We start from the raw sequence: 48620 nt of genomic DNA, 5'->3' as shown, positions 1-48620 counted from the left end.
ACTACCAATCTCTGGGCCTGGCTGCATAGGAAATGATATCTTTGAGATAAATGTGTCAACCAATATTGACAATATCATTCTGTAAATACTGAATTTTTTCTTTGTCCCCTTGCATGATCTGCTCAAGGAATTTATTCCATTCCGGGCAGATGGCAGCAGGTGCATAACTCACATTACATATTTTGCTCAGCAACATTTCCGGCTTATGCTCAAGAAATACCGGTTTATCCGCTGATAGATCAAGGGTGCCGTTCTGAACGTTAAGCAGACAATCGTTTACGTCCAGATCTTCATTGGTAAAAAATGTTATATCTCGGCTATCTTGTAACATATTATTTCTGTTTCTGATATTGCATAATGGAGTCACTGCCCTCAAATACTTACCGTCCACATCAACAGTTACTGCATATCTTACAAGCGCATCTGACAGGTCTTTAGCTGCTGATCTGGCTGCAAGTCCCTCTGTATCATCTATCCACCTGCTGCCGTCATATAGCATAAAATCTCGACGTGATGGGTTATACCGGTGCACATCCTTAAATACTGTAGCAAATAGCCGCCCAAAGCCTTTATCCGACGCTTCAAACTGCTCAGCGTGCAAATCTCTCAACACATCCTCTAACGGCTTGTTTTGGGCTTTCTGCCGTTCTGTACTGCCCTCCATACGGTTTTTTGTAACGGTATTTATAAGCTGCTCAAATTCCTGCTTAGTGTGTCCTGCTTGGAAATAATCCGATACATCCGCCTTGGGAATATCTGGTACCGGTACAATGATCTTTGCACTTTTTGCAACCGGTTGAATGTCTTTTAGTATAGTATTAGACACAGTTCTGCCCGGTTCATCATTATCTGCAAGTATTATCACGTCAGCGCCCTTTAACAGCTCCGAAAATTCAGATTGCCAATCATGCACACTGCCATATGTGAAAGCTATGTATCCTTGCTTTATCAGCGTATCAACGTCTTTTTCACCCTCTGGAATAAATACCGGTTGACTGGTCTGCACTGCTTTCTGAATAGCGTTTAAATCGCCATATATCGCCCTATAACTTTTTCTAGGTTTATCCCTTGGCAGTCCGTAGGAAAAACGGTTATTTTCTAATCTGCCATATAATATCTTTTTACCCTCTAGCCGTATTTTTGTAAAAGCATAAGAACCGTTACAAGAAACGTAGTTATAAACTGCTTCTATTTTACGCTTCTCCTTGCCCTCAACATACATCTGCCAACTAACACGCTGCTGATCTGAATTGTAAAAAGTATCTTTTTTATCAAGTCCTGCTGCCGCTAGAACGTTATCAAGCGTACATCCTGCATGGCAATGAAACAACGTACATTTTCGCCCTCTGGTTATTGTGAGTGATGCTTGCTTGTCATCATGTGCCGGGCATCTGCATTGCGCTTTATCTCCATACCGCTTAAATATGCTAAAATGCTGCAAATTGCTTTCATATACTTCACTATCTGTCATTCACAACACCCCGTTTCTAAAGGTATCCTGAGCCGGTCGCAATCTTCCTGCAATTGCTCTTTCTCATGTTCGCAATCATGCCATTCCCGACTATCAGAATCAAATTCTGCTTGCAGTTCATACCATTCATTATAATCTGCCATCAGTTTATCTTGTTTTGCTCTTAATTCTCGTTCATCCATGCTTTACATCTCATTTTCTGCATTATTGTGTGTGTATGGGTTTGATATATAGATTTTAGGAACATGCTTTTCAAATATGATTGTCAAATCCTGTAACAGTTCTTTTGTTCCTGTATCACCAATTTTGAAAGTCAAAGTAAACATGTTATTTTCACAATCACAGGACATACAGTTGCATGACTTCAATTTCTTTAACTGCTTGATTTTCTGTAACGGCTTTAATTCTACTTTTGTTATTCTCATGTTAGATACCTCTGCTTTCTTCAAATTTATAACCTGTAGACTCATAAAATTTTTTAGGATAAATTATGTAACTGTACTGGCTGCTGCCTGGTCTTTTATAAGCTAGTCCCCAATCAACAAGTTTGTTTTGCAATAATAAACGTACTGTCTGACAATCCAACTTTAATGCTTGTGCTGCCACCGCAACCGGGATATTTGCACGGTCAAATGTAATATCTGCCATATCCCCACCGCCTTATTCCGCTGCTAACTCATCAATAATTACTTTAATTTGCTGCTTCGTTTCTCCTGGTAGCTCATAACGTAACTTCCTGCTAAAATTCCCGTCATTGATTCCCAGTTCATTTGCAATTTGCCATAATTTCACATTGTGAGCTTTTGCGTATTCTCTAATATCTTGATTACACATAAATAATTACCTCTACTTTCTATAATGTTGTTGTTGACTTTTACCCTTGCAAGTGGTATTCTGCAACTAGAACAAATATTTTTTTGTTCCGTTACAAGCACATACTAACACTAATTTTCCTGCTGTTGTTAATTTGTGCTAAATAATTTTCAAATTCAGAACTTTTATTTTTTGTTCTATTTTTAGAACTTTTAGAAAAGTGGGGCTATTTATGGAAAATCGTTACAAAAAAATTCGTGAAGATTATGAGTTTACAAAGCAAGGTTGTAGGCTGACAATGGAAGAACTTGCAGAAATTTTTAAGGAGAAAGGCTATTCTACTTTAACCTATAATGCAATAAGAAAAATTGAAACCGATAGACGCAATGTATCTGATTATGAATTAAAAGCATATTGTGAGGTTTTTGATACAACTGCCGATTTTCTTCTTGGCATAAGTAATTTTAAACCTATAGATGAAGATGTTGCTATGATTAGCAAGGTAACTGGCTTATCAGATATTTCTATTGATAGATTAAAGCAATACACAAAATTGCAAAGAGATGTGATTGATAAATTGTTATCAACGAAAGCCATGGAGAAAATCATTGAAGCCTACATATATAGAAATTCACAATATTTTCAAAAAATAGAAATTGTTGATTCGATATGTGGAAAAAGAACCGCAAGTGATAAAGAAAATAGTGATTTTCACTTTTTCCAATCTGTAGAAATGCTTAAAGAAGCTCTCAATCTCGTAAGCAATGATAGAGAATTGTTTTTTGAATTAAACAATACTCATGGTAAAATTGCAAAAGAAAAAATGTGGAAAATTGCAGTTCAAATGGAAATCAAAAACCTTGGATTTGATAAGACAATTGCCCATCTTACAAGAGATAAAAAACACGTACCAAGCTATGTTTTTGACTATGTTAAAGAATTGCAAGCCAAAAAGGAAAGTGATGATAAATGAAGTTACCTAACGGTTTCGGTTCTGTCTATAAGCTGTCCGGCAACCGTAGAAACCCATACAGGGCTATTGTAACGGAACGATGGCTAATAGATAAAGATACCGGCAAATGGAAACAGAAACGTAAAACAATAGGCTACTACAGGACTAAAAACGAAGCAATGATAGCACTTGCAGACTATAACAAATCACCCTATGATGTGGATGCATCAAAAGTGACGTTTCAAGAAGTGTATGAGCGTTGGAGTGCTGAACACTTCCCGACTGTATCAGAAAGTAATGCCAAAGGTTATCGTGCCGCTTACCTATTATGTGATTCTATTGCAAATAAGCGCATGGCAGACGTAAAGCTGGATGATCTGCAATACATTGCTGATAATTCCGGTAAAAACACACCTACGCTACGAAAATACAAAGTATTGATAGGTCTGATGTTCAAATATGCTGTGATTCACGACATAATAACACCAGATATGAACAAAGCACAGTATATTGACATTAAAAAGGCCGGGAACCCAAACGCATACAATAGGGAACCATTCAGCAAAAAAGAGATTGAAACAGTCTGGAAGTGGAAAGATACGAACGTTTACTTTAACGTGATCTTGATGCTGATTTATTCCGGCTGCAGAATCTCTGAATTGTTGGACCTAAAGAAAGAAAACGTTAATATAGAAGAACGTTGGTTTGATGTGATCGCATCTAAAACAGAATCTGGAATCCGCAAAGTTCCAATTTCTGACAAGATACTACCGTTCTTTGAATACTGGTATAACCTAAATGATTGTGAGTACCTTCTGAGCACACCAGACGGCAAGCATTTCGTATATCGCAATTATTACGACAGCTACTGGAAGCCATTGATTGAGCAGATTGGAATGAATCACCGACCACACGATACAAGACATACCTGCATTTCATTACTGGCAGAAGCAGGAGTTGATGACAGACTGGTAAAAAAGATCGTAGGACATAAAGGGCAGGGTGTGACGCAACAGGTATATACACACTTTGAAATTGATGCCCTTTTGAATGCCATAAACAAAATTTAAGTAAAGGAGTTGATGTAAATTGAATGTGATAATCAAAAAGGCTCTGTAGTACCGCAAATACCACAAAGCCCAACACCCAGCAATTACCAACCACAGCAATTAAAGGGAGCGTGTTCATTGTAACATTCTCCCAGCAAAAAGAAAAGGAGATTTTACAATGAAGAAAATTAGAAATATGACCTATGAAGATGCAAGAAATTCTTTTGACAGCTTTTCCAAAAAGCACAGTATCAAAGACGATTTTGACATGAACTACAGCATTATAAACGCTGCACAGTCACTTTTAACCGACAAAGAAGCTGTAATAAATACATTCTATGATGTTTTCTGCTATGGCTTTATGGCTGGATATAAGCAGAAAGAAAAAGAAGTAAAAGACCACATGGAAAGCCATATGTTCAATGAAAGCCAGCGGAAGTTAGTTGAACTTGCCTATTATTTGCCATTTGGCAGCGGTGCAGAATATTTATATACTTTCATGGTTTTAACGCTTCATTCCTATTATGAGTATTTAGAAAGTTTTTTGCCAGCAAAACAGCGTAAGTCTTTTATAGAATGTTACAAAGCATCTGAACAGCGACAAGAAAAACGCAATGAAGAAGCAAGAAAAGAACATGATCAAAAAGAGCATCAATGACACCTGAAAAAAAAGAACAAAATGACCTGAAATTTGAAATGATACAGAAAATATTATATGTTGAGGATTTGCAGACCATAAAGCAAATACTTGATATTATCAAAGGAAGAGAGGTTATTAAATAATGGATAACAAAAATGAATTGATTAAAGCAATCATCAGTAATCTTGAAAAACTGAATATACATTTCTTAAAAGTAGTGCTTGCTTATACAAATAAACTGGTTGAATAACCGTTACATAAGACCGTATCAGAGGGTGTCTATATTACAGATGCCCTCATAGAATTTATATAAGGAGCGTAATATGGACTACAAAAAAAGAAATTATACAAATGCTTGATAGTGTAAACAATGAATATGATTTAATGAACATCTACAAAACCACCGCTTTGTCATCAGATATACAAACCAATAAATACAATGTATGGTTTGCTAGTCGAACAGCGGAGGTATATGATTTAACAATAAGAGTGCTTATGCTTGAAAGATACTTTGATGATATGATGCTAGATAAGAAATCAATTATGGCAAAATATACAAAAATGCCTTTTAATGATTTTTCTGATGATACAAACAATGGAACGGATTCATTATCTCTAATGGGGCAACACTATAGATTTGAAATATCGACCAACATACAGAATGATTATGACGGATATAATGACCAATCAGAAAAATTGATTGTAATAAATAAATCCGTCATAAATAACGATAATGTTATTTTACATGAAATGTTACATGCTCACGAACAAATACTACTATCTATAAACCATATTGTAAGAGATGCTCTAATATTAGAACTATACAAAAAATTAAAAAATCAAGTTAAAAATCTTGATGCTATCATTGATTTTCACGCAAATATAAACCATAATATCAGACTATCAGAACTAGGCGGAGAACATAGTTTGTTATTTCTTCTTAAAAGTTTAGAAATTGATTTAAGATGCAATAACGAATTATTTACAGTATTCGGTTATGATTACAACCGCAATTTCAAAGAATTAAATTTGATCTAATTAGAACCTACTCGAAAAGAGTACAACCATCAAGGGGTATGCCGGACTGCGTACCCTTTTTATTGTCTGCTCTTTTGTATCTACTCCGATTTTAGCCCCTTAAACCGTCATAGTTGCCCCTACAGAAAAGCACAATATAAGATTGTCCGCATAATATCAGCTTTTTCCAAATTTGTCAAACGAATTTGTGTGCTACCTGTGTGCTACCTGTGTGCTACCGTTAAAAATTCACTACTTTTTTCAAAATTTAAGAAAACTTAGATATAAGAAAAGTCCCTAAAACACTGGGTTTTAAGGACTTTCCAAAAATTCTTATAAAATTGCAAATTATCGCTTGCTGAACTGCGGAGCGCGACGAGCTGCTTTGAGACCGTATTTTTTACGCTCTTTCATTCTCGGATCACGAGTCAGGAATCCTGCTTTCTTAAGGATCGGTCTGTACTCCGGATCTGCCTGCAGAAGTGCACGTGCGATACCGTGTCTAACTGCTCCTGCCTGTCCGGTGTATCCGCCACCACGAACGTTTACAAGAACATCAAATTTATCTGCATTCTCAGTAGCAACGAGCGGCTGACGAACGATAACCTTCAGGGTCTCAAGTCCGAAATACTCATCGATACTTCTCTTATTAACAGTGATATTACCAGTTCCCGGTACTAAATATACTCTGGCGATGGATTTTTTTCTTCTGCCAGTTCCGTAGAATTTTGCTTTAGCCATGATATTTACCTCCTTATCCTACTTAAAATGTCAGTGCTTCCGGCTGCTGTGCTGCATGCGGATGCTCTGCGCCTGCGTAAACATGAAGTTTGGTGAACATTTCTCTTCCGAGCGGTCCTTTCGGGAGCATTCCCTTAACTGCCAGCTCTACAACCTTCTCCGGTTTCTTTGCAAGCATCTCTCTTAAAGTAGTCTCTTTCATACCACCTACGTAGTCTGAATGATGATAGTAAATCTTCTGGTCTAATTTCTTTCCGGTAACTTTGATCTTGTCAGCGTTAACAACGATCACATAATCTCCTGTATCTACGTGCGGAGTGAAAACCGGTTTGTTCTTTCCTCTAAGCACCTTTGCAACTTCAGATGCCAGACGACCTAATGTATATCCGGTAGCGTCAACTACGTACCATTTTCTTTCCACTTTTGCTGGATTAGCCATGAAACTGTTCATTGGTATACCTCCTGTAAAAATTCAATTAAATATTCTTGATTTATACGTAAAAACATCTTACCGGGGCTTTGGATCAGACATTTTCTCGCTTTGTCACAGTTAAATATTATATGTCAGCTGGTCACACATGTCAACTGTTTTTTCCAATTTTACTGATAATATTTTTATTAATGTGGATCATGCAGATCACCGTCATAGTCAGAGACATAAGCTCTGCAATAGGGATCGCCCACCAGACCAGCTCCACTCTGCCAAGTCTGGACAATGCATATGCAACCGGCAGAAGCACTACCAGCTGACGTGCCACTGACACATACATACTGTAAATAGATTTTCCCAGTGCCTGGAATACACTTCCGGCTGCGATACAGAATCCTGCCAGCAGGAAGCTTAAGGAGATCGTCCGAAGAGCAGGAACTCCAATTGCCAGCATAGTCTCGGATGCACTGAACATCATGAGCAGTTTATCCGGCATCGTCTGGAAAATCACCAGACCTAAAATCATGATCACCACTGCATAAGTGATCACATGACGGATCGCACTGAGCACGCGGTCTCTCTTCTGCGCACCATAATTATACGCAACGATCGGTATTACACCATTATTCAGTCCGAAGACTGGCATGAAGATAAAACTCTGCAATTTAAAGTAGATGCCGAATACCGCTGTCGCAGTTGCAGAGAATGAGATCAGGATCAGATTCATGCCATAGGTCATCACAGAACTGATGGCCTGCATAACGATAGAAGGAATACCGATCTCATAGATCTGTGCAATCACTTCCACGGAAGGACGGAATCCTTTCATATTGATCTTCACTTCATGATTTTTCTTCTGATTTAAAATAATTGCCGCAACAGCAGCAACTATCTGTCCTGTCACCGTTGCCACAGCAGCGCCTGCCACTTCCATTCTCGGGAAGCCGAACAGACCAAAGATCAGAATCGGATCCAGAATAATGTTGATAATGGCTCCGGTTCCCTGGGTGATCATGGTATAAAAAGTTTTCCCCGTTGCCTGCAGCATCCGTTCAAACATGATCTGAACAAAAATACCAAAAGACGTACAACAGCAAATCGTCAGATACTGCTTTCCATACTGCACGATCTCTTCAATATCTGTCTGGCTTCTGAAAAACGGCTCTGACAGCAACAATCCGATCAGCAAAAACACGAGATAACTCATGACTGCCAGAAATACTGCATTTTCAGCAATCTTATTTACACGGTCCATATCTTTTGCACCAAGTGACCGGGCCAGCAGTGCGTTCACGCCTACCGCTGTACCAACTCCTACTGCAATCATCAGACTCTGGATAGGAAATGCCATAGATACGGCTGTCAGTGCATTTTCACTGACTCTTGCGACAAAAATACTGTCTACCACATTATAAAGCGCCTGCACCAGCATGGAGATCATGATCGGCAGCGACATGGTGATAATCAGTTTACCTATGGGCATGACACCCATTTTATTTTCTTTCATAACAGTTTTTTCCATTATTGTTATCCTTTCTCCCCTTTGAAATGAATCTCCATCAATGTCAGTCCTCTGGCCGGTGCGGTGGGACCTGCCAGCTGGCGGTCACAGCCTGCCAGAATCTCCGGTATACGCTCCGGCTCCCAGTCTCCCTGTCCAATCTTCATCAGCGTACCGGCAATGATCCGTACCATATTATAGAGAAATCCATTTCCTGTAATGCGGAGGATAATCAGGTCTCCCTGCTTCTCCACATCCAGCGCATAGATCGTTCGTACTGTCGTCTTCACCTGGGCGCCCGCTGCACAGAAGCTCTGAAAATCATGTTCCCCGATCAGATAGGCAGCCGCCTGTCTCATCCGCTCCACATCAAGCTTCCGATATGTAAAATGCGAATTGAACCGATAAGCCGGCAGCGGAAATTCCCGGTTCAGGATCCGGTACTCATAGGTTTTCACCGTCTTCTGAAATCTGGGGTGAAAATCTGCCGGAACTTCACAGGAATCCTGGATCCTGATATCTTCCGGCAGTCTTTGATTTAATGCATATGAAAATTTATCTGCGGCCATCCTCGCTTCGGTGTCAAAGACCGCCACATTTCCGCAGGCATGAACACCTGCATCTGTCCGACTGGAGCCCATCACATGGATCTCCTCTCCTGTCAGTTCTCCAATGGCCCGGTTCAGAACAGATTCAATAGTCTCCCCATTTTTCTGAACCTGCCAGCCACAGTAATTGGTGCCATCATAGGCAACCACAAGTTTTACCCTTTTCATGCAATTCCTTTCTTAAAACGGAATAACAGTGCCACTGAGCAGACGTCCAAACACGATCATCAGTACCAGATACCCCCATACAACCGCATATGCTATATGGTCTCTGCTTTCATAATGAAGTGGCTTCATCTTGGTACGTCCGTCACCTCCACGGTAACAGCGGGCCTCCATGGCCATGGCCAGATCGTTGGCTCTGCGGAATGCAGAGATGAACAGCGGAACCAGCAGCGGAATCATGGCTTTTGCCCTCTGAATAATATTTCCGGATTCAAAGTCTGCACCTCTGGCAATCTGCGCCTTCATGATCTTATCCGTCTCTTCCAGCAGGATCGGAATAAACCGAAGCGCAATGGACATCATCATGGATATCTCATGCACCGGTACATGTACCGCTTTCAACGGATTCAGCAGACGTTCCATACCATCTGTCAGGTCATTGGGCGTTGTGGTCAGCGTCATAAGTGAAGAGCCGATAATCAGGTAGATCAGACGAACACCCATAAGAATTGCTGTACGCAGACCTTTATCTGTAATTTTTAAAAATCCAAAATGCCACAGCACTACATCTCCATCAATCAGAAAAAGATTAAATACTACTGTGATCATCAGAAGCATCACAATTGCTTTCAATCCTTTGGTAATAAACTTAAATGGAACCTTGGATGTGCGAATGACAAATGCAAGAAAAATCGTTGCGATCACATACCCCAAAATTCCCTTTGCCACAAACAAAGAAATAATATACAACATGGTTGCCACCAGCTTCACTCTCGGATCCAGCTGATGGATCACCGATTTTGCGGGATAATATTGTCCCAGCGTAATATCTCGAATCATGGTAAATCTCCTACTTTGATGCTTTCAGCCAGGCTTCTATGGCATCTGCTGCCTCTTCCACCGTTGTCGCATCGGTATTTACATCTGCGCCTTGTTTTTTCAATTCCTGCATCAGGTAAGTCGTCTGTGGTGCTGCCAGCCCGATCTCTTCCAGTTCTTTATAATGATGGAACACATCCACAGGTCTTCCGTCAAACCGCACTTCACCCTGATTCATAACGATCAGACGGTCCACATATTTTGCCACATCTTCCATACTGTGGGACACCAGGATGACTGTGATTCCTCTGGATCTCTGAAGTGCGCTGACCTGGTCGAGCACCTCGTCACGACCTCTTGGATCCAGACCGGCTGTAGGCTCATCAAGGATCAGTACTTCCGGGTCCATAGCCAGCACACCAGCGATAGCCACACGACGCTTCTGTCCGCCGGACAACTCAAAAGGAGAACTCTTGTCATACTCTTCTCCCATCCCGACCATCCGAAGGGCTGCTTTGGCCTTCTCTTCTGCTTCTTCTTTCGTAAAGCCCAAGTTCTTCGGTCCAAAGCACACATCTGCCAGCACTTCTGTCTCGAACAGCTGGTGCTCCGGGTACTGAAAGACCAGCCCTACCTTGCTGCGTAACTTCTTCATGGAAAATTTTTCATCATAAATATCTTCGCCATTATAATAAATGTGTCCACTGGTCGCCTTCACCAATCCGTTCAGATGCTGGGTCAATGTGGATTTTCCAGAACCTGTATGCCCGATCAATCCCACAAACTGCCCATCCGGAATCTCCAGATTCACATTTTTCAAGGCATGCATCTCATAAGAAGTCCCCTGCGAATACAGATAATTTACATTTTTGATTTCAATCGACATAATTCATCCACCAGTTCTTCATTGTTCAATATTCCATCTGGAAGCGGAATTCCTCTCTGCTGCAGTTCGTGAGCCACCAGAGTTGCCTGCGGCACATCCAGCCTCAATTCCTTTAACTTCTCCACTTTGGAAAATACTTCCTTAGGAGTTCCTTCCATAACCAGTTTTCCATCATCCATGACAAAGATCCGGTCTGCCTCGATCACTTCTTCCATATAATGAGTGATCAGGATCACCGTGATCCCTTCTTCTTTATTAAGCTTCTTTGCCGTCTCAATGACGCTTTTTCGTCCATGAGGATCCAGCATGGCCGTCGGCTCATCCATTACAATACATTTCGGATGCATAGCCATCACACCTGCAATGGCTACTCGCTGCTTCTGTCCACCGGATAATTTGTTGGGCGAGTGATGACGATATTTGAGCATGCCTACTGCATCCAGGCTTTCTTCCACGCGGGTCCAGATCTCATCTGTTGGCACTCCCAGATTCTCCGGTCCGAATCCCACATCTTCCTCCACAATCGTTCCAATGATCTGGTTATCCGGATTCTGAAATACCATTCCAGCATTCTGACGGATATCCCACAGATGTTCCTCATCCTTGGTATCCATGCCATTGACCCACAGAGTTCCATCTGTAGGTGTCAGAAGTGCGTTAATATGCTTTGCAAACGTGGATTTTCCAGAACCGTTATGTCCCAGAACCGCAATAAAACTTCCTGACTCAATCTTCAGGCTCAGATGATCCACCGCTGTTAATTTTGATTCTATATTTCCTTCTTCGTCCAGTCGATCATATTCGAAAGTGACGTTTTCTGCTTTTATCATGGGGCTGCCTCCTGCATTTCTCATGATTCATTATCTTTACATGGGCCAAAAGACCCACACTAACGTGCCCATTATACCATGAACGGCTGAAATTTCAAGAAAATTCAGCCGCTTCCAGATATTAGTTTTTATTTTTCATATTCAGGTTAACATTTTATGCCAATGTACCAAGGATGTTTCTGTATCTTCTGCTGTCTCTGCTCCATGAATCTGGTCCTGTCCATATGGCCCAAATCCAAGTTTCTGTGCCACATGGAGGGATGTATCATTCGTCCTCTCAATCAGCACATGAAGCTCTTCCAGATCCAGCACTTCTTCTGCGTAAGCGAGGATCGCTCTTCCACACTCCTGTGCATAGCCCTTTCCACGATATGACTGCCTAATCAGATAACCAAGCTCCACTGCATCGTCTAACAGTTCTGACACAAACAGTCCTGCCTGTCCGATGATCTGTCCACTCTGTTTTTCTATCACTGTCCACAGTCCAAAATCATAGAACAGATAGGCATGACGGATATAGGCTTCCATAAATTCTGTCTCTTCATCCAGTGTGTTCAGCACCGGAACTGTCCCCCTCACCATGCCGCCTTGCTTCCAGATCTCATATAGGTCCGGAATATCTGACGGAATGGTCTCCCTGATCAGCAGCCTCTCTGTCTCCGCAATCTTTACCGGAATGCCAGATTTCCGAAGCCGGTCACGCTCCAGAAATGCCGGGTCTAGTGTACTTTCCATCAGCAGATCCACCGCTGCACAGGTAAATACCTTCACACCATTGACCAGTGCTTTTTCATCAAAATCAAACCGGTCATTATGAAGAGTTGCATGGCACTTACTGAGATTCAGAAAATAGCAGGACTGTCCTCCATGCTCCTTCACTCGCTCCGACATACAGGAATAATCCTCACTGCCTCCCACACCACCTTCTGGCACATAAACCACCGGTAACTGCAGTCTCTCTTCACACAGCTTTTTCATGCGGTCCATCAGTTCCGGCGTATTGAGACTGTTGGTCGCTGCTCCCATCAGCCGGATCTGGCTGGTACACCCATGCATCTGCGCTGCATTTTCAATGATCCGGCAGGCATAATCATACATATACTGATTAGCCTCTGCCGTCATTCCCCTCACTTCCATCTCCATGTGAGCAGACTCACAGATCACATTTCTGGAACTGCCTGCCACAAGTTTTCCCACATTCACTCTGGTATCACCATGACTGTATCTTGGGATCGCATGGAGATTCAAGATTGCCGTGGCTGCGGCCAGCATGGCATTATCACCTGCCTCCGGTGCTGCGGCCGCATGGGCAGCCTTTCCATGAATTTCCACATCCATCTTCGTGGTTGCCAGGCTGTGGCCATCACCAATTCCAATCATGCACTGCTCCTGATCCTCCTTGCCACTCATATGCGCACCCAGCACTACATCCACATCGTCAAGATGCCCCTTCTCTACAATGGCTTTTGCACCGCGGACACCTTCCTCAGCCGGTTGGAAAATAAATTTTATAGTTCCACGAAGCTGATCTTTCATACCGCAAAGTATCTTTGCTGTTCCAAGCCCCACTGTAATATGTCCGTCATGTCCGCAGGCATGCATATAACCTGGACATATTGACCGGAATCCCTGCTTTTCCGGAAAATGATCCATGTTCTCGCACTCTGTCACCGGAAGAGCATCTATATCGAACCGGAATGCCAGCACCTGATTCTCTGATGCCCGTTCTGACTCCTTTTCCGAAGCAGTCCTCTCCTCTGACAATTTTCCATGCAGAATACCGATCACACCAGTAAATCCGCCGCGTGTCTTCTTTAACTTCTCCTCTGACACCTGCCCCAGCGCATTTACTTCCTTATAATGTTGTTCCAGCAGGCTTTCCTCAGGTACACCCATTCTGGCATCTGCCTTGCAGACTTCTGTTCCCATTAACACCTGATCACATCCATAGCTTTCCAGCAGTTCTGCGATACGGGCAGATGTCCGCATCTCCATCCATCCTGGTTCCGGGTATTGATGAAATTCTCGGCGAAGTTTAATTAACTCCTGTTCCAGGCTCTCTGCTTCTTCTATGATATTTTGATAAATTTCTTCTGTACTCATATATCCTTCTCCTGCTTTCCGACATCTCAAAATCCGGATGCGACTCTGTTTTTCTCTACTGTACCCCATCTGACTGCAAAAATCCACTGAAACTCCGGCAAAAACCGCGCCCTCTTTACGAATCCGACTAAATCCGTTAAAATAAGAACTAATAATGCTCTGTCCCAAAGGGCATAGAGAAAAGGAGATAAAAAATATGGCACAGAATCCTGTTGTTACATTTGAAATGGACGATGGCAGCGTCATCAAAGCAGAGCTGTATCCGGAGATTGCTCCGAACACAGTCAACAACTTCATCAGTCTGGTAAAGAAAGGCTACTATGATGGTCTGATCTTCCATCGCGTGATCGAAGGTTTCATGATCCAGGGCGGATGCCCGGACGGAACCGGTATGGGCGGCCCAGGCTATTCCATCAAAGGAGAGTTCAATCAGAATCGTTTCAAAAATGATCTGAAACATTCCGCTGGTGTTCTTTCCATGGCTCGTACCATGATGCCGAACAGTGCCGGAAGCCAGTTCTTCATCATGCATAAAGATGCTCCGCATCTGGACGGCGCTTATGCTGCATTCGGCAAAGTAACCGAAGGTATGGATGTGGTAGATAAGATTGCTGAGACCGATACTGATTATCGTGATAAACCGATCGTTCCGCAGGTTATGAAGAAAGTAACCGTAGAGACCTTCGGAGTGGATTATCCGGAACCGGAGAAGATGTAAATGTAAGAACTCAGTACCGCGAGGGGCGGTGGGTGAGATAAGAGCTCGTATGACATGTATCGGACAGAAAAGCCCCACAATACTGTCTGAGCACGTACACATGCTGTGTACGCGTCAGCCAGTACAGCGGAACTTCCCTGTTCGCTCCAAGTCATACAGCGCAGCTTATTCTCACCCACTGCCCCTTTCCAGTTCTAAGCTCTTACTTTGTTCTTCTCCGTCTACGTTCTACACTTCCAATCATTCCAAGGCCCAGCAATGCCAGGATTCCAGCAAAGCCTAGTAAGAACAGCGGTGCACTGTCGCCTGTAATCGGGCTCTCTACTGGTGCGGGCTGTGGTACGACTGGTACCGCTTCTTCTCTGCGGGTCCGCCTGGATCCGCCTGGCTTCGGCGTGTCCGGTACTGGTGTTGGCTTATCTGATCTTTCATTATGAAAGATTCCCACGTGTCTCTGTATCTGTACAAACTGTCCGCCATGTGGTCCCTCATAAGAAGCATCCACCAATACAGTCTCTTCCGTAGGTAAATATCCTGTCGGCGGTGTCAATTCCTTGATCTCGTATTTCCCCAACGGCAGTTCTCCTGCAAAGATTCCTTTTCCATCTGTTCCAGTCACGCAGGCTTTTATAAATGTTCCTGCTGACACTGTAACTACAGGGACATCCCGGATGATCCATTTCCCACTTACTGCATCATACACAATATTAGTGTGAATATCCTCTGTCACATACAGCCCAAAGACTGCTCCGTAAAGCGGCATTTCATTTTCTTTATCCTTCTTCTGTACCTCGATCTGTAGCCGCTGGCGCTCATTTTTGTACTGCACACTCTGAATATCAAAATTTATCGTCTGCTCCTGCGGTGTGATCTCGAATTCCTTCACTTCCTGATTGAGCACAAATCCATCTCCGGCAATGGTCTCCATGATCTTATACTTTCCTATATAAAGGTTGGTCGCATAAGCCCATCCATACCGGTCTGTATTGATCGTCGTTACCACGTCACCCTTTTTGTGGATCAGATATCCCTTCATATCCGCCTGATACAACAGGAACAGGTCCTGCGCCACCTCCTGGGTATAAATATTTTCCGCGGCAATAATCTGGAAGCTGGCTCCTTCCACCGGCGCATCCTGATAAACAAATTCAAGTCCGGTCATTCCATTGGTTTCTTCCACCGACCTTGTTCCTGCAAGCTGTTCTCCATGCTTATACAGTCGTAAGATCCCCTTCTGCTCCTGATTTTTCTGCAGAACAGTTACCGTCAGATTCCCATACTGATCACACACTGCATATTTATTTTCACCCATCTGTCCATCTGGATAAACCGATCCATTATTGATGGTAAATGTCAGTTTCCGCTGAGGTGTCTCCGTGATCTTATAACCATTCTCTCTTCCCTCACTTATATCTGTTACGGTCTGCTCACTTCCATTTACCACATAGCCAGATGGTGCCGTCAGTTCAGTCAGTTCATAGGTTCCAATGGGCACTTCCTGTGGAAGAGTAATATAGCAGTCCAGGATCCGTCCGCCTTTTTTGAGAAACACCGGGCAGAATGGCTTGTCAGCTGTGCCGGTCATCTCTTTGGCATTCGGATCATAATAGCTCATCCAGCCGTCCTTATCGTATTTCCAGTTTAATGCGATCAGACTTTCCTCACTGAGTTCCATGGTCAGACAGCGAAGCCGGTAGGATGCCCCTTCCTTCAGTACCGTTCCACGCACCACTTCCTCTGCTTTAATGTACTCGCCTGGCTGTTTTATAAATTCTTCATCAGCCTTCACCAGACGCAGAAAGGACTTTGTGATCGTATTGTTGATGATCCGCTGTTTCTGAAGTTCACGGCCTTCTCTCGCCTTTGCACCAGCATGATCGCCATAGCGGATTCCTTCCTCCACCGTATAGATCTTCTCAATTTTCTGTTTTGTTGCATCCGTATATACCACGCCTCCATCCTTTGTGATAAATGCAAGAAATGGTTTGGCCGCCACATGATGTTCCGGCGTGGTGGTCTCCACAAACACATAGGTTCCGTAAGGAAGCTCCGGAGTAATAATCCGCCCGTTCTTGTCAGTGAACATCTCTTTCACCCGATATTTATTAAGGCCATCCACCTTTTCCAGCCACCGCTTATCACCATTGGTCCACTCCTCGTGTCCGGTCCGCTTATATACCATTGCCGTCGGCTCTTTGGTGAAATCATAATCATAAAATGTCATGATATCGGCTTCACTCCATGTGCCCGTCTTTGGCTGAATGCTCCCGTTTTTAACACCTGACAGATCGCTGATGAGATAAGCAGAAAATCCTGCTCCTTCCATCACTTCCAGCTCTGTCTGGTATGTATTATCCGATGTCTTGATAAATTCTATTCCCTGCTTCACCACATAGTCGCCAGAATAGATCGTATGAGAAGTACTTTCATCATCCACTGTCAGTTCATTTTGAGCCTCGCTGGCAGTCTCATCTCTCTTTTCAATCTTTATCATCTGATCCTTGTAAGAAATCGTCACATCATATACCGCTTCATCAAACATATATCCTTCTGATGGCCGTATTTCCTTAATATAATATGTCCCCAGCTCCAGATCTCCGAACAAAGTTCTCCCCGGTGTATCCTCATAGGCAATAGTTCCCCATTTATTTTCAATATGTCTGGAACCATCTGTATTTAAAATATATCCAGCTGAATTGCGTTTCGGACTCTTTCCAATCACCGCCTGTGCCACCAGTTCATCCTTTCCGTAAATGATTCCGGTTACTCCATCCTGATGTTCAATATTTTCTGCCGCATAGATACCATAGACTGCGCCATTCAGTATTGCATCTCCCTGATGGATTCCGTCTTCCGCTTCTGTATCATATTTGACCAGTTCTACTGCTCCCAGTGTCCGCTCATTGGTAATGGGAAATTCCAGCGTATCGCCGCCCTTTCCTGTCCTGGAATCGGTGCGCTCCTCCCACACATAGCCATTTGGTGCTGTGTGCTCTCGAATGCTGTATGTATAGGTATTTTTTTCAAACTCCTCCTTGGATTTTTTTACCGTAAAGGAAGCTTCCCCATCTTCATCTGTGGTGACTACGCCAATCCATGCTCCGTTTTCAAAAATGTCCACCATACATCCCTCAAGACCTACTTCTGTCTGCCAATCTGTCTTATTGATCTTGAGCACGACTTCACTTTCAGAAGGCAGTTCCACCGGATTTTTCCCTTTGAACAATTCCGGCTGATCCTTCAACCCAGTAATCTGAGCATTCGAGTTATCCGAATGATAGATGTAATACGTCTGCGATCCGTTCCCTGCCTGTTGATAATAGTTCCACACATTGGAAGCCATCTTGTCTGCTGCCTCCGGGGAACTGATATTGAGCATGGCAACAGTCCGTGCCACCGCCTGCTCCATAGACAATGTCGTGCTGCTCTGATACAGCCAGATGGAGATCTGTATGCTCACATAATTTTCTGTGCCCACAGATACCTGTGCGATCAGATTTCCAAGACCATCGTTTCGGATCTCATACTCCCCTTCGTCTGCCTTATAGACATAACCTGTTCTGGCAGATTTTCCCGGCTGAAGACAGAATGCCGGCTGCCCTCCCAGCGTCAGCTTGAAGATTTTCCCATGACCGGTTCCATTGTATCCGGTGTAGCTGACAATCAGTTTCGCCAGTGCTTCCTCCGCCGTCTCTGCCAGTGCTTCCAGACTGCCGCCTTCCTGCTGAAGTGCCTGCAGATCTTCTTTTTCCAGACCTTCAAATACGGTTCCACAGAAAAATTCATCCGCACTCACCCCAGTATCCAGAATCTCCAGACACTGCTCCAGATCCTGCCCCAGATACACCTGTTCCGAAATATCCGGCGCAATACTGACCAGAAATTCCGCCAGATCCCGCTCATAATCATACAAACCATCCCACCAGGACTCATCCTGTGACAGCAACTGCTCATATCCTTCGGAAAAATACTGTTCCTTCCAAGTCAGGATTGATGCCACATCCCCCTCTGTAAAATGATATTGCAGGTCAGTTTCTGACTCATCAGTTTCACCAGTTGATTCACTGACTTCTGATTCCGCTTCTGCAGTATCATAATCCATTTCTGCTGCATCTTCCTCTGATGACACTTCCTCTGGCAATATTTCTTCTGCTGGTTCATCTTCTGATACTACTTCCTTAGACTGCAGTTCTTCTTCATTTGTATCCTGACCGACCGTTTCCTCCGCCATTACACCCGTCGGAAGGGTGCCAAAAAGAAGAGCGGTACTTAATATAACTGCTCCTGCACGTTTCCATATTTTATTTTTCTTCATTTTTGCAATCCTCTTGAGTCGTACACACACTTTGCGACACTAGACGGAATGCCAGAAAGATCGGTACTGACAATATTCAATTATGTTTTGGGAAATCATCGGCTGGAACTACCGACGTTTTCAGACATGTTTATCGTAAACGATTGAAGTGGGTTTGTCAACCAACTTCTTCTGAAGTATTCAAAATACATTTTTATCTATAACTGCATAATATTTCATTATATTCCCCTTTTTTCTGAACGTGCAGCCGCTATCTCCGCTTCTATTTCTTCTGCCGTAAATTCAGGTAAATCATTTGCCTGTTTACGCAATTCTGAAAATGCCTGCACAGCTTCCTCTACGCTAACCTTTTTTTCAGGCAGTGTTGCTTCAAATGGTAAACCTCTCACAATTCTGCTTCGTACCATAAACATTCGAAATGCTGTAGGAAGATCCATTCCCAACTGCTCATAGATATCAGCCACTTCCTGTTTTAATTCCTTATCTGCTCGAAATTGAATTAATACCTGCTCCGCCATAATTTTTCTCCTATATTATATGCAAAATATATTTATATGTTATTTATAGTATATGCAATATATATACAAAATGCAATTCATTTTTATATCTCCTTTCTTTATGTAGCTACACTATAAGCGAATACTATCCACTACTTTTCATTAACAAAAATACTTTTTTCGCTTACTTTCGTTGGAATCTTTCTCTTGATTTAAGATAGATTTTATGATTTATTGATTACAGAATTGATAGTATCACGTGTTGCTTGTAAACGCAAGTGAAGTTTTAGAAATTCGAAAATATAACAACAGGAAGCCACCCCAATAAAAATTGATGGGTGGCTTCTTTACTGGTTATTTCTGCTCCGCCTTTACTTCTTCCATAATTGCTTTGAATGCCGGCATGGAATCCACGATGGTCTTCTCTGCCACGCAGTAGGAGATTCTCACATATCCCGGGCAGCCAAAGCTGTCGCTTGGAACTACCAGCACATCATGCTTTTTCGCTCTCTCAGAAAACGCGTTGGCATCTGGTTCTGGTGATTTCACAAACAGATAAAAGGCTCCCTGGGGGCGCACACACTCATATCCGAGCTCTGTCAGTCCGTTGTAAAGAAGATCTCTGTTCCTTGCATAGGCTGCAATATCACTTGGCACATCAGCACACATGGCTGCCACACGCTGGAACAGCACCGGTGCACACACAAATCCCAGTGCACGTCCTGCACCATTGACTGCTGCCATCACACGTTTGGAATCTTCCATCTCATCGGGCACGATAATGTAACCGATACGCTCTCCCGGAAGAGACAGAGATTTACTATAGGAATAGCAGACAAAGGTATTCTCATAATAGTTCGGCACATAGGGCACTTCCACTCCCTCATACACGATTTCCCGATATGGCTCATCGGCGATCAGATAAATGGCATGTCCATACTCTTTTTCTTTTCTGCGAAGGACATCTGCCAGCTTCTGGATCGTCTCTGCAGAATAGACAACGCCACTTGGATTATTGGGGGAATTGATAATGATTCCCTTGGTCATTGGGCTCAACAGCCCCTCAAATGCATCAAAATCAATCTGAAAGCTCTCCGTATCAGCCGGATTGATCAGCAATTTTGCCTTTGCATTTTCTACCCATACAGTGTACTCCGGGAAAAATGGGGCAAAGGTAATAAATTCATCGCCCGGGTTCGTCACCGCATTGATACAGATGCTCAGGGAGGCTGCTGCCCCAACGGTCATGTAAAAATTTGCACCTGTAAAATGTGTGCCAAAACGACGGTTTACTGACTGTGCCAGTGTCTCTTTTACTCCTGGATCACCTGATGCCGGGGAATATCCGTGCAGCACTTCTGCCGGCTCTTCCAACAGCTTTGCAATGGCATCTTTTACCTGATACGGTGCAGGAATACTTGGATTTCCCAGACTGAAGTCATAGACCTTGTCCGCACCTACTACTTTTTTCCGTTCCAAACCATAGGAAAATAATTCTCTGATCACAGAGCTTTTGCTTCCCAATCCATACATTACCTCATTTATCACTGATCCATGTCCTCCTCATGATCGCAATCAGAATCACAATCGCAATCCATACCATATGACATCATATTTTCACGGGAAGATACTCTCTTCTTCATGCGTTCTTTTTCAACTGCTTCAGAGATCATCTCTTTTACATCTCTGGATTTCTTTATATTTTTAATTTCAAGCTTTGGCATGGATTTATCCATGGTATCACATCTGATAGTTCCAAGACCAAAAATACGCTGCATGAATGACCTTTCCAATGTAAGATCCAGGATTCGATACAGACGGATCTCATCCTCTCTGGTAGACAACATTCCTGCCTCTACAATAAATTTTTCATCTGTACAGATGTATTTCGTGAAACTCAAAGGTAAGCCAAAAAACAAACTTCTTTTCTTATCAGTCCAAATCGTTGCCATACATCGTTCCTCCTTTTCTCTTCATGCTTTTCCAGTTTATTGCATCAAATTATTTATATTATACATCCTTTTACTTAAAATGAAAACTGCCGCTTTCTGATTTTACTCATGAAAACGACAGTTTCCTTTCTGCGATGCTCCCGTCAGAGTTATAGAACGCTAGAATCGTGCGCCGCAAGGCACGCAAACAAAAATCCCGCAGAATTGCTTCTGCGGGATCTCAAATACTCGGATGAACTTATACCAGCTCAAGAAGTACTTCCATTGCTCCGTCACCTTTTCTCTGTCCGATCTTTACGATACGGGTATATCCACCGTTACGGGTAGCATATTTCGGTGCGATCTCATCAAAGATCTTAGCAACCATGTCTACTTCTTTTGCTTTCTTCTTGCCCTCTTCTACAGCTTTTACTGTGTAGAGGACTTTCATCATTTCTCTTCTTGCATGAAGTCTGGACGGAAGATCTTTTTTGATCTCTTTCTCTACTTCATCATATACGGTAACTTTCTTGCCGTCTTTTACTTCTTTTACTCTCTTACCGTCTTTGTCTTTACGAGCAACTTTAGCGGTAACTTTAACGGTCTCGAAGTTATCTTTCTCTTTTACACCAAGAGCGATCAGGCCTTCAGCGACTTTACGGATCTCTTTAGCCTTAGCTTCGGTAGTAACGATCTTGCCATTTGCCAGAAGTGCAGTTACCTGTCCTCTGATCAGTGCTTTTCTCTGTGCAGAAGTTCTGCTGAGTTTTCTATATTTTGCCATTTTTCATTTCCTCCATTTTCGTTGCGCCCCTGTACACGCATCATCGGACTTATTGTCCAGGGGTCTGGCTGTCAACTTACAGATATCTACCTGCACCGTGCATCTTTGGACTTATCGGCGCAGGCAGCTTATAGTTCTTATTCCTCGCTCTGGTTCAGTTCCAGACCAAGCTCTTTGAGTTTTGCAAGGACTTCCTCCAGGGACTTACGACCAAGGTTACGAACCTTCATCATGTCATCAGATGTCCGGTTGCACAGCTCCTCAACGGTATTGATTCCAGCTCTCTTCAGACAGTTATAAGAACGAACGGATAACTCCAGTTCGTCAATATTCATCTCAAGAACTTTCTCCTTCTCATCGCTCTCAGTCTCTACCATGATCTCTGCAGATTTGGCATTCTCTGATAAATCAATGAACAGGCTCAAATGCTCGCTCAGAACTTTCGCTGCCAAGCTGACAGCCTCGTCCGGAGCCAGGGTTCCGTTGGTGTATACGTCCAGAGTCAGTTTATCGTAATCGGTAATCTGACCCACACGGGTATTCTCAACTTTCAGATTCACACGCTCTACCGGAGTATAGATAGAATCTACTGCAATCACACCGATCGGCAGCTCTTCATTCTTGTTCTTATCGGAGCTTACATATCCGCGACCTTTGGTAATGGTCAGTTCCATGTAAAGCTTGCTGTCTGCGCCACCGTTCAGATGTGCAATCACCACTTCCGGATTGAGAATCTCGATATCCGGATCGCACTGAATATCAGCTGCGGTTACAACACCCTCGCCCTCAAAATCAATGTAAGCAACTTTCGCTTCTTCAGAATCGCTGTTGTTCTTGATTGCGAGACTCTTGATATTCATGATGATTTCCGTCACATCTTCTTTTACACCCGGGATGGAGCTGAATTCGTGAAGTACACCATCAATCTTTACCTGACTTACAGCAGCTCCCGGTAAAGAGGAAAGCATAATTCTTCTAAGGGAATTGCCAAGCGTTGTGCCATAGCCTCTTTCCAATGGTTCCACTACGAATTTGCCGTATTTTTTATCTTCTGAAATCTCTGCAATTTCAATCTTGGGTTTATTAAATACTACCACTAAAAAGCCCCTCCTGTTCTGTGTTGGGTGATATCATTTCCGGTTCCTAATTATTTAGAATAGAGCTCGACGATAAGCATCTCGTTTACCGGTACGTCGATCATCTCTCTGGTCGGAAGCTCTTTCACAACACCTTTCAGGTTCTCCTGATCGGACTCAAGCCATTCCGGAACAAGTCTTCCAGCAGTGGACTCAAGGATTGCTTTGTAACGATCAGAGCTCTTGCAGCTTTCTTTAATCTCTACGGTATCTCCGGCTTTTACAAGATAAGACGGGATGTTTACCTGTCTTCCGTTAACCAGTACATGTTTGTGGTCAACGATCTGTCTAGCTTCCTGACGGGTACGTGCAAATCCAAGACGGAAGATCACGTTGTCCAGTCTGGTCTCAAGCATGATCATAAGGTTTGCACCAGTCATACCTTTCATACGATCAGCTTTTTTGTAATAATTACGGAACGGCTTCTCCAGCACGCCGTAGATGAATTTTGCTTTCTGTTTCTCTCTCAGCTGAAGTCCGTACTCGGAAATCTTCTTGTTAGCTCTCTGAGAATTTCTGTTGGATTTTTTATCAATTCCTAAATATACCGGGTCCAGACCTAAAGACCGGCATCTTTTAAGCACAGGTGTTCTGTTTACTGCCATCTCTCATACCCTCCTGATTAAACTCTTCTACGTTTTGGCGGCCGGCATCCGTTATGCGGTACCGGTGTAACATCGGTAATACTGATAACTTCAAGACCGCATGCCTGCAGGGCACGGATTGCAGCTTCACGTCCTGATCCCGGTCCTTTTACGAATACATCTACAGTCTTAAGTCCATGAATGAGGGCTGCTTTGGTTGCAGTCTCTGCTGCCATCTGAGCAGCATACGGAGTAGATTTCCTTGAACCTCTAAATCCAAGACCACCAGCACTTGCCCAGCTCAGAGCGTTTCCTTCTGCATCAGTCAGGGTAACGATCGTATTGTTAAAAGATGACTGGATATGTGCCTGTCCACGTTCAACGTTTTTCTTAACACGCTTTTTTGTCACTTTTTTGGTAACTTTAGCCATTTCTAAACTAACCTACTTTCTTTTACTTTCTATTGATTATCTGGTTACTTATTTCTTCTTGTTAGCAACAGTCTTCTTCGGACCCTTTCTGGTTCTTGCATTGGTCTTAGTTTTCTGACCACGAACCGGAAGGCTCTTTCTATGACGAACGCCTCTGTAGCATCCGATCTCCTGAAGTCTCTTGATGTCCATTGCGATCTGTCTTCTCAGATCACCCTCTACAGTCTGGGTTTCATCGATAACAGCACTGATTTTCTTAACATCCTCATCTGTCAGATCTCTGACACGGGTATCCGGGTTTACCCCAGCAGCAGCCAGGATACGATTGGAACTTGTTCTACCGATTCCGTAGATATAAGTCAGACCAATCTCAACACGTTTTTCTCTTGGTAAGTCTACACCAGAAATACGAGCCATTTGATTATTCCTCCATTTAAATAAAGAATTGGGTTCCGGGCGTTTTTTAATAGGTGCCCGCTGACACTTTCCTAAATGAGACACGCAAGTTCGCGCGTCCAGCCGGGTATCTGCCCGACCTTTCAGATACTCTGCATACGCATTTCTCCGTTTTAAGCAATATCATTGTGAATAATCCTGGTCAAATCTATTTTGTATAATCACTGACGCTTATCGGTCAGTGCAGCCGCACAAAAAAATTTTCACAAGAATCACAGTTTGCGGAAATTAGCCCTGACGCTGTTTATGCTTCGGATTCTCGCAAATTACTCTGATACTACCTTTTCTCTTGATGATTTTGCATTTCTCGCAAATGGGTTTTACAGATGATCTTACTTTCATCGTAAAAATCCTCCTTTCACATCTTGTGTTCTCCTGCCTCTCATACAACTGGGTTTTGAAGTATAAAATTCGGAAAACAAGGCATTTCTTGTTACCGATCCCAACGAAAAAAGCGCACAAAAACAGGCGCACAATCCCCGTAGAGACCATACGCCTTATATAATAGCATACGAACCTGCAAAATGCAAGTACTTTTTATACTATTTCTTCTATTTGTCTCTCCAGATAATACGTCCTTTGGACAGATCGTACGGAGACAGCTCGATGGTAACTTTGTCACCCGGAAGGATACGAATGAAGTTCATCCGCAGCTTACCGCTGATGTGAGCAAGCACCTTGTGACCATTTTCCAGTTCAACCTGGAACATTGCGTTCGGAAGCTTCTCAATAACTGTACCTTCGATCTCAATTACATCTGCTTTTGACATGTTTTTCCTCCTGTCAGTTTTTACTGTCTGATTGAATTGCCTGAATGATCATCTCATCGGAAAGTGTTTCCCCACTCTCCAGCATTTTCTTTACAGGTTCCGGAATCCTATGGATCACCTGTATATGTTTCTTCTTCTTTTTCTTGGGTTTCTCCATGGTCCGGTTTCTTCCATCCACTAACCATACATATTCCTCATCCTGTCGGATAATGATGTACAGTCTGTCCTTTTCGTGTCCGGCCAGGCTTCTGACCAGCATACCTGTCTCTGTTCTTACCATATAATAGTTCCCTTATGCGTGCTGCAGAGTCAGGATCTCCGGTTCTCCATCTGTGATGAGAATCGTATTTTCATAATGGGCAGCCAGAGAATGGTCTTCTGAGATCACCGTCCATTCATCATCCAGCCAGCGTACTTTCCAGGTCCCCATGTTCACCATAGGCTCAATTGCAAGAGTCATACCCGGTACCAGAATGATGCCCCGTCTCTTCTGACGGAAATTCGGGATCTGCGGATCTTCATGAAGCTCGGTTCCGATTCCATGTCCTACAAGGTCCTGCACGATTCCATAACCAAAACCGCTTACATAGTCATCAATGGCAGCCGAAATGTCAAATAAATGATTCCCGGCCTTTGCCTGTTTGATTCCTTCAAAAAAGCTCTGCTTTGTTACATCCAGAAGTTTCTGTGCTTCCGGACTGATCTGACCAACCGCATGTGTCCTGGCCGCGTCAGAATGATATCCTTTGTAGATCAGTCCTGCATCCAGGCTCACAATGTCGCCTTCTTTCAGGATACGCTCTCTCTTCGGGATACCGTGAACAACCTCTTCGTTCACAGATACACAGATGGATGCTGGAAAACCACCGTAATGCAGGAAATTCGGCTTGCAGCCAAGTTCCCGGATCACTTTATCGCCCTTCTCATTGATCTCCATGGTGGAGATACCCGGACGAATGATCTTTGCCATCTCATCATGTACAATTTCCAGCCGTCTGCCAGCCTCACGCATCAGTTCGATCTCTTTTGCAGATTTTACTGTAACAGCCATAGTCCCTATGCTCCTAAGATCTCAACGATTGCCTTGAACACATCTCCCATGTCCATGGTTCCGTCTACTTCTTTCAGAATACCTTTTTTTGTGTAGTAGTCGATGAGCGGCTGAGTCTGCTCATGGTAAACGCCAAGCCTTTTCTGAACAGTCTCCGGCTTATCATCATCACGAAGTATCAGCTCTGCACCACAGTTGTCACAAATGCCTTCTTTTTTCGGTGCTGCATATACCAGATGATAGGTAGCTCCACAGCCTACACATGCACGACGTCCACCCATACGTTTTACAATGTTCTCGTCCGGAACTTCTACGTTGATTGCATAATCAACAGCCTCTCCTAATCTGGAAAGTGCTGCGTCCAGGCTCTCTGCCTGCGGGATCGTACGAGGAAAACCATCAAGGATATAGCCTTTCTTGCAGTCATCCTGCTGTACACGATCTACGACCAGATCGCATACCAGCTCATCCGGAACCAGAAGTCCCTGATCCATATATGTTTTTGCTTTCTTTCCAAGTTCCGTTCCGTTTTTGATATTTGCACGGAAAATATCTCCGGTAGAGATGTGCGGAATCTGATATTTCTCAGCAATCTTCTTTGCCTGAGTTCCTTTTCCAGCTCCAGGAGCACCTAACATAATGATTTTCATCTTTTTATCTCCTATTTTATCCATAAATTGTCCATGTAATCACAAAAGCCTGTACGGAGTACCCCACAGGGAGTTCCATACAGGCTTACAATCAATCGTTCAGGAATCCTTTATAGTAACGTACCAGCATCTGGGACTCGATCTGTTTGAGAGTCTCAAGAACAACACCTACAATAATGATGATAGATGTTCCTCCGAAGGATACGTTAGCACCAAACATTCCGTTGAAGAAGATCGGAATCACACACACGATGATCAGCCCAACTGCACCGATAAATACGATGTAGTTCAGAATCCTGCTAAGATATTCTGTGGTAGGCTTACCCGGTCGAATTCCTGGAATGAAGCCACCCTGGCGTTTCATATTATTGGAAATCTCAATCGGGTTAAACGTGATCGACGTATAAAAATACGCAAAGAATACGACAAGCACAATGTACAGCACCAGACCAAGTGAATAAATCGGTCTGCTGGGGTCACACCAGCTGGACTGGCTCAAACCCGTCATAATCTTGGATCCGATTCCGGTTCCGCCTGTTTTTCCAAGAAGTGATGCGATCACATTCGGGAAACTCATCAGCGATGACGCAAAGATCACCGGGATAACTCCGGCAGTATTAACCTTTAACGGAATGTTTGTGGACTGTCCGCCCACCATCTTGCGTCCCTGCATTTTCTTTGCATACTGCACCGGAATTCTCCGTTCGCCATCCTGCAGGAAAATAACGAATACAACCGTCACCAAAACAACTGCTATGATAACAACTGCTGCAACAACCGCATTCAGAATCGTCTGACCCTTCATGAACTGATCAAACAGTGTCACGAAGTCGTCCGGAATTCTGGATACAATGTTGATTAAAAGTACGATGGAAATACCATTTCCAACGCCATGCTCTGTAATCTCTTCACCGATCCACATCAAAAATGCACTTCCAGCAGTCATAGCTGCAATAACCACGATCTTATTCGGGATCGTATTGGCTGCAAGAAGTCCTCTGCTGCCGAATCCAACTGTCATTGCAATACTCTCGATCAGAGCAAGCGCAACAGTCAGATAACGGGATATGGTCTGAATCTTCTTTCTTCCGTCTTCACCATCTTTCTGCATCTCTTCCAGCTTCGGGATTGCAATCGTCAGAAGCTGAACGATAATGGAGGAAGTGATGTAGGGGGTAATGCCCAGAGCAAATAATGACATACTGGTGAACGAGCCACCGGTAAATGCGTCAAAGAAATTGAACGCATCACCGGTCTGCTGCGCAAACCATGCCTGGAAATAATCTCTGTTAGCACCCGGAATAGGAAGCTGAGAACCGAATCGAACAACGACCAGCATCAAAAATGTGAAGATCAGTTTCTTTCGAATATCCTCGATTTTCAGTGCATTCCGTAATGTTTTAAACATTAGATCACCTCGGCTTTTCCACCCAGCGCTTCAATTTTAGCAGCTGCACTTGCGGAAAATGCATTTGCCTGAACAGTCAGTTTCTTGGTCAGCTCGCCGCATCCCAGAACTTTAACGCCATCCTTCGGGTTCTTAACAACGCCTGCAGCGATCAGAGTCTCAATAGAAACTACGCTGTCATTCTCGAATCTTTCCAGAGCACTCAGATTGATCGCAACGATCTCTTTGCTGTTACGATTTGTGAATCCTCTCTTCGGAAGTCTTCTGTATAACGGCATCTGACCACCCTCGAAGCCCGGTCTCGGAGCTCCGGAACGAGCTTTCTGACCTTTGTGGCCTTTACCAGCAGTCTTACCGTTTCCTGAACCGTGTCCACGGCCTCTTCTGAAGTTGTCGCTCTGCTTGGAGCCCTCAGCGTACTGTAAATTCGATAAGTCCATTGTGGCACCTCCTTACCTGTATATGATTAGATTTCTTCTACTTTTACTAAATGTCTTACGTGCCAGATCATACCACGAACTGCTTCGTTGTCCGGCATTTCAACAGTTTTGTTAAGCTTTTTCAGTCCGAGCGCCTCAACAGTAGCTTTCTGCTTCGGGATCGCTCCGATCGGAGATTTCACCAACGTGATTTTTAATTTCTCTGCCATGTTCGTTCTCCTCCTTACGCCATGATCTCATCCACGGATTTGCCACGTTTCTTAGCAACATCTTCCGGGGAAACCAGACCTGCAAGGCCTGCGATCGTTGCAAGTACAACGTTCTGCTTATTGTTGGAGCCCAGAGACTTGGTACGGATATTTTTGATTCCAGCAAGCTCTACAACGGCACGAGCCGGGCCTCCGGCGATGATACCGGTACCTTCCGGGGATCTCTTGAGCAGTACGGAAGCACTTCCGAATTTGCCCAGGTTATCGTGCGGGATACTATTGTTTTCGTCTCTAACAACGGTTACCAGCTTCTTGGTTGCGTCCTCTTTGCCCTTACGGATTGCTTCCGGGATTTCTTTTGCTTTTCCAAGACCAACACCTACATGGCCATTCATGTCGCCAACTACCACAAGAGCAGTAAAACGCATGGTGTTGCCACCTTTGGTGACCTTGGTTACACGTTTGATGGACACAACTTTATCAGTTAATTCTAACTGACTTGCATCAATGATTTCATGTCTCATGTGTCTTTCCTTCCTTTCCTAGAATTCCAATCCTGCTTCGCGAGCTGCCTCAGCCAGAGCTGCGATCTTACCCTGATAAATGAATCCTCCACGGTCAAATACAACCTCTTTGATTCCTTTTTCCAGAGCTTTCTCTGCAATTACCTTACCCAGGTATGCTGCTGCATCCACGTTGTTGGTTTTCTCCAGCTCAGCTTTCACATCCTTCTGAAGGGTGGAAGCAGATACCAGAGTGTTTCCTACAGTGTCATCAATGATCTGAGCATACATATGATTGTTGCTTCTGAACACTGCCAGACGCGGTCTCTCTGCAGTTCCGCTGATATGGTTACGCAATCTGTAATGTTTCTTAGCGCGAACTTCGCTTCTTGATTTCTTACTAACCATCTTTACACTCTCCTTATTTATTTCTTACCGGTCTTACCAACTTTACGTCTGATGACTTCGGTCTCATACTTGATTCCCTTGCCCTTATACGGCTCAGGTCTTCTCTTGTCACGGATCTCGGCTGCATACTGTCCAACCTTCTCCTTGTCGATTCCTTTTACGGTGATCTTGTTGCCATCTACAACAGCCTCAAGACCTTCCGGATCAGTCATCTCAACCGGATGGGAATAACCCAGGTTCAGAGTCAGCTTTTTGCCGGATTTGGAACAACGATAGCCGACACCGTTTACTTCCAGCACTTTCTCATAACCAGTGTGTACACCAGTTACCATGTTGGAAATCAGGGTTCTTGTCAAACCGTGTAAAGATTTCATTTTTTTCAGATCGTTCGGTCTGGTCACTACTACATGGCCATCCTCAACTTTAATGCTCATTTCTGCGGGAAGTACTCTCTCAAGAGTTCCCTTCGGACCTTTTACAGTCACTTTGTTTCCCTCGGCAACAGTTACTGTTACACCTTCCGGGATTGCTACCGGTAATCTTCCGATACGGGACATAATAAAATCCTCCTTACTTAGATTTTCGGAAGGAGCACCTGGGCTCCTTCTGTTTTCAGTGAGTTTCTAATGAAGTACTTTCGTACTACCAAACGAATGCAAGAACCTCTCCACCTACGTTAAGTTCTCTTGCCTTCTTGTCGGTCATAACACCTTTGTTGGTGGAAACAATAGCGATTCCCAGTCCACCAAGTACTTTCGGCATGTTCTCTTTGCTAGCGTATACACGCAGACCCGGTTTGGAAATGCGCTTCAGACCAGCGATGATCTTGTCATTCTTATCTTTGCCATACTTCAGAGTGATATGAATATCTTTGAAGTTGCCATTGTCTACCAGATCATATTTTGCAATATATCCTTCGTCAACCAGGATGTTTGCGATAGCAATTTTCATCTTGGATGCCGGTACATCTACTGTATCATGCTTTGCAGTGTTTGCGTTACGAATTCTTGTAAGCATATCTGCGATCGGATCATTCGTTGTCATTTTATATAGCCTCCTTCCTTACCAGCTTGCTTTCTTCACGCCCGGGATCTGGCCTGCATAAGCCAGCTCACGGAAACAAATTCTGCAGATTCCGTATTTTCTTAAATATGCATGCGGACGGCCACAGATTCTGCAGCGGCTATATTCTCTAGTAGAGAATTTCTGTTTACGCTGCTGTTTGATTTTCATCGATGTCTTAGCCATGAAATTCCCTCCTATCTTGCGAATGGCATATTGAATAAGCTTAACAGATGACGAGCTTCCTCATCAGTCTTAGCGGTAGTAACGAAGATGATATCCATACCTCTTACTTTGTCCACTTTATCATATTCAATTTCCGGGAAGATCAACTGCTCTTTAATTCCAAGTGCGTAGTTTCCTCTACCGTCAAATGCGTTCGGGTTTACACCACGGAAGTCACGCACACGCGGGAGTGCCAGGTTTACCAGACGATCTACGAACTCGTACATTTTCTCACCACGAAGGGTTACTTTACAACCGATCGGCATACCCTCACGGATTTTGAAGTTTGCAACGGAGTTCTTTGCTCTGGTAAGAACTACTTTCTGTCCAGCGATGGTCTCCAGATCTTTCACTGCAGAATCCAGAACTTTAGCATTCTCTTTTGCCTCGCCGACACCCATGTTGATAACAACTTTGTCAAGCTTCGGCACTTCCATAATGTTTTTATATCCAAATTTTTTGATCATAGCATCTACGATCTCATTTTTGTACTGCTCACTGAGTCTACTCAACTTCTCCAGACCTCCTCTCTTCAAATATTAGTCGATAACTTTACCGGTTGCCTTAGCAACGCGGACTTTCTTGTCTCCATCCATCTTGTAACCGATACGGGAAACTTTTCCTTCGCTTACGAACATTACGTTAGAAGCGCTGATCGGTCCTTCCTGATGAACGATTCCGCCCTGCTGATTCTGAGCTGACGGTTTCGTGTGTTTTGTGATCATGTTTACGCCTTCAACCAGAACAGTGTTGTTCTTGTGGTTTACTGCGATAACTTTTCCCTCGGTACCTTTATCAGCACCAGCAATAACTTTTACGGTATCGCCTTTTTTAATTTTCATAGTAGCCATTCCGATACCTCCTATAATACTTCCGGAGCAAGGGATACGATCTTCATGAACTGTTTCTCACGAAGCTCTCTAGCTACCGGTCCAAAGATACGGGTTCCTCTCGGGTTCTTATCCTCTTTGATGATTACTGCTGCGTTCTCATCAAATTTGATATAAGAACCGTCTTTGCGGCGAGCACCTTTTACGGTACGAACCACAACTGCTTTAACTACATCACCCTTCTTTACAACTCCGCCGGGTGTTGCATCTTTAACGCTGGCAACGATTACATCGCCGATGTTTGCATATCTTCTTGTAGAGCCGCCCATAACGCGGATGCAGAGCAATTCTTTTGCACCGGTGTTATCAGCAACTTTGAGTCTTGTTTCCTGCTGTACCAATTTCTACATCCTCCTTATCTGGCTTTTTCAACAATGCTAACCAGTCTCCATCTCTTGTCCTTAGACAGCGGTCTGGTCTCCATAACTTTTACGGTATCACCGATTCCGCACTCGTTATTCTCATCGTGTGCTTTTAATTTATAGGTCTTTTTAACGATCTTTCCGTAGAGCGGATGTTTTACATGGTTCTCTACTGCAACTACGATAGTTTTATCCATCTTGTCACTTACCACTTTACCGATACGGGTTTTTCTAAGATTTCTTTCCACGATTATTCTCCTTTCTCAAACTGAAGCTTCCGAAACTTACGCGTTCTTCTGTGCGATAACAGTCTGAATCCGGGCAATGTTCTTACGAACCTCTCTGATTCTTGCTGTGTTATCGAGCTGGTTGGTTGCGTTCTGGAATCTCAGGTTGAAAAGTTCCTTTTTCGCAGCTACTAATTCAGTATTTAACTCAGCAGCCGATTTTGCTTTCAAATCTTCTACATACTTATTCATTTTCACTGTTATCACCGCCTTCTAAGTCTGCACGAGAAACGACTTTGCATTTGCAGGGTAACTTATGGGTAGCGAGACGTAATGCTTCTTTAGCGATCTCCTCAGATACGCCAGAGATTTCGAACATTACGCGTCCCGGTTTAACTACTGCTACCCAGTACTCCAGAGTTCCTTTACCAGAACCCATACGGGTCTCAGCCGGTTTGTTGGTTACCGGTTTATCCGGGAAAATCTTAATCCAAACTTTACCACCACGTTTGATGTAACGGGTCATAGCTACACGGGCTGCCTCGATCTGGTTGGATTTGATCCAAGCCGACTCAAGAGCAACGATACCATATTCACCGTTTGTAATCTTATTACCTCTGAGCGCCTTACCGGTCATAGTACCGCGGAACTGTTTACGGCGCTTTACTCTTTTTGGCATTAACATTATTTATCGCTCCCTTCCTTTGCTGCCTTCTTGGGAAGAACCTCGCCTTTGTAGACCCAAACCTTAACACCGATCTTACCGTAGGTGGTGTCTGCCTCAGCGAATCCATAGTCAATATCTGCTCTCAGTGTATGAAGCGGAATCGTACCCTCGGAGTAGGTCTCGGTACGAGCCATATCAGCTCCGCCCAGACGTCCGGAACAGCAAGCTTTGATTCCCTTTGCACCGCTCTTCATTGCACGTCCCATGCAGGATTTCATTGCACGACGGAATGTGATACGGTTCTCCAGCTGCTGAGCGATGTTCTCAGCTACCAGCTGTGCTTCTCTGTCAACTTTTTTGATCTCTTTGATATCTACAACTACTTTTTTGGTAGTCATTTTCTGGAGCTCTGCTCTTACTTTCTCAATCTCAGATCCACCTTTACCGATGATCATACCCGGTTTAGCAGTGGAGATGATGATCTTAACGCGATCGGAGGTTCTCTCAATTTCAATCTTGGAAACTCCTGCGCTGTACAGTTTCTTCTTCAGGAACTTTCTGATCTGATAATCTTCTACCAGGCAGTCTGCGAAGTCGCCTTCAGCATACCACTTGGAGTCCCAGTCTTTAATTACGCCGACTCTGAGGCCGTGCGGATTAACTTTCTGTCCCATGATGTTCCTCCTTATTTCTTCTCATCCAGCACGATGGTGATGTGGCTCATACGTTTTTCAATACGATAAGCGCGGCCCTGTGCTCTCGGTCTGATTCTCTTCATGGTCGGTCCTTTATCTGCATAGCATTCTGCAACATAAAGAGTGTCAGCGTGCATTCCGTTGTTGTTCTCCGCATTCGCGATAGCGGATTTTAATAATTTCTCTATTAATGTAGAAGCGTATCTCGGATTGTAGGTTACGATTCCGAGTGCTGTCTGTACATCTTTACCTCTGATGGCATCTAATACGAAGCATGCCTTCTGGACAGAAACGCGAGCGTAAGATAACTTAGCTGACGGTCTGGTATCCTTCTGGGCATTTCTTTCTCTTTTAATCTGACTTCTGGATCCTTTTGCCATTAGATGAAACCTCCTTCCAAATTTTAGCGACTAACGTCTGGACTTCTTCTCGTCTTTGCCATGTCCTCTGTAGGTTCTGGTCGGAACGAACTCTCCGAGTTTGTGTCCTACCATATCCTCGGTAACGTATACCGGCACATGTTTTCTTCCATCATGAACTGCAATTGTATGGGAAACCATCTGCGGGAAAATGGTGGAACGGCGAGACCAGGTCTTGATCACAGCCTTGCTTCCGCTTGCGTTCATCGCATCTACTTTTTTCAGTAAGCTTGCATCTGCAAATGGTCCTTTTTTTAATGAACGAGCCATTAGTGAAACCTCCTATTCCTTATTTAAAAGTTCTGCCGTCTCTTCTTCTAACGATCAGCTTGTTGGACTTCTTGTTCTTCTTTCTTGTCTTCAGACCAAGTGCCGGTTTACCCCAAGGTGTGCACGGACCCGGACGACCGATACCAGTCTTTCCTTCTCCACCACCATGCGGATGATCGTTCGGATTCATTACAGAACCACGGACAGTAGGTCTGATACCCATGTGACGTTTACGACCTGCTTTACCAATGTTGATCAGGTTGTGCTCGCCGTTTCCTACAACACCAACAGTGGCGCGGCAGTTAATCGGTACCATTCTCATTTCACCAGACGGCATTCTCAGAGTTGCATATTTGCCCTCTTTAGCCATCAGCTGTGCGCTGTTGCCTGCAGAACGAACCAGCTGGCCGCCCTTGCCTGCATATAACTCAATATTATGAACCATAGTACCAACCGGAATATTCTCCAGCGGCAGGCAGTTACCGGTATGAACCTCTGCCTCCGGTCCATTCATGATTACCATTCCAACTTTCAGTCCCTGCGGAGCAAGGATGTAAGCTTTCTCACCATCTGCGTAGCAGATCAGTGCAATATTAGCAGTTCTGTTCGGATCGTACTCGATACCAACAACAGTTGCCGGGATTCCATCTTTTCTTCTCTTGAAGTCGATGATTCTATATTTTCTTCTGGATCCGCCTCCGCGGTGTCTTACAGTGATTTTACCCTGAGCATTACGTCCAGCGTTCTTCTTAAGAGAAACAACCAGTGATTTCTCCGGAGCGCTCTTGGTGATCTCCGCGAAATCGTAACCGGACATATTTCTTCTGGAAGGTGTATATGGGCGGTATGTTTTGATTCCCATTACTTTATCTCCTTTCGATGTCTACGATATTGTCGTGCTCGTATGCACATAGTTTTTATAAGCTGTTACTTACAGTCCCTCAAAGATCTCAATGTCTTTGCTGTCCGCAGTCAGCTGAACGATAGCTTTTTTGGTTTTAGCGGTTTTACCGGTAACCATGCCACGTCTTTTATTTTTTCCATCACAGTTCATGGTGTTTACAGATTTTACTTTTGCTCCTGCAAACATTTTCTCAACTGCTTCCTTAACCTGGGACTTGGTTGCGTCCACATGTACAAGGAATGTATATTTTTTCTCTCCCATAGCAGCCATGCTCTTCTCGGTGATGACCGGTTTGAGGATTACATCATAGTATTTGATATCAGCCATTATGCATATACCTCCTCGATGGTTGCGACAGCTGCCTTCGTAACAACAACAGTGTTGTATTTCAGAATGTCATACACATTGATGGTGTTGGTCAGAGCCGTCTGAACATTAGCAATGTTTCTGGCAGATTTAACGACATTTGCATCATTCTCATTGAGAACGATCAGTGCCTTGGATACGTTCAGTGCATCCAGAACTGCCTGCATCTTCTTAGTTTTGATCTCGTCGAACTTCAGCTCGTCAAGAACGATAAATTTATTTTCATTTACACAGTTGGTCAGAACAGATTTCAGAGCCAGTCTCTTTTCTTTCTTGTTCAGACGGATGGTGTAATCTCTCGGAGTCGGAGCGAATACTACGCCGCCGCCAGTCCACTGCGGAGCTCTTGTTGAACCCTGACGAGCATGTCCGGTTCCTTTCTGTCTCCACGGTTTTCTTCCGCCGCCAGAAACCTCAGAACGTGTCTTTGCTTTCTGAGTTCCCTGTCTTTTATTTGCAAGCTGAGCAACGACTGCCATGTGTACCAGATGCTCGTTTACTTCAACACCAAACACTGCATCGCTTAACTCGATCTTGTCTACTTCTTTGCCTTCCATATTATAAACAGATACGTTTGCCATTTATGTGTTCCTCCTTTCCCTCAAACCTTATTTACCGGATTTAACGGTTTCTTTGATGGTAACTAAGGCTTTCTTGGGTCCTGGTACCGCACCTTTTACCAACAGTAAGTTGTTCTCTGCATCAACACGAACTACTTCCAGATTCTGGATAGTGATCTGTTTGGATCCCATATGTCCAGGCATTCCTTTTCCTTTGAATACTTTACTCGGATCGGAGCAAGCACCGTTGGAACCCTGATGACGATGGAATTTAGAACCGTGAGCCATCGGTCCTCTGTGCTGACCAAGTCTCTTGATTGCACCCTGGAATCCTTTTCCTTTGGAAACTGCTGTTGCATCAATCTTATCGCCAGCAGCGAAGATGTCAGCTTTAATCTCCTGTGCAAGAGCATACTCTGCAGCATTCTCTAATTTCAGCTCTCTGACAAATTTCTTGTAAGCAACGCCTGCTTTGTCAAAGTGGCCTTTCTGCGGTTTGTTCACCAGTTTTTCTCTGGTATCAACGAATCCAACCTGAACAGCGTTGTAACCGTCGTTCTCAACAGTCTTAACCTGTGTTACTACACACGGGCCAGCCTGAAGTACGGTAACCGGTGTAAGCACACCGTCTTCGTTGAAGATCTGAGTCATTCCGACTTTTGTAGCTAAAATAGCTTTCTTCATTCTTGTTTCCTCCTGTTCTCTCTACAGCGGAACGCCGAAGCGTTCATTCTAGCCGCAGGAATTATTTGTTTTTCATTTTAATATCAACATACACACCAGCAGGCATCTCAAGACGTGACAGAGCGTCAACAGTCTTCTGCGTCGGTGCGATGATATCAATCAGTCTCTTGTGAGTTCTCTGTTCGAACTGCTCTCTGGAATCTTTATATTTGTGCACTGCGCGAAGGATGGTAACTACCTCTTTCTTCGTCGGCATCGGCACCGGTCCGCTTACCTTAGATCCAGTTTTCTTCACCGTTTCGATGATTTTTTTTGCGGATGCATCGATCAGCTGATGATCATATGCTTTCATTGTGATTCTCATTACTTGACTTGCCATAAAAAAAGTCGCCTCCTTATTCGTACTTTAGACTACCAGTACGACAAGCGGTGACTGTACACTTTCCCGTGTGTGTCCCGGAGGATCTCACACTTCGTTCCCTTTATCTTAAAAGGATTTCTTTACTTGTACAGTGACTTGTCGCCAGTTTGCTAACTTGACATTCGCTCCACGGAAAACCCACGCATATGCGTGGCAACCTCACGCTTCATCGCTATCAATGTCACAACATGAATTAGTATATAGGAAAAAGCTCGATTTGGCAAGACTTTTTTGAAATTTATGATAGAATTTTTTTCATGAATATTTACGAAGTTTACAGGCTGTTTTTGTATATATTGCACATAGGCAAAATGATCCGTTATCTTGCTGGAATCAGGGGTATATAGGGCTCGTATGACGTGTATCTGACACAGGCGATGCCACCACCATACGCCCTGATCGGACGCCTGCGGTGTTCGCTCCGGACGCACGGCAGCATCACCTGCGTCCGCTCCAAGTCATACAACGTCCCTATATCCCACTGCTCCCTGCAGGCAAGGTATCTTCCGCTCACAGTGCATCTACAATATGCACATCCGCTTCTTATTATCTATAGAAGCAACCGGTTCTTTCCTGTCGGATATCTTCCTTTATATATCTGGCATTGAACTCCATGTTGATCTCACGGAGTTCTTTCTTGCCGTCGATATAGTCCTGGTACATCTCTGCAAGTCCTGACATGCATCCATCACAGTTTGCTTCTATATTTCCAAGAGATTCTGCAACGATCTTCTCCCGTTCCTCGCGTGTTGTCTCTGCTATTAAATATCCCATGTTAAGCCTCCCAATGTCCGCTTGCACCGCAGGGCAATACCAGTCCGCTTTCAGTCACCGGAAGACCGACTTCCTGCGAATCCACATGTCCACCGAATCTTTTCAGCTCTGTTCCAAGCAAATAAGATAATACCGCCGGCTGAAGACCTGTCGTATAAGAATTGATCAGGAAGAACAGCGGATCATCACTAAGGAGCTGTGCGCACAGCTTCACCAACGGATGAATTGCATCTTCGATCTTCCAGATCTCACCCTTGGGTCCTCTTCCATAAGAAGGCGGGTCCATGATGATCGCATCATAATGATTTCCACGGCGGATCTCGCGCTCTACGAATTTCTGACAGTCATCCACCAGCCAGCGGATCGGTGCATCTTCAAGCCCTGAGCTTCTTGCATTTTCTTTTGCCCATGCTACCATTCCCTTAGAAGCATCCACATGTGTCACAGAAGCTCCAGCAGCTGCTGCAGCCAGTGTTGCACCGCCGGTATAAGCGAACAGGTTCAGCACTTTGATCGGCCGTCCTGCATTTCTGATCTTCTCAGAGAACCAGGACCAGTTAGCTGCCTGTTCCGGGAACAGACCCGTGTGTTTAAAGCTAAAGGGCTTCAGATTGAATGTGAGCTTCTTTCCAGAAGGGAGTTCATAATCAATGCTCCACTGCTGAGGCAGATCAAAGAACTCCCACTCCCCACCACCTTTTGCGCTTCTGTGATAATGGCCGTTCATCTTTTTCCAGCCTCTGTGCTCCTTCTTGGTATCCCAGATCACCTGCGGATCCGGACGAACCAGCAGATAATCTCCCCAGCGTTCCAGCTTCTCTCCTGCGGAACAGTCGATGACCTCATAATCTTTCCACTCATTTGCAATAAACATAATCCAAAACCTTTCTTATCTAATTCTATATCCCATATCCTTTAAACAACATATCTTTCACGCACCAGAATGCTTCCAGCCCCAGCAGTACAACAGGCTGATGCAGAAGATAGATCAGCAAGCTGCGCCTCCCAATCCATTCCAGCGGCTTTATTCTCACTTCCATAAGCTTTTGAAAGCTCTTTTTCTCAATTACGATATCATATAAAAAATATCCGGACAAATACAGAAACAGCCACGGCACCAGAGAAAAGTAATCTCCTGAGAAGAAATCTTCCGGTGGGAAGCCTAAAAATGTACTGATCCATCCCTGATACCAGCTCTTGGGGACTTCTCCCAGGCGAAATGCCTCCGTTCCCCAATACCCGGCATTAACATCTCTTGCAAGAAAGAACAACACTGCATTTCCAAGGAACCCCAGTACCGATGGGATGTGTTCAAGCAACGGCTTCAACAACACCAGCAGGAGCATGGCACTTCCCAGAAATGTCAGAATTCCAAATGTAATTCGTTCCTCCGGCATAAAGATCCAAGTCACCGCACTTACCAACAGACCGCCTGCTGACACCACCAGTCCGTTCTTCACAGGATTCCGGCTTAAATTCCAACAGAACCCCGACAGGATAATAAAGCTCCAGCAGATACTCTGCTGCCATATAATTCCCGGTAATCTCCAGAACCAGCTCACATGTACCCCATAGATCTCCAACAGATCAAACATGCCATGATAAAGGATCATGCTGATCAGCGTCAGTCCCCGGAGTCCATCCAACAGATACTGTCTTTTTCCTTCCATAATCTTATGCCTTTCCGGAAACTTCCTTCTGCATGGTTTCATATAATAATGGAAGTTCTTTTTTAATATTTGCAGGACGCCCGTCCTTTTTCAGAAAGCAATGACCGGAAATGGCCACCGCACGAACTTCTCTGCTCTCCAGATCTCTCATTGTATAAGCGATCTCATATTTCACACCCTTGAAGGATGCCAGCTTCACTTCAATGGCAACTCGATCCCCAAAATGCGTCATGGATTTATATTCACAATTCACGAACAGCACAGGACTGATGATTCCTGCTGCTTCCACTTTTTTATAGGGAAAATCCATCTCATCCATGTATGCGATCCGCGCTTCTTCCATCCAGCGGATATAATTAGAATGATGTATGATTCCCATCTGATCCGTCTCATAATACTGTGCCTGGTGCACATATTCCATAGATTTCTTCCTCCTTGCAGCCTTCACCTGCTGCTCCCTCAGAACAGACACCAGCAGGTTCTGCTACATTGTAACAGATTTCTCCGCATTTTCAAAGAGGATCGTTATGGTTGTTCCTTTTCCAGGCTCACTTTCCAGATTCAGTTCAGCGCCATGCTGTGTCACAATATGCTTAACGATTGCCAGACCGAGACCTGTTCCACCTGTTGCCTTGGAACGACTCTTATCCACCCGGTAAAAACGTTCAAAAATCCGCTTCTGGTGTTCTTTGGGAATACCGATCCCTGTATCAGCCACTTTCAAAAGGACTTTATCTCCCTGGGGCCGCACTGTCACATGAACCGTTCCTCCCGGATTATTATATCGGATTGCATTGTCACATAGATTATACAATGTCTCCTCGATCATTTCTTTATTTCCAAGGATATTGCACGGTTCACCTTCCATATCCAACGTCACCTGATGTTTCTCTGCATGAAGTTGAAGCATGTCCACACAGTTCTCCGCCAGGACATAGAGCGGCACTCTGTCCATGGGCCGTGTGCTGTCTTCCGTTGCATCCAGCTCTGACAGCTTGATGATATCATTGATCATGTTTAAAAGCCGCGTAGCATTGTGATGGATCTCCCCTGCAAACCGCGGTACATCCTCCGGGGATGCCATATGATGTTCAATCAACTCTGCATAACCAGAGATCGATGTCAGAGGAGTCTTCAGTTCATGCGACACATTTGCCGTAAACTCTTGTCGCATGCGGGCATTTTTCATAATGTCCTCGTGCTGCTTCTGAATCGTTTTCACAAAGGGAAGCATTTCCTTATAGACAGGAATCTCCTCGTATTCGTCCAGGTGATTCGATAATTCTTCAATCGGTTTCATCAGACTTTTTGTTGCTCTGGCAGACAGCCCGAAGCAGAATATAAAGATCAGTATCGCTGCTGCCGTTACAACCGGAAGGGCACTGGCAAACAGTCTCCAGATACTGGATGTCTCCTTTGCCACACGCAGCACCATCCCATCATCCAGACGAAGCGCATAATAGAACGCACTCTGTCCCATAGTATCTGATCTTCGCACAGACTGCCCCACACCTTCCGTCAGTGCCTGCTGCACTTCTGGCCGGTTTCCATGGTTATCCAGACCACCAATATTTACGTTTCCATCATACAGCACGGTGCCGTCTGCATTAATGAGTGAGATTCTCACCGGTTCCAGTCCCAGCCTGGCACTGATCTGTTCTGCATCCGTCTCATTTGCTCCTTCAAAAACACCTGTGCTGCTCAGAACCTCTGCGCAGGTGGACAGTTCTTCCATGACCTCTTTTTTGAAAAAACTATAGAATACTGCTGTCACGACCACCGTTGTCAGCAATATAGTCGTCAATGCGACCAGAATAAATTCTCTGTGGATTTTCTGTTTCATTCTATAATATACCCCACGTTCCGGACTGTTTTGATCAATGCACCGGCACTCTTGAGTTTCTGTCTGAGCGTCTTAATATGCACATCTAATGTTCTGGACTCCCCTTCAAAATTGATGCCCCAAATCCGTTCCATGATCACATCCCTGGACATAACAATTCCCTGATTCTGAATCAGCAGTTTCAGAAGTTCGTACTCCTTAAAAGTCAGTTCACATGGTTCATCATTCACATAGACCATATGCTTCTCACCATCCAGGAAAATATCCCCAGCTGATAGGAATTTTTCTTCTTCCGTATTCATGCTCCGGCGGAGCAATGCTTTCACACGGGAGATCAGTTCCATTACACCAAACGGTTTCGTAATGTAATCATCTGCGCCGATATCCAATCCTTTTACTTTGTCGATCTCTGTAGTCTTCGCTGTCACCATCATAACCGGCACCTTCTTTGTATCCGGAATGGCACGAAGCTTTCTTACTATCTCCAATCCATCTTCATCCGGCAACATGATATCCAGTAAAATACAATCTGGCGTCTTCTCTGCCAGCTGATGATAAAAATCCTTCGCACACTCAAACCCCTGCACCTGATAACCACTGTTCTTCAGTGCAAAGCTCTCGATCTCTCGTATGTTCTGATCATCCTCTACAATATAAATCAATGCCATTTTTTCTGACCCCTCTCCAGACTTCATCTACTATAACTGATAACATCTTATTACCTATATGTAAAGTCCAAATGCATATTTATGTAAAATTTATGTAAAGTATTGAATATGATTCTTAGCCGCTATAAAAGGAACCAGTTCCGTAAGATACAGAAGAACCAGAGGCGGGGGACCTCTGGTTCTTCTGTAACAAGTTTTTTATTGATGATACTGCGTTTATCGAATAATCAAAAAGGGAGGGTTTATTCATTAAGGGGGATTAGGGGGGTGCAATACCATCCATAACTATTTAATTAGGAAATGGGAAGAGACTTACGTGGTATCGTTCTCATTTCTTGTTCCCTATTATAAAAGCTGACTCTTTTCTTGTACATTGGCAAAACAAATAAATTTTTTTATATTTTTGTGTTTTTTGCAAACAAAAAGTCTAAAGCAGTCGCATTCTGTCGAAAAAACTATGGTTTTCGGGGATTTTCTTTGTGCAGAAAAAAGGAACCCTTGTATTCAAGGATTCCTTTTAATGAGGCATCGGGGATTCGAACCCCGGACAACTTGATTAAAAGTCAAGTGCTCTACCGACTGAGCTAATACCCCATATTCTTTTGTTGTGCCCTAGCTGGGCTAGCTGGATTCGAACCAGCGAAATGCAGGAGTCAAAGTCCTGTGCCTTAGCCGCTTGGCGATAGCCCATTATCTTTGATTCAGGGTGGATATAGGGATTCGAACCCTAGGCCTCCAGAGCCACAATCTGGCGCGCTAACCAACTGCGCTATACCCACCATATAAAAAACAGCGTGTCACTGTTCAATGTGCCCGAAGGGATTCGAACCCCCGACCCACGGCTTAGAAGGCCGTTGCTCTATCCAGCTGAGCTACGGACACACGCTCCGGAAAACTATTTCCGGTAGAGCGGGTGATGGGAATCGAACCCACGTATCTAGCTTGGAAGGCTAGTGTTCTACCATTGAACTACACCCGCATATTTTATTTTCCCAATCGGGGTGACAGGATTCGAACCTGCGGCCTCCTGGTCCCAAACCAGGCGCTCTAGCCAAACTGAGCCACACCCCGTCTTGCATCTCTGTCGTCCTCGTTTGGACACTCGTTTATTATAGAGGACGACTCGCTAAATGTCAACAACTTTTTTCATTTTTTTCAAATTATTTTTAGATGCCTTTTCAGACCGCTCTGATATCATTTTCTCAGATAGCGAATATCAAAATGAACCTGCTTATCTGGTGTTGTCTCCATAATGATATAACTCGGCTCCCGCCCCGCCTGTCTGGGATAGCTTAAGCTTCCTGGATTCAGAACGATCACACCTTCCACCTGTTCCAGATGAGGCACATGAGTATGACCATACATGGCAATCTGTGCATTCCGGTGCAGTGCCTCTGCCACCAGGCGATTCGGACTGTAGCTTACATGATAACCATGCCCGTGAGTAATAAACGCCCGGTATCCATCCAGATCAATCACTGCCTGACCTGGAAGATCCGTATAAAAATCATTATTTCCAGCTACCATATAGACTGGAGCATCTGTCAGGATCCGAATATAATCTTCTGATCCTTCCACATCTCCCAGATGCACCATAGCATCGATAGGCGATTCTTTTTCCAGTACTTTTTCCAGATTATCTTCCCTTCCATGGGTATCACTGACAATTAAAACTTTCATGCAATCTCTCTTTCATAAGGCGCAGGGCTTTTCCTCTGTGACTCAACTTGTTCTTTTCCTCCAGAGACAATTCTGCTGAGTAACACTGATATTCCGGCAGATAAAAGATTGGATCATAACCAAATCCATTTTCCCCTTTTTCTTCATAGCCGATCTGGCCTTCCATGGTGCCTCTGGTAATCAGCACTCTTCCATCAGGAAATGCAGCTGCGATCGCGCATACAAAACGGGCACTGCGCTCTTCTCCAACTTTTCCTTCCAGCCGGTCGATAATATTCTGATTCTTAATATGGTAGGAAGTATCATGTCCCATATAGCGGGCCGAATAGATTCCAGGCTCCTTATCAAGTGCATCCACTTCCAGACCAGAATCGTCTGCCAGCACCAGCGCACCGGTCATTTCCATGATCGCCTTTGCCTTGATCTGTGCATTTTCCTCGAAGGTTGTTCCGTTTTCTTCCACATCCGCAGTAATCCCCGCATCCTTCAGGGATAATACCGGCAATCCAAGATCTTCCAGAATCATACGGACTTCCTTCATTTTTCCTTCATTTCCTGTTGCAAATATAATCTTATCCATGAGTTTACTGTTTCTCCTGTCTGTTCATCTTCGGCGGCTTAGGTCCAAGGAACTGATAATAGTAGGTCTTCAGCATACCATTGTAAATCTTACGGTTCTTGTCTGCTTTTTTTCCAATGTATTTCTCTGCATCTTCATAACTGGTGATCAGATACATGGACCAGCTGTCCAGTTCGCGAAAACGATCTCCAATCTCTGTATACAATGCCGGAAGATGTGATTTTTCCTCCAGTCGTTCTCCATATGGTGGATTACTTACGATAAATCCATATTTTTTCGGATGAGACAGTTCAGACAACGGACGCTGCTGAAAATGGATCAGATGATCCACACCTGCTTCTCTTGCATTCTGTCTGGCTGCTTTGATAATATCTCCATCAATATCATATCCCTGAATATCTGTCTCGATCTGATCATCTACCAGATCATTTGCCTCATCAATGGCTCCATACCAGTATTTACGTCCCACAAAGTTTGTCCATTTTTCTGCAGTAAAGGAACGATTCATACCCGGTGCAATATTGGCTGCCATCATGGCTGCCTCGATCGGAAACGTGCCGCTTCCACAGAAAGGATCTACCAGGATCCGGTCTTTATGCCAGGGAGTCAGCATCAGAAGAGCTGCTGCCAACGTCTCCTTGATCGGTGCCTTGCTGACCATGGTACGATATCCTCTCTTATGTAAAGACAGTCCCGTCGTATCCAGGCAGACAACTGCCTCGTCCTTCATAAAGGAAATTCTGATGGGATACTCTGCACCAGTCTCTGGAAACCACTGCAGAGAGTATACCCCTTTCAGACGCTCCACGATTGCCTTTTTCACAATAGACTGAATATCAGACGGACTGAACAGCTTACTTTTCACTGAGGAAGCCTTTGCAACCCAGAATTTTCCATCTGACGGAATATAATTCTCCCATGGAAGCGCTTTGATTCCCTCAAATAATTCGTCAAATGTAACTGCATGAAGCTGGCCTACTTTCAGCAGGATCCGCTCTGCAGTCCGCAGAAAAATATTCGCTCTGCAGATGGCATCTTCATCACCGGCAAAGGTCACTCTTCCGTCTTCCACACGTACAATTTCATATCCAAGATCCAGGATTTCTTTTTTCAAAACAGCTTCCAGTCCAAAATGACAGGGCGCCACTAATTCTATTTTGCTCATTGATTATCCTTCCTGTATAGCAATGTTAATATACTCATTGTATCTTATCTTCTTTCCATAGCTTATGTCAAGCGATTCATGCCTTGGATCATGCATTCCCGTCTCATCTCTTCTTCAGGTCTGATTCCAGATACCTTCCATTGTAGGCCTGTATTCCTCCCACCACTGAAATTGCCCTGTATCCATACTCCTCCAATTCTCTGGCCGCCTGCATGCTTAAACCTCCCCGGTCACAGTAAAGCACCGGTATGATCTTTCCAAATCCTCGCACACGCTGAATTAAATATTCCCGCGGCACACACACAGCTCCCCGAATATGCTGTTTCCGATACTCTGATGGATTCCTCACATCTACCAGTAAATAATTTTTATCAAATATATAGCGGTCAATTTCCCTTGCCGAAATAGTCTCCATATTTGACTCCAATCCATTTCTTCCCTTATTAACCAGTATATGCGTTTCTTGCTGCCATCGTGAAAAGAGGCACAGGACTGACTGCCTGTACCTCTTTTCTGTGATGTTGTCTTAATAACTGCTGTTTTCGGATTTCTCGTTCTTAGAAGAGTTTTTCGCACTGTTCTTTGATTTGGACGAGTTCTTGCTGGAGCTGCTTCCACTATTGCTGCTATTGCTGTAATTACTGTAATTTTCTGAGCTATTGCTTGCGTTGTTTGCAGAACGATTGTTATTAGCCATGTCTGTAACCTCCTGTAATTGAAATGTTTACAGGGGTAGTATGGGATATCTCATGGCATATTATGCATTGACTGTGGAAAATATCATCCTGTCAGAATCTTCCAGATCCGGTCAGCCACCGGAACAACCAGATCACTGCCCCGACTACAAGAATGATCGGCAACAGATAAAATGCCAGTCCAAGGATAGCAACAACAAATAAAATAATCGCTGCCACGACCACTACCATCAGAAGGGTTGCCTTCCATCCCGTAAAGGTATGAACTTTTACCCGATCTTCTGATGTATCATAAGCATTCTGTCCTTCTTCATCAACTGTATAGACAGTATCCGGATTCTTCAGGGAAGATGTCTCCACGATAGTTCTTGCCAGCAGTCTTGGATCTCCCAGTTCCTGCAATACTTCCTGTTCTGTCCGCCCCTTCCCCATTTCCTGACGGATATAATCTTCGTAATAACGAATATGATCCTGCAGTGTATAGTCATCAATCTTTCCATATAAAGCCCGTCTCAGTGTGTCAATAAATTGTTCTTTATTCATATAGAATCTCCTTTTCTTAGGCAGATTATATAAAAAAAAGACCATTTGGTCAACCCAAATGATCTTAAACGTGCGCGAGAAGATTCGAACTCCCGACCTTCTGATCCGTAGTCAGACGCTCTATCCAGCTGAGCTACGCGCACATATTAAATTATATAACAAATACTACTACAAACTTGCAAAAACTTCAAGTGCCGGCGACCGGGATCGAACCGGTACGGGAGGTAAGTCCCGCAGGATTTTAAGTCCTGTGCGTCTGCCAGTTCCGCCACGCCGGCATCTGCAGAAGTAAACTGCAAACGACCCGGATGGGGTTCGAACCCACGACCTCCGCCGTGACAGGGCGGCGCTCTAACCAGCTGAGCCACCGGGCCATATTCATTTTTCGTTTTTAAGACTCATATGCTCAATATAAAATGGACCCACAGGGACTCGAACCCGGGACCATCCGGTTATGAGCCGGAAGCTCTAACCAACTGAGCTATGGGTCCAAGAAGCCGATGATCGGACTCGAACCGATAACCTGCTGATTACAAATCAGCTGCTCTGCCAATTGAGCCACATCGGCATACAACTCAAAGCCCTAATTAAAAGGCAGTGACTCCAAGGGGATTTGAACCCCTGTTACCGCCGTGAAAGGGCGGTGTCTTAACCGCTTGACCATGGAGCCAGATATGAATTTTAATATCACGTTCTGTACTTCATGTACATCACATTCTATTAAGCTCCCCGAGTAGGGCTCGAACCTACAACACCACGGTTAACAGCCGTGTGCTCTACCATTGAGCTATCGAGGAATACTGAAGATATTATACCTTCAAAACTGCATACAGTCAAATACTAAATCCATCTTTTTTAAACCTATCCTAAACCATCTTGGTTAAGCCCTCGACCTATTAGTAACAGTCAGCTCCATGCATTACTGCACTTCCAC

The 48620-nt window shown here is 44.1% G+C and carries 65 protein-coding genes and 13 tRNA genes; 5 read left to right on the top strand and 73 right to left on the bottom strand.

From position 1 onward, the window contains the following. Positions 1-55: 55 nt before the first annotated feature. From WMO62_RS12700 to WMO62_RS12685, 4 genes are all read right to left on the bottom strand, one after another. On the bottom strand, positions 56-1471 hold the full coding sequence (locus tag WMO62_RS12700) for a hypothetical protein (protein WP_349144864.1): 1416 nt from the start codon (positions 1469-1471) through the stop codon (positions 56-58). Next, the gene (locus WMO62_RS12695; RefSeq protein ID WP_349144863.1) at positions 1468-1653 is read right to left on the bottom strand and encodes a hypothetical protein; all 186 of its coding nucleotides are present in this window, start codon (positions 1651-1653) and stop codon (positions 1468-1470) included. Before WMO62_RS12695 ends, WMO62_RS12700 begins: the two co-directional genes overlap by 4 nt. Before the next feature lie 244 nt (positions 1654-1897). Further along, a complete protein-coding gene (locus WMO62_RS12690; RefSeq protein ID WP_349144862.1) occupies positions 1898-2119 on the bottom strand; it encodes a hypothetical protein in 222 nt (73 codons plus the stop codon). A 12-nt stretch (positions 2120-2131) separates the two neighbouring features. Continuing rightward, complete coding sequence (locus WMO62_RS12685) at positions 2132-2305, bottom strand: hypothetical protein (protein ID WP_349144861.1); 174 nt, start codon at positions 2303-2305, stop codon at positions 2132-2134. A 211-nt stretch (positions 2306-2516) separates the two neighbouring features. Here WMO62_RS12685 and WMO62_RS12680 point away from each other — a divergent pair, with 211 nt between their 5' ends. The 4 genes from WMO62_RS12680 to WMO62_RS12665 all read left to right on the top strand — a co-directional run bounded on the left by WMO62_RS12680 (position 2517) and on the right by WMO62_RS12665 (position 5963). Further along, a complete protein-coding gene (locus tag WMO62_RS12680) occupies positions 2517-3257 on the top strand; it encodes a hypothetical protein (protein WP_349144860.1) in 741 nt (246 codons plus the stop codon). Beyond that, a complete protein-coding gene (locus WMO62_RS12675; RefSeq protein WP_349144859.1) occupies positions 3254-4306 on the top strand; it encodes a tyrosine-type recombinase/integrase in 1053 nt (350 codons plus the stop codon). The genes WMO62_RS12680 and WMO62_RS12675 overlap by 4 nt, the downstream gene beginning before the upstream one ends. Before the next feature lie 157 nt (positions 4307-4463). Further along, positions 4464-4943, top strand: a complete 480-nt coding sequence (locus WMO62_RS12670) for a hypothetical protein (RefSeq protein WP_349144858.1) — start codon at positions 4464-4466, stop codon at positions 4941-4943. A 333-nt stretch (positions 4944-5276) separates the two neighbouring features. Beyond that, positions 5277-5963, top strand: coding sequence for a hypothetical protein (locus WMO62_RS12665; protein WP_349144857.1), 687 nt, complete (start codon positions 5277-5279; stop codon positions 5961-5963). Positions 5964-6290: 327 nt separating this feature from the next. Here the strand turns inward: WMO62_RS12665 and rpsI are convergent, their stop codons facing one another. The 8 genes from rpsI to WMO62_RS12625 form a co-directional block, all read right to left on the bottom strand. Further along, positions 6291-6683 carry a 30S ribosomal protein S9 gene (gene rpsI / locus WMO62_RS12660; RefSeq protein ID WP_117499490.1) on the bottom strand — a complete coding sequence of 131 codons (393 nt, stop codon included), beginning with the start codon at positions 6681-6683 and terminating at the stop codon, positions 6291-6293. Between the two features lie 22 nt (positions 6684-6705). Beyond that, positions 6706-7134 carry a 50S ribosomal protein L13 gene (rplM, locus tag WMO62_RS12655; RefSeq protein ID WP_117499488.1) on the bottom strand — a complete coding sequence of 143 codons (429 nt, stop codon included), beginning with the start codon at positions 7132-7134 and terminating at the stop codon, positions 6706-6708. A 130-nt stretch (positions 7135-7264) separates the two neighbouring features. Beyond that, a complete protein-coding gene (locus tag WMO62_RS12650) occupies positions 7265-8620 on the bottom strand; it encodes an MATE family efflux transporter (RefSeq protein ID WP_147601798.1) in 1356 nt (451 codons plus the stop codon). 20 nt (positions 8621-8640) lie between these two features. Next, positions 8641-9390, bottom strand: coding sequence for a tRNA pseudouridine(38-40) synthase TruA (gene truA / locus WMO62_RS12645; protein WP_349144856.1), 750 nt, complete (start codon positions 9388-9390; stop codon positions 8641-8643). Between the two features lie 12 nt (positions 9391-9402). Continuing rightward, positions 9403-10227 carry an energy-coupling factor transporter transmembrane component T family protein gene (locus WMO62_RS12640; RefSeq protein ID WP_117499484.1) on the bottom strand — a complete coding sequence of 275 codons (825 nt, stop codon included), beginning with the start codon at positions 10225-10227 and terminating at the stop codon, positions 9403-9405. A gap of 10 nt (positions 10228-10237) precedes the next feature. Beyond that, positions 10238-11092 carry an energy-coupling factor transporter ATPase gene (locus WMO62_RS12635; protein WP_349144855.1) on the bottom strand — a complete coding sequence of 285 codons (855 nt, stop codon included), beginning with the start codon at positions 11090-11092 and terminating at the stop codon, positions 10238-10240. Continuing rightward, positions 11068-11922 carry an energy-coupling factor transporter ATPase gene (locus WMO62_RS12630; protein WP_117499480.1) on the bottom strand — a complete coding sequence of 285 codons (855 nt, stop codon included), beginning with the start codon at positions 11920-11922 and terminating at the stop codon, positions 11068-11070. Before WMO62_RS12630 ends, WMO62_RS12635 begins: the two co-directional genes overlap by 25 nt. 141 nt (positions 11923-12063) lie before the next feature. Further along, entirely contained in the window at positions 12064-14025 is a 1962-nt protein-coding gene (locus WMO62_RS12625; RefSeq protein ID WP_349144854.1) for an amidohydrolase, read from the bottom strand. 196 nt (positions 14026-14221) lie between these two features. On the opposite strand from WMO62_RS12625, the gene WMO62_RS12620 reads away from it, so the two are divergent. Beyond that, positions 14222-14743, top strand: coding sequence for a peptidylprolyl isomerase (locus WMO62_RS12620; RefSeq protein ID WP_349144853.1), 522 nt, complete (start codon positions 14222-14224; stop codon positions 14741-14743). Positions 14744-14945: 202 nt separating this feature from the next. Here WMO62_RS12620 and WMO62_RS12615 read toward each other — a convergent pair whose 3' ends face one another. From WMO62_RS12615 to WMO62_RS12315, 61 genes are all read right to left on the bottom strand, one after another. Further along, positions 14946-19058, bottom strand: coding sequence for a SpaA isopeptide-forming pilin-related protein (locus WMO62_RS12615; protein WP_349144852.1), 4113 nt, complete (start codon positions 19056-19058; stop codon positions 14946-14948). A 218-nt stretch (positions 19059-19276) separates the two neighbouring features. After that, the gene (locus WMO62_RS12610) at positions 19277-19576 is read right to left on the bottom strand and encodes a type II toxin-antitoxin system RelB/DinJ family antitoxin (RefSeq protein WP_118439141.1); all 300 of its coding nucleotides are present in this window, start codon (positions 19574-19576) and stop codon (positions 19277-19279) included. A 333-nt stretch (positions 19577-19909) separates the two neighbouring features. Beyond that, the gene (locus WMO62_RS12605; protein ID WP_349144851.1) at positions 19910-21103 is read right to left on the bottom strand and encodes a pyridoxal phosphate-dependent aminotransferase; all 1194 of its coding nucleotides are present in this window, start codon (positions 21101-21103) and stop codon (positions 19910-19912) included. Beyond that, positions 21100-21507, bottom strand: coding sequence for a PH domain-containing protein (locus WMO62_RS12600; RefSeq protein ID WP_349144850.1), 408 nt, complete (start codon positions 21505-21507; stop codon positions 21100-21102). Before WMO62_RS12600 ends, WMO62_RS12605 begins: the two co-directional genes overlap by 4 nt. Before the next feature lie 238 nt (positions 21508-21745). Next, complete coding sequence (locus tag WMO62_RS12595; RefSeq protein WP_117499465.1) at positions 21746-22270, bottom strand: bL17 family ribosomal protein; 525 nt, start codon at positions 22268-22270, stop codon at positions 21746-21748. Between the two features lie 137 nt (positions 22271-22407). Further along, the gene (locus tag WMO62_RS12590; RefSeq protein WP_117499463.1) at positions 22408-23367 is read right to left on the bottom strand and encodes a DNA-directed RNA polymerase subunit alpha; all 960 of its coding nucleotides are present in this window, start codon (positions 23365-23367) and stop codon (positions 22408-22410) included. A gap of 50 nt (positions 23368-23417) precedes the next feature. Further along, on the bottom strand, positions 23418-24011 hold the full coding sequence (gene rpsD / locus WMO62_RS12585; protein ID WP_349144849.1) for a 30S ribosomal protein S4: 594 nt from the start codon (positions 24009-24011) through the stop codon (positions 23418-23420). Between the two features lie 17 nt (positions 24012-24028). Then, positions 24029-24421, bottom strand: a complete 393-nt coding sequence (rpsK, locus tag WMO62_RS12580) for a 30S ribosomal protein S11 (protein ID WP_117499459.1) — start codon at positions 24419-24421, stop codon at positions 24029-24031. Positions 24422-24469: 48 nt separating this feature from the next. After that, positions 24470-24838, bottom strand: a complete 369-nt coding sequence (gene rpsM / locus WMO62_RS12575; protein WP_117499457.1) for a 30S ribosomal protein S13 — start codon at positions 24836-24838, stop codon at positions 24470-24472. Positions 24839-25105: 267 nt separating this feature from the next. After that, positions 25106-25219 (bottom strand): 50S ribosomal protein L36, encoded by a 114-nt coding sequence (gene rpmJ, locus WMO62_RS12570; RefSeq protein WP_003497809.1) that lies wholly within the window; start codon positions 25217-25219, stop codon positions 25106-25108. A gap of 209 nt (positions 25220-25428) precedes the next feature. After that, complete coding sequence (infA, locus tag WMO62_RS12565) at positions 25429-25647, bottom strand: translation initiation factor IF-1 (protein WP_117499455.1); 219 nt, start codon at positions 25645-25647, stop codon at positions 25429-25431. Positions 25648-25660: 13 nt separating this feature from the next. Then, a complete protein-coding gene (locus tag WMO62_RS12560; RefSeq protein WP_117499453.1) occupies positions 25661-25927 on the bottom strand; it encodes a KOW domain-containing RNA-binding protein in 267 nt (88 codons plus the stop codon). Positions 25928-25939: 12 nt separating this feature from the next. Next, the gene (gene map, locus WMO62_RS12555; protein ID WP_349144848.1) at positions 25940-26698 is read right to left on the bottom strand and encodes a type I methionyl aminopeptidase; all 759 of its coding nucleotides are present in this window, start codon (positions 26696-26698) and stop codon (positions 25940-25942) included. Between the two features lie 5 nt (positions 26699-26703). After that, a complete protein-coding gene (locus tag WMO62_RS12550; protein ID WP_117499449.1) occupies positions 26704-27348 on the bottom strand; it encodes an adenylate kinase in 645 nt (214 codons plus the stop codon). Between the two features lie 91 nt (positions 27349-27439). Further along, entirely contained in the window at positions 27440-28756 is a 1317-nt protein-coding gene (gene secY, locus WMO62_RS12545; protein WP_117499447.1) for a preprotein translocase subunit SecY, read from the bottom strand. Then, positions 28756-29196, bottom strand: coding sequence for a 50S ribosomal protein L15 (gene rplO, locus WMO62_RS12540; protein ID WP_117499445.1), 441 nt, complete (start codon positions 29194-29196; stop codon positions 28756-28758). The genes secY and rplO overlap by 1 nt, the downstream gene beginning before the upstream one ends. Before the next feature lie 26 nt (positions 29197-29222). Beyond that, a complete protein-coding gene (rpmD, locus tag WMO62_RS12535) occupies positions 29223-29405 on the bottom strand; it encodes a 50S ribosomal protein L30 (protein ID WP_118439152.1) in 183 nt (60 codons plus the stop codon). 14 nt (positions 29406-29419) lie between these two features. Further along, positions 29420-29929, bottom strand: a complete 510-nt coding sequence (gene rpsE, locus WMO62_RS12530; RefSeq protein WP_118511124.1) for a 30S ribosomal protein S5 — start codon at positions 29927-29929, stop codon at positions 29420-29422. 18 nt (positions 29930-29947) lie between these two features. Further along, positions 29948-30316, bottom strand: coding sequence for a 50S ribosomal protein L18 (rplR, locus tag WMO62_RS12525; protein ID WP_117499439.1), 369 nt, complete (start codon positions 30314-30316; stop codon positions 29948-29950). A 17-nt stretch (positions 30317-30333) separates the two neighbouring features. Continuing rightward, complete coding sequence (gene rplF / locus WMO62_RS12520) at positions 30334-30873, bottom strand: 50S ribosomal protein L6 (RefSeq protein ID WP_349144847.1); 540 nt, start codon at positions 30871-30873, stop codon at positions 30334-30336. A gap of 85 nt (positions 30874-30958) precedes the next feature. After that, entirely contained in the window at positions 30959-31360 is a 402-nt protein-coding gene (gene rpsH, locus WMO62_RS12515; protein ID WP_117499435.1) for a 30S ribosomal protein S8, read from the bottom strand. Between the two features lie 18 nt (positions 31361-31378). Next, on the bottom strand, positions 31379-31564 hold the full coding sequence (locus WMO62_RS12510; RefSeq protein WP_117499434.1) for a type Z 30S ribosomal protein S14: 186 nt from the start codon (positions 31562-31564) through the stop codon (positions 31379-31381). Between the two features lie 11 nt (positions 31565-31575). Then, entirely contained in the window at positions 31576-32115 is a 540-nt protein-coding gene (gene rplE, locus WMO62_RS12505; protein ID WP_117499432.1) for a 50S ribosomal protein L5, read from the bottom strand. A gap of 27 nt (positions 32116-32142) precedes the next feature. Next, entirely contained in the window at positions 32143-32454 is a 312-nt protein-coding gene (rplX, locus tag WMO62_RS12500) for a 50S ribosomal protein L24 (protein ID WP_117499430.1), read from the bottom strand. Between the two features lie 11 nt (positions 32455-32465). After that, positions 32466-32834: a 50S ribosomal protein L14 gene (gene rplN, locus WMO62_RS12495; RefSeq protein WP_087153629.1), complete on the bottom strand. Its 369-nt coding sequence runs from the start codon at positions 32832-32834 to the stop codon at positions 32466-32468. Between the two features lie 14 nt (positions 32835-32848). Beyond that, positions 32849-33103: a 30S ribosomal protein S17 gene (gene rpsQ / locus WMO62_RS12490; protein ID WP_117499428.1), complete on the bottom strand. Its 255-nt coding sequence runs from the start codon at positions 33101-33103 to the stop codon at positions 32849-32851. Between the two features lie 36 nt (positions 33104-33139). Continuing rightward, on the bottom strand, positions 33140-33340 hold the full coding sequence (rpmC, locus tag WMO62_RS12485) for a 50S ribosomal protein L29 (protein WP_117499426.1): 201 nt from the start codon (positions 33338-33340) through the stop codon (positions 33140-33142). Continuing rightward, positions 33327-33767 carry a 50S ribosomal protein L16 gene (gene rplP / locus WMO62_RS12480; RefSeq protein ID WP_349144846.1) on the bottom strand — a complete coding sequence of 147 codons (441 nt, stop codon included), beginning with the start codon at positions 33765-33767 and terminating at the stop codon, positions 33327-33329. Before rplP ends, rpmC begins: the two co-directional genes overlap by 14 nt. Further along, positions 33767-34423 (bottom strand): 30S ribosomal protein S3, encoded by a 657-nt coding sequence (gene rpsC, locus WMO62_RS12475; protein ID WP_117499422.1) that lies wholly within the window; start codon positions 34421-34423, stop codon positions 33767-33769. The genes rplP and rpsC overlap by 1 nt, the downstream gene beginning before the upstream one ends. 11 nt (positions 34424-34434) lie before the next feature. Next, a complete protein-coding gene (rplV, locus tag WMO62_RS12470; protein ID WP_117499420.1) occupies positions 34435-34824 on the bottom strand; it encodes a 50S ribosomal protein L22 in 390 nt (129 codons plus the stop codon). A gap of 30 nt (positions 34825-34854) precedes the next feature. After that, positions 34855-35133: a 30S ribosomal protein S19 gene (rpsS, locus tag WMO62_RS12465; RefSeq protein WP_117499418.1), complete on the bottom strand. Its 279-nt coding sequence runs from the start codon at positions 35131-35133 to the stop codon at positions 34855-34857. Positions 35134-35152: 19 nt separating this feature from the next. Then, positions 35153-35995 (bottom strand): 50S ribosomal protein L2, encoded by an 843-nt coding sequence (rplB, locus tag WMO62_RS12460; RefSeq protein ID WP_349144845.1) that lies wholly within the window; start codon positions 35993-35995, stop codon positions 35153-35155. A gap of 69 nt (positions 35996-36064) precedes the next feature. After that, complete coding sequence (gene rplW, locus WMO62_RS12455) at positions 36065-36364, bottom strand: 50S ribosomal protein L23 (RefSeq protein WP_117499415.1); 300 nt, start codon at positions 36362-36364, stop codon at positions 36065-36067. After that, positions 36364-36984 (bottom strand): 50S ribosomal protein L4, encoded by a 621-nt coding sequence (rplD, locus tag WMO62_RS12450; RefSeq protein WP_117499413.1) that lies wholly within the window; start codon positions 36982-36984, stop codon positions 36364-36366. The genes rplW and rplD overlap by 1 nt, the downstream gene beginning before the upstream one ends. A gap of 27 nt (positions 36985-37011) precedes the next feature. Continuing rightward, positions 37012-37647, bottom strand: coding sequence for a 50S ribosomal protein L3 (gene rplC, locus WMO62_RS12445; protein ID WP_117499411.1), 636 nt, complete (start codon positions 37645-37647; stop codon positions 37012-37014). A gap of 61 nt (positions 37648-37708) precedes the next feature. Then, positions 37709-38026, bottom strand: coding sequence for a 30S ribosomal protein S10 (gene rpsJ, locus WMO62_RS12440; RefSeq protein ID WP_117499409.1), 318 nt, complete (start codon positions 38024-38026; stop codon positions 37709-37711). A gap of 588 nt (positions 38027-38614) precedes the next feature. Further along, a complete protein-coding gene (locus tag WMO62_RS12435; protein ID WP_118439158.1) occupies positions 38615-38842 on the bottom strand; it encodes a purine biosynthesis protein PurH in 228 nt (75 codons plus the stop codon). Between the two features lies 1 nt (position 38843). Continuing rightward, on the bottom strand, positions 38844-39716 hold the full coding sequence (locus tag WMO62_RS12430; RefSeq protein ID WP_349144844.1) for a class I SAM-dependent methyltransferase: 873 nt from the start codon (positions 39714-39716) through the stop codon (positions 38844-38846). A 25-nt stretch (positions 39717-39741) separates the two neighbouring features. Next, positions 39742-40512 carry a heparan-alpha-glucosaminide N-acetyltransferase domain-containing protein gene (locus tag WMO62_RS12425; protein ID WP_349144843.1) on the bottom strand — a complete coding sequence of 257 codons (771 nt, stop codon included), beginning with the start codon at positions 40510-40512 and terminating at the stop codon, positions 39742-39744. A gap of 4 nt (positions 40513-40516) precedes the next feature. Then, positions 40517-40933: an acyl-CoA thioesterase gene (locus WMO62_RS12420; RefSeq protein ID WP_117499402.1), complete on the bottom strand. Its 417-nt coding sequence runs from the start codon at positions 40931-40933 to the stop codon at positions 40517-40519. A gap of 63 nt (positions 40934-40996) precedes the next feature. Continuing rightward, the gene (locus WMO62_RS12415) at positions 40997-42355 is read right to left on the bottom strand and encodes a sensor histidine kinase (protein WP_349144842.1); all 1359 of its coding nucleotides are present in this window, start codon (positions 42353-42355) and stop codon (positions 40997-40999) included. Further along, positions 42352-43023 carry a response regulator transcription factor gene (locus WMO62_RS12410; protein ID WP_117499398.1) on the bottom strand — a complete coding sequence of 224 codons (672 nt, stop codon included), beginning with the start codon at positions 43021-43023 and terminating at the stop codon, positions 42352-42354. The genes WMO62_RS12415 and WMO62_RS12410 overlap by 4 nt, the downstream gene beginning before the upstream one ends. Positions 43024-43544: 521 nt before the next feature. Next, positions 43545-43617: transfer RNA gene (locus tag WMO62_RS12405), tRNA-Lys, on the bottom strand. 22 nt (positions 43618-43639) lie between these two features. After that, a tRNA-Gln gene (locus tag WMO62_RS12400) sits at positions 43640-43713 on the bottom strand. 15 nt (positions 43714-43728) lie between these two features. Continuing rightward, positions 43729-43802: transfer RNA gene (locus WMO62_RS12395), tRNA-His, on the bottom strand. 29 nt (positions 43803-43831) lie between these two features. After that, positions 43832-43905 (bottom strand) — tRNA-Arg (locus tag WMO62_RS12390). A gap of 26 nt (positions 43906-43931) precedes the next feature. After that, positions 43932-44002 (bottom strand) — tRNA-Gly (locus WMO62_RS12385). A gap of 17 nt (positions 44003-44019) precedes the next feature. Beyond that, positions 44020-44094 (bottom strand) — tRNA-Pro (locus tag WMO62_RS12380). Between the two features lie 123 nt (positions 44095-44217). Beyond that, entirely contained in the window at positions 44218-44703 is a 486-nt protein-coding gene (locus tag WMO62_RS12375) for a YfcE family phosphodiesterase (protein WP_147601816.1), read from the bottom strand. Continuing rightward, positions 44681-45283, bottom strand: a complete 603-nt coding sequence (locus tag WMO62_RS12370; RefSeq protein ID WP_117499395.1) for an XTP/dITP diphosphatase — start codon at positions 45281-45283, stop codon at positions 44681-44683. Before WMO62_RS12370 ends, WMO62_RS12375 begins: the two co-directional genes overlap by 23 nt. A 4-nt stretch (positions 45284-45287) precedes the next feature. After that, positions 45288-46448 carry a THUMP domain-containing protein gene (locus WMO62_RS12365; protein WP_178755349.1) on the bottom strand — a complete coding sequence of 387 codons (1161 nt, stop codon included), beginning with the start codon at positions 46446-46448 and terminating at the stop codon, positions 45288-45290. Between the two features lie 103 nt (positions 46449-46551). Then, positions 46552-46863, bottom strand: a complete 312-nt coding sequence (locus tag WMO62_RS12360; RefSeq protein ID WP_147601818.1) for a rhodanese-like domain-containing protein — start codon at positions 46861-46863, stop codon at positions 46552-46554. A 111-nt stretch (positions 46864-46974) separates the two neighbouring features. Beyond that, positions 46975-47145, bottom strand: a complete 171-nt coding sequence (locus tag WMO62_RS12355; RefSeq protein ID WP_349144841.1) for a hypothetical protein — start codon at positions 47143-47145, stop codon at positions 46975-46977. 91 nt (positions 47146-47236) lie between these two features. After that, on the bottom strand, positions 47237-47686 hold the full coding sequence (locus WMO62_RS12350; RefSeq protein WP_349144840.1) for a DUF1700 domain-containing protein: 450 nt from the start codon (positions 47684-47686) through the stop codon (positions 47237-47239). Between the two features lie 69 nt (positions 47687-47755). Next, a tRNA-Arg gene (locus WMO62_RS12345) sits at positions 47756-47829 on the bottom strand. Positions 47830-47878: 49 nt separating this feature from the next. Next, a tRNA-Leu gene (locus WMO62_RS12340) sits at positions 47879-47964 on the bottom strand. A gap of 22 nt (positions 47965-47986) precedes the next feature. Beyond that, positions 47987-48060: transfer RNA gene (locus tag WMO62_RS12335), tRNA-Asp, on the bottom strand. A 43-nt stretch (positions 48061-48103) separates the two neighbouring features. Beyond that, positions 48104-48177: transfer RNA gene (locus WMO62_RS12330), tRNA-Ile, on the bottom strand. Positions 48178-48181: 4 nt separating this feature from the next. Continuing rightward, positions 48182-48254 (bottom strand) — tRNA-Thr (locus tag WMO62_RS12325). A 30-nt stretch (positions 48255-48284) separates the two neighbouring features. Next, positions 48285-48356 (bottom strand) — tRNA-Glu (locus WMO62_RS12320). A gap of 55 nt (positions 48357-48411) precedes the next feature. After that, positions 48412-48483: transfer RNA gene (locus WMO62_RS12315), tRNA-Asn, on the bottom strand. Positions 48484-48620 lie beyond the last annotated feature (137 nt).

Origin of the sequence: Hominiventricola aquisgranensis, from assembly GCF_040096225.1 — a bacterium.
In the GTDB taxonomy this organism is placed as follows: Bacteria; Bacillota; Clostridia; order Lachnospirales; family Lachnospiraceae; genus Hominiventricola; species Hominiventricola aquisgranensis.
The sequence above is the reverse complement of the archived record's forward strand: the minus strand, read 5'-3'. Positions and strand labels throughout refer to the sequence as shown.

What these genes read in the sequence shown, in the direction of transcription:
- WMO62_RS12700 (WP_349144864.1), bottom strand. Translation starts at nt 1,471, where the DNA reads ATGACAGATAGTGAAGTATATGAAAGCAATTTGCAGCATTTTAGCATA.
- WMO62_RS12695 (WP_349144863.1), bottom strand. Translation starts at nt 1,653, where the DNA reads ATGGATGAACGAGAATTAAGAGCAAAACAAGATAAACTGATGGCAGAT.
- WMO62_RS12690 (WP_349144862.1), bottom strand. Translation starts at nt 2,119, where the DNA reads ATGGCAGATATTACATTTGACCGTGCAAATATCCCGGTTGCGGTGGCA.
- WMO62_RS12685 (WP_349144861.1), bottom strand. Translation starts at nt 2,305, where the DNA reads ATGTGTAATCAAGATATTAGAGAATACGCAAAAGCTCACAATGTGAAA.
- WMO62_RS12680 (WP_349144860.1), top strand. Translation starts at nt 2,517, where the DNA reads ATGGAAAATCGTTACAAAAAAATTCGTGAAGATTATGAGTTTACAAAG.
- WMO62_RS12675 (WP_349144859.1), top strand. Translation starts at nt 3,254, where the DNA reads ATGAAGTTACCTAACGGTTTCGGTTCTGTCTATAAGCTGTCCGGCAAC.
- WMO62_RS12670 (WP_349144858.1), top strand. Translation starts at nt 4,464, where the DNA reads ATGAAGAAAATTAGAAATATGACCTATGAAGATGCAAGAAATTCTTTT.
- WMO62_RS12665 (WP_349144857.1), top strand. Translation starts at nt 5,277, where the DNA reads ATGCTTGATAGTGTAAACAATGAATATGATTTAATGAACATCTACAAA.
- rpsI (WP_117499490.1), bottom strand. Translation starts at nt 6,683, where the DNA reads ATGGCTAAAGCAAAATTCTACGGAACTGGCAGAAGAAAAAAATCCATC.
- rplM (WP_117499488.1), bottom strand. Translation starts at nt 7,134, where the DNA reads ATGAACAGTTTCATGGCTAATCCAGCAAAAGTGGAAAGAAAATGGTAC.
- WMO62_RS12650 (WP_147601798.1), bottom strand. Translation starts at nt 8,620, where the DNA reads ATGAAAGAAAATAAAATGGGTGTCATGCCCATAGGTAAACTGATTATC.
- truA (WP_349144856.1), bottom strand. Translation starts at nt 9,390, where the DNA reads ATGAAAAGGGTAAAACTTGTGGTTGCCTATGATGGCACCAATTACTGT.
- WMO62_RS12640 (WP_117499484.1), bottom strand. Translation starts at nt 10,227, where the DNA reads ATGATTCGAGATATTACGCTGGGACAATATTATCCCGCAAAATCGGTG.
- WMO62_RS12635 (WP_349144855.1), bottom strand. Translation starts at nt 11,092, where the DNA reads ATGTCGATTGAAATCAAAAATGTAAATTATCTGTATTCGCAGGGGACT.
- WMO62_RS12630 (WP_117499480.1), bottom strand. Translation starts at nt 11,922, where the DNA reads ATGATAAAAGCAGAAAACGTCACTTTCGAATATGATCGACTGGACGAA.
- WMO62_RS12625 (WP_349144854.1), bottom strand. Translation starts at nt 14,025, where the DNA reads ATGAGTACAGAAGAAATTTATCAAAATATCATAGAAGAAGCAGAGAGC.
- WMO62_RS12620 (WP_349144853.1), top strand. Translation starts at nt 14,222, where the DNA reads ATGGCACAGAATCCTGTTGTTACATTTGAAATGGACGATGGCAGCGTC.
- WMO62_RS12615 (WP_349144852.1), bottom strand. Translation starts at nt 19,058, where the DNA reads ATGAAGAAAAATAAAATATGGAAACGTGCAGGAGCAGTTATATTAAGT.
- WMO62_RS12610 (WP_118439141.1), bottom strand. Translation starts at nt 19,576, where the DNA reads ATGGCGGAGCAGGTATTAATTCAATTTCGAGCAGATAAGGAATTAAAA.
- WMO62_RS12600 (WP_349144850.1), bottom strand. Translation starts at nt 21,507, where the DNA reads ATGGCAACGATTTGGACTGATAAGAAAAGAAGTTTGTTTTTTGGCTTA.
- WMO62_RS12595 (WP_117499465.1), bottom strand. Translation starts at nt 22,270, where the DNA reads ATGGCAAAATATAGAAAACTCAGCAGAACTTCTGCACAGAGAAAAGCA.
- rpsD (WP_349144849.1), bottom strand. Translation starts at nt 24,011, where the DNA reads ATGGCAGTAAACAGAACACCTGTGCTTAAAAGATGCCGGTCTTTAGGT.
- rpsK (WP_117499459.1), bottom strand. Translation starts at nt 24,421, where the DNA reads ATGGCTAAAGTTACCAAAAAAGTGACAAAAAAGCGTGTTAAGAAAAAC.
- rpsM (WP_117499457.1), bottom strand. Translation starts at nt 24,838, where the DNA reads ATGGCTCGTATTTCTGGTGTAGACTTACCAAGAGAAAAACGTGTTGAG.
- rpmJ (WP_003497809.1), bottom strand. Translation starts at nt 25,219, where the DNA reads ATGAAAGTAAGATCATCTGTAAAACCCATTTGCGAGAAATGCAAAATC.
- infA (WP_117499455.1), bottom strand. Translation starts at nt 25,647, where the DNA reads ATGTCAAAAGCAGATGTAATTGAGATCGAAGGTACAGTTATTGAGAAG.
- WMO62_RS12560 (WP_117499453.1), bottom strand. Translation starts at nt 25,927, where the DNA reads ATGGTAAGAACAGAGACAGGTATGCTGGTCAGAAGCCTGGCCGGACAC.
- map (WP_349144848.1), bottom strand. Translation starts at nt 26,698, where the DNA reads ATGGCTGTTACAGTAAAATCTGCAAAAGAGATCGAACTGATGCGTGAG.
- WMO62_RS12550 (WP_117499449.1), bottom strand. Translation starts at nt 27,348, where the DNA reads ATGAAAATCATTATGTTAGGTGCTCCTGGAGCTGGAAAAGGAACTCAG.
- secY (WP_117499447.1), bottom strand. Translation starts at nt 28,756, where the DNA reads ATGTTTAAAACATTACGGAATGCACTGAAAATCGAGGATATTCGAAAG.
- rplO (WP_117499445.1), bottom strand. Translation starts at nt 29,196, where the DNA reads ATGGACTTATCGAATTTACAGTACGCTGAGGGCTCCAAGCAGAGCGAC.
- rpmD (WP_118439152.1), bottom strand. Translation starts at nt 29,405, where the DNA reads ATGGCAGAGAAATTAAAAATCACGTTGGTGAAATCTCCGATCGGAGCG.
- rpsE (WP_118511124.1), bottom strand. Translation starts at nt 29,929, where the DNA reads ATGAGACATGAAATCATTGATGCAAGTCAGTTAGAATTAACTGATAAA.
- rplR (WP_117499439.1), bottom strand. Translation starts at nt 30,316, where the DNA reads ATGGTTAGTAAGAAATCAAGAAGCGAAGTTCGCGCTAAGAAACATTAC.
- rplF (WP_349144847.1), bottom strand. Translation starts at nt 30,873, where the DNA reads ATGTCCCGTATCGGAAGATTACCGGTAGCAATCCCGGAAGGTGTAACA.
- rpsH (WP_117499435.1), bottom strand. Translation starts at nt 31,360, where the DNA reads ATGACAACGAATGATCCGATCGCAGATATGCTTACAAGAATTCGTAAC.
- WMO62_RS12510 (WP_117499434.1), bottom strand. Translation starts at nt 31,564, where the DNA reads ATGGCTAAGACATCGATGAAAATCAAACAGCAGCGTAAACAGAAATTC.
- rplX (WP_117499430.1), bottom strand. Translation starts at nt 32,454, where the DNA reads ATGGCTACTATGAAAATTAAAAAAGGCGATACCGTAAAAGTTATTGCT.
- rplP (WP_349144846.1), bottom strand. Translation starts at nt 33,767, where the DNA reads ATGTTAATGCCAAAAAGAGTAAAGCGCCGTAAACAGTTCCGCGGTACT.
- rpsC (WP_117499422.1), bottom strand. Translation starts at nt 34,423, where the DNA reads ATGGGACAGAAAGTTAATCCGCACGGCCTCAGAGTCGGCGTAATTAAA.
- rplV (WP_117499420.1), bottom strand. Translation starts at nt 34,824, where the DNA reads ATGGCAAAAGGATCCAGAAGTCAGATTAAAAGAGAAAGAAATGCCCAG.
- rpsS (WP_117499418.1), bottom strand. Translation starts at nt 35,133, where the DNA reads ATGGCTCGTTCATTAAAAAAAGGACCATTTGCAGATGCAAGCTTACTG.
- rplB (WP_349144845.1), bottom strand. Translation starts at nt 35,995, where the DNA reads ATGGGAATCAAAACATACCGCCCATATACACCTTCCAGAAGAAATATG.
- rplW (WP_117499415.1), bottom strand. Translation starts at nt 36,364, where the DNA reads ATGGCTGATATCAAATACTATGATGTAATCCTCAAACCGGTCATCACC.
- rplD (WP_117499413.1), bottom strand. Translation starts at nt 36,984, where the DNA reads ATGGCAAACGTATCTGTTTATAATATGGAAGGCAAAGAAGTAGACAAG.
- rplC (WP_117499411.1), bottom strand. Translation starts at nt 37,647, where the DNA reads ATGAAGAAAGCTATTTTAGCTACAAAAGTCGGAATGACTCAGATCTTC.
- rpsJ (WP_117499409.1), bottom strand. Translation starts at nt 38,026, where the DNA reads ATGGCAAGTCAAGTAATGAGAATCACAATGAAAGCATATGATCATCAG.
- WMO62_RS12435 (WP_118439158.1), bottom strand. Translation starts at nt 38,842, where the DNA reads ATGGGATATTTAATAGCAGAGACAACACGCGAGGAACGGGAGAAGATC.
- WMO62_RS12430 (WP_349144844.1), bottom strand. Translation starts at nt 39,716, where the DNA reads ATGTTTATTGCAAATGAGTGGAAAGATTATGAGGTCATCGACTGTTCC.
- WMO62_RS12425 (WP_349144843.1), bottom strand. Translation starts at nt 40,512, where the DNA reads ATGGAAGGAAAAAGACAGTATCTGTTGGATGGACTCCGGGGACTGACG.
- WMO62_RS12420 (WP_117499402.1), bottom strand. Translation starts at nt 40,933, where the DNA reads ATGGAATATGTGCACCAGGCACAGTATTATGAGACGGATCAGATGGGA.
- WMO62_RS12415 (WP_349144842.1), bottom strand. Translation starts at nt 42,355, where the DNA reads ATGAAACAGAAAATCCACAGAGAATTTATTCTGGTCGCATTGACGACT.
- WMO62_RS12410 (WP_117499398.1), bottom strand. Translation starts at nt 43,023, where the DNA reads ATGGCATTGATTTATATTGTAGAGGATGATCAGAACATACGAGAGATC.
- WMO62_RS12375 (WP_147601816.1), bottom strand. Translation starts at nt 44,703, where the DNA reads ATGAAAGTTTTAATTGTCAGTGATACCCATGGAAGGGAAGATAATCTG.
- WMO62_RS12370 (WP_117499395.1), bottom strand. Translation starts at nt 45,283, where the DNA reads ATGGATAAGATTATATTTGCAACAGGAAATGAAGGAAAAATGAAGGAA.
- WMO62_RS12365 (WP_178755349.1), bottom strand. Translation starts at nt 46,448, where the DNA reads ATGAGCAAAATAGAATTAGTGGCGCCCTGTCATTTTGGACTGGAAGCT.
- WMO62_RS12360 (WP_147601818.1), bottom strand. Translation starts at nt 46,863, where the DNA reads ATGGAGACTATTTCGGCAAGGGAAATTGACCGCTATATATTTGATAAA.
- WMO62_RS12355 (WP_349144841.1), bottom strand. Translation starts at nt 47,145, where the DNA reads ATGGCTAATAACAATCGTTCTGCAAACAACGCAAGCAATAGCTCAGAA.
- WMO62_RS12350 (WP_349144840.1), bottom strand. Translation starts at nt 47,686, where the DNA reads ATGAATAAAGAACAATTTATTGACACACTGAGACGGGCTTTATATGGA.